The following is a 57,671-nucleotide window of genomic DNA, read 5'->3' as shown; positions in this document are numbered from 1 at the left end:
GCGCGGCGAAAGGTTTCGCGGCGTCGAGCGGAACGTACCTTCGCCGCCCGCAGCCGAGCAATGGGCGCCGATGCCACCGTCGGCCGGCGCTCGTTGGAAACTGATCGGACGGTGAGCAGGCTGCACGTTTGTCCAGTTAATTCTACCGGCGAATCCCTTTATTCACTTAATTCATCCAGGCGCAGCATCTCCAAGGAGAAAGGAGCGTAACACACTGCAGCCGACACCCGTGCTCTCCCCTTTATTTACTTTCACTTGCACGCGGACGGAGACAAGCACCGGTATACGCACGAAGCCCTCCCGGTGCGCATGCCGGGAGGGCTTCAATCCTTTGTCGTCCGCGACCGCGCCTACGCCATCGGGTGCCGGTGAGCGGCGGAGTAGCGGCCGGTGAGGTGGTGCTCCAGCTGGCGCTCGATGTCGCCCAGCAGCGAGCTGGCGCCGAAGCGGAAGAGCGACGGCTTCAGCCACTCCGTGCCCAGCTCCTCCTTCATCATCAGCATCCACACCAGCGAGTCCTTGGCGGTGCGGATGCCGCCGGCGGGCTTCAGCCCCACGTCGTGGCCGGTGCGCTCGCGGTACTCGCGGATGCAGCGCGCCATCGTGAGCCCCACCGGCAGCTCGGCGTTGCGGCTTTCCTTGCCGGTCGACGTCTTGATGAAGTCCGCGCCCGCCATCATGCACACCAGCGACGCCCGCGCCACGTTGCGCAGCGTGGCCAGCTCGCCCGTGGCCAGGATCGTCTTCAGGTGCGCCGGGCCGCACGCCTCGCGCATGGCCTTCACCTCGTCGTACAGCGCCTCCCACTGGCCGGTCAGCACCAGCTCGCGGGTGATGACGATGTCGATCTCCTCCGCCCCCGCGTCGACCGAGGCGTGGATCTCCTCGATGCGCTGGCGGAAGGGCGAGAGCCCCGCCGGGAAGCCGGTGGACACCGCCGCGACGGGAATCCCCGAGCCGCGCAGCGCCTCCACCGCCGTCTCCACGAAGCGGTGGTACACGCACACGGCCGCGGTGCGGATGGGAAGGCCGGCCGCGCCGAGGCCCTCCAGCACGTCGTCGCGCACGGGCTGGCGGGCCTTGGCGCACAGGCGGCGCACGGTGCCGGCGGTGTCGTCGCCCGAGAGCGTGGTCAGGTCCATCAGGGTGATGGCGCGCAGCAGCCACGCGGCCTGCCACTCCTTCTTCACCGTGCGCCGCGTGCCGATGGTGCCGGCGCGGCGCTCCACGGCGCTGCGGTTCACGCGCACGTCGGCCACCCAGTCCAGGTCCAGCAGGGTGCCGGGGTTGCGCTGCTCGTGCGCGGGCTCGATGTCGCGGCCGCCGCCGGTGGGCATGGCGACGAGCTTGTTGGGGACGGTGCTTGCCATCGTAGTTCCTGCCTTCGTGTTCCGCCGCGCCTCGCGCGCGGGCGGAACAAGATATGCCCATCCGCGGCCCCACGCCATCTTGAACGCGGAGCGCGCCGGAGAAAGGGTCACGGCGGAAGTATCGAGATCACGGAAGATGCCAGCGCGCTTCCGCACTCCCGCACTGCCGCGCTTTCCCCATCGTGCTCTCGTACTTTCGTACTCTCGCACTCCCTCGACGGATGAAGCCCGACGACGCGAACGGAAACCTCCCGCCCGGGGAGCGGCCCTTCCGGGTGCTGCTGATCGCGGGGTCGCAGCGGCGCCAGTACAACTGCCCGGGCGTGGATTCCAAGGCGCGCACGCTCATGCTGCGCATGGCGGACCGGCTGCCCGGCGAGTGGGAGATCGACGTCGAGGACCTGGGCAACGTCTACGGGCGCGCGCGGATCCAGGCGTGCAACGCCTGCGTCAGCACCTCGATGGCGCTGTGCGTGTGGCCGTGCAACTGCTATGAGAAGGGCGACAGCGCCGAGCCCGACCTGATGTGGGACCTGGACCTCTACGCCCGCCTGGACCTGGCCGATGCGTGGGCCGTCATCGGCCCGGTGAACTGGTACGCGCCGTCGACCAACCTGAAGGCGATGTTCGACCGGCTGGTGTGCATGAATGGCGGCAACCCGCGCGAGGAGCTGATCGGGCACAAGGACCCCGAGCGCGCGATGGCGCTGGAGCATTCGCCCGAATGGGCCGAGTTGTCGGTGAACCACCTGGAGGGCCGCACCGCCGCCTTCTTCTGCTACGGAGACGGCGGCGGCGACGAGCTGGACGGGAGCGGCCGCCCGAAGATCCTGCGCCACCCGGAGTACTTCGACCCCGGGGCGGAACCGTTCGAGCACGGGCGCGACGCCTACGCGCCGCTGGTGTGGCAGTGCCGCTACGGCGGCGTGGAGGTGCCCGACGCGCTCTGGCGCTACGAGGAGTTCGGGAACGGGAAGAAGTACTCCGACAACCAGGCCGAGGACATGGTGCGCGAGCCGGAGGTGATGGCCGCGTTCGAGGCGTGGACGGACGACTTCGCCGCCTTCGTCCACGCGAAGGGAAAGGTGCGGCCGGGGAGGTGGCGCGCGTTCGGCTACCAGCCGCCGTCGCACCACCTGGACGACCTGAAGCTGAAGTGGCGTGAGGTGCGGATGAGCCTGGGCCGCCCGCCCGCCGGCTCGTCGCCCGCGGAGCAGCAGGAGATGGGGCTGAACCGCGACGCCACCTTCCGCCCCGCCCGCAGCGAGGCCACGCGCAACGCGGGGTGATGCGTTCCGTCCGGGAGCGTATTCCCGCGATGGCGGGAGAGGACGATCGAAACCTCGCGACGGCCGCTCCCGTACGGACGCAGGTCGTAAGACCGGCCGTGCCACGGCGGTAGCAGAATGACGCATGCGGGCAAACATCTGCTTCATCTCCACGGAGCAGTTGACATGCAGGTGTTTCGAATGCAAGTTGTGTAGCCGCATGCTCGTTGGCACCCACCGGCCGACGTTTCCCGTCCTTCCGAAGCCGCTCTCCGCGGCCGCATCTGCCCCCCACAAGAAGCAGGAGACCCCCCGATGAAGCGCATCGTTCTTGCCCTGACTGCCGTTGCCGGCCTGTTCGTTTCCACCACCGCCGCCGCTCCCCGGCAGCAGGACGAGTGGACCACGCAGGTGCGCCGCATGCTGCAGCAGGCCGGCCGCGAATACGAGAGCCGTGGCTACTCCATGACGCACCGGATCTTCACCGGCTCGCTGGGCAACGGCGACAGCGAGATGGTGTCGATTCCCCTGGACATCGGCACCGCCTACCAGATCATGGGCGCCTGCGACACCGACTGCTCGGACCTGGACCTGGTGCTGTACGATCCGAACGGCAACCAGCTGGACGACGACCTGGAGCTGGACGACTTTCCCATCGTGGCCGCCAACGCCCGCCGCTCCGGCAACTACCGCGTGAAGGTGACCATGGCGCACTGCTCGGCCGAGCCCTGCCGCTACGGCCTGGGCGTCTTCGGCAAGTAAGCCGTCGCGCGCACGCAGAACGAACGGGAGCCCCTCCGCATCCAGCGGAGGGGCTCTTTCGTTTCGGCGGATCGTCCAGCGGAGTCGAACACCGCTTCGCGAGACCACGATGGGATGAAAGGGAGCCGTCCTCCGAGAGCGGGCACCGGCTGCCGAGCCGAACCAGCCTCGCGCAGTTTGCGAGGCTTCCCGTAGTTGTTGCTGCGACTTCAGTCGCCGGTGAGCGGGACGGCCCGAGCTTCTATTCACTCTCTTCCCCGTCCGCATCCCCCGCCCCCACGCTTTCGGCATCCCCGCCGCCGCGGTACAATCTCCCTTCCGATCTCCATCTCCCACCCGCTCGATCTGCCGATGCTCCGATTCGCCGCGAGGGTGGCCGTTCCGTGCGCGATGCTGCTGCAGGGCGCGTGCGCTCCGCCGCCCGTCTTCACGCCGCCGCCGCGGATGGCGGGGCTGGAGGGCGAGGTGCGCGAGATCATCCGCCGGCACGCGGGCGACACCGCGGAGGTGTCGGTCGCCTTCCTGGACCTGCGCACGGGCGATTCGCTGCTGGTGGAGGCGCACCGCCCGCTGCACGCCGCCAGCACCATGAAGGTGCCGGTGATGCTGGAGCTCTTCCGCCGCGCCGACGCGGGCGAGCTCTCGCTGGGCGATTCGGTGATGGTGCGCAACCAGTTCCGCAGCATCGCCGACGGGAGCACGTACGCGCTGGACCCGGCGGACGACAGCGACAGCACGCTGTACGCGCGCATCGGCCGGCGGCTCCCCGTCCGCGCGCTGATCGAGCTGATGATCACCCGCTCCAGCAACCTGGCGACGAACCTGCTGATCGACCTGGCGGACCCGCGCCGCATCGCGCGGACGATGGAATCCATAGGCGCGGGGGAGATGCGCGTGCTGCGCGGCGTGGAGGACGGGCCCGCCTTCCGCGCGGGGATGAACAACACCACCAGCGCCCACGCGCTGATGCGGGTGATGGCGGCGGTGGCGGACGGCCGCGCCGCGTCGCCCGCGGCAAGCCGGGAGATGGCGGAGATCCTGGGGCGGCAGGAGTTCACGGAGATGATTCCCGCCGGGGTGCCGCCGGGAACGCGCACCGCGAACAAGACCGGTTCGATCACGCGCATCGCCCACGACGCGGCGATCGTGTATCCCCCCGGCCGCGCGCCGTACGTGCTGGTGGTGATGACGCACGGCTTCGCCACCCCGGCATCCGCGGCGCCGGTGGGGCGCGAGATCTCGGCGGCGGTGTGGCGGCACGTCACCGGCGCGCGGTGACACGTTCGGGCGGCCGCGCCTACCGCTGGCGATCCATCTCCGTCATCTTTCCTCCATCCCCGCACGCGGGAACCCGGGGCGCCGCCCGGACGTACGAAGGCGCACCGATCCAGCATGCCGCCGCGCGCCGATCGTTGCGCGCATCTTTCCGGGATCTCCATCTCCCTGCCCGAACCCGTGGGACGTATGAAGCCGAACTGGTCCACCCGGACGCTGGCGCTGGCCGCGCTCCTCCTTGCCGCTCCGCTCTCCGCGCAGATCATGGGGGGGCGGGTGATGGACCGCGCCACCAACGAGCCGGTGAAGGACGCCATCGTGGAGGCGCTGAACGATGCCGGGCGCACCGTGAACCGCGGCCGCACCGACCGCGACGGCTTCTTCGTGTTCGAGTTCCGCGAGGCCGGCGCGTACCGCATCCGCACGCAGCGCATCGGCTACCGCACCACCACCTCCGACTCGGTGCGGGTGGAGGAGCGGCAGACGGTGCAGGTGGAGATCAAGCTCAGCACCGGCGACGTGGAGCTGGCGCCGCTGACGGTGACGGCCAAGACCCAGCCGCCGCACTCGCGCCAGCTGGACCAGGAGGGCTTCTACGACCGCGAGCGGATCGGCTTCGGGAAGTTCCTGACGCAGTACGAGATCCAGCAGAAGGCGCCGCTGGAGACGAGCGAGGTGTTCCGCGGGGTGCCGGGGGTGGGGCTGGTTCCCGCCGGCGGCTCGCACTACAACCTGGTGATCACCCGCGGCGGCGACAACTGCAGCCCGCGGGTGATGGTGGACAACATGGCGGTGGACCAGCAGGACATGGACACCATGGTGAAGCCGCAGGACATCGCCGGCATCGAGGTGTACCGCGGCCCCAGCGAGATCCCCGGCCGGTGGATGGGCCAGCGCTCCACCTGCGGCCTGGTGGTCATCTGGACCCGCCGCGGCAACGACGACACGCCGGCCCGGCCGTAGCACCGGCGAAAAAATCACCAGACGGGAGCAGGGCAGCGGGGAGGCATCTCCGCTGCCCTTTTTCCGGGAATGGAATTCCCGGGCTACAACAGCACAAAGTCCCTGCGGGACTGCTGCCAAGCCATCCGGGCACCACACCGACACTGGCGCAGGAAGGCCGGGAGGGGAGCGGCGGGGGGGATGCCTCTCCCGCACCCGGATCCGGCCGAGCAGTCCCGCAGGGACTTTGTGCAGTTGTTGCCCCGGATTTCCAATCCGGGGATGCAGGGGATGCTCTCGCACCGATAGACGAAGGGCCGGCGCTCGCTCGAGCGCCGGCCCTTCGTCATCTCCCTGCGCTCGCCTGGCTTACGCGCCCGCGTAGCCGCCGAAGCGCGCGACCGGCTGCATGCGGCACTCGGCGATCACCCGCAGGTACTCGGCCTCGCGGACCGTGTACTCCTGCACGCCCTTGCTGATGCCGCGCTCGGTGCGCCAGCGGTGGAACGCCAGCTCGCTGGCCGCCTGGTGGAAGCGCGCCTCGCGCCGCAATCCGGCCCATCCCGCGGCGCTCATCGCGGCCATCAGCGTCTTCGTGCGCCCGCCGAAGCGGCACAGCACCTCCAGCTCGCCGGGCGACACGTGGCCGGTCTGCACGTAGGGGATCAGGTTGGCGCGGATGATCTTGCGCTCGCGGGCCTGCGCGTACAGCACCACCCCCACCAGCCCGAAGAACGCCGGCACCATGATGAACAGGTACGCCACCAGGAACGCCGCGCCGAACGAGGCCGACAGGTTCCAGGTCGCGTGCAGGAACATGGCCGTCGACAGGCCCAGGAGCGGCGCCGCGCTCTTCAGCCCCTTGCGCAGCGTCTCGCGCGAGAGCCCCAGCCCGATGCCGGTCATCGCGGTGAACAGCGGGTGCGAGAAGGGCGCCAGCACGCCACGCACGAAGAAGGTGCCGCTCAGCCCGCCGCCCTGCAGCGCCTGCCCGTAGTAGGACACGTTCTCGGTCATCGCGAAGCCCAGCCCCACCATGGCGGCGTAGATCACCCCGTCGATCACGTCGTCGAACTCGTCCTTCTTCCAGAAGAAGAAGGTGAAGAGCGCCACGCCCTTGGCCAGCTCCTCCACCAGCGGCGCCGAGAGCACGCTCCCGCCGATCTCCGCCGCGCCCCGGCCGCCCACCGTGCCGAAGATGGCGGCGGCGATGGAGTTGAAGATGAAGGCGAAGAACACCGCCCCCGTGGCGCCCCACAGGAAGGCGGCCGCCAGCATCCACCTGGGCTCCTTCTCGTAGCGGTCCACCCAGAGCGCCAGCGCCACGTACAGCGGCACCGGGAGCACCGCCATGATCATCCCCACCACCAGCCCGGGAAGGCCGGTGTTCATGGCGCCAATCATCAGCAGGGTGACGAGCCCGAGCAGGCACAGCACCGCGACCGCGGCGGTGCCCATCACCATCTTCATCTGGTTGTTCTGCGGCATGGGAACTCCGGGGGATGCGCGACGCCGGCTCGCGCGTGGTGGGGGATGGGGAACGGACGTGGAGACGAACCGAAACGGCAGGGAGGGAAGAAGATAAGCAAACCGGCGCCCCCGCGGGAGGGTGGCGCCGGATGTCGTTTGCCCGTCCCCTGCATCCCCGGATTGAAATCCGGGGCAACAACCGCACGAAGTCCCTGCGGGACTGCCCGGCTGCGTCCGAGTGCCGGGAGAGGGCATTCTGCCTGTCCAGCCCACCCTCCCGCGGCCATCTGCGCCAGTGTCGGGGTGATGCCCGAATGCCTGGCGGCAGTCCCGCAGGGACTTTGTGCTTTGGTTGGCCGGGAATTCCATTCCCGGATGGAGATGCGGCTCAGACCTCGGGAAGCTGCTTGCGCGCCTCCTCCAGCGCGTCCCACGGGAGCATGGCGCACTTCACCCGCCGCGGGAGGCGGGCGACGCCGCTCAGCGCGCGCAGGTCGCCCAGCTGCTTGTCGCGCGCGGCCTCGGCATCGCCGTGGATCATGTCGCGGAAGCGCGCCAGCAGCGGCTCGGCCTCGGCGAAGGTCTTCCCCGCGATCAGGCCGCTCATCATCGACGCCGAGGCCTGCGAGATGGCGCACCCCTGCCCCTTGAAGCGCACGTCCTCGATCACCCCGCCGCTCACCCGCAGCTGCAGCACGATGTCGTCGCCGCAGGTGGGGTTGCGCATCATCACCACCGCGTCGGGCGCGTCCATCTCGCCGCGGTGCGCGGGGCTGCGGTAGTGGCGGAGGATCAGCTCCTGGTAGATGCCGTCCAGCGGAAGGCTCATCCGTTCTCCAGATCGGGTGCGCGCGCGTCCGGGCTCGTGCGCGGCGAAAATCGCTTCAGTACCCGAACACCGCGCGCGCCTTGTGCAGCGCGTCGATGAGGCGGTCCACGTCGTCCGTGCCCGAGTAGAGGTAGAACGAAGCGCGGGCGGTGGCGGGAACGCAGAGGCGGCGCATCAGCGGCTGGCAGCAGTGGTGCCCCGCGCGCACCGCGATCCCCTCGCCGTCCAGGATGGTGGCGATGTCGTGCGGGTGCACGTCGCCCAGCGTGAAGCTGACCACGCCCGAGCGCGCGGCCGGGTCGCGCGGGCCGTACACGGTGAGGTCCGGCACCTCGGCGATGCGCTCCAGCGCGTACGCCATCAGGTGCCGCTCGTGCGCCAGGATCGCCTCGCGGCCGACGGACGCCAGGTAGTCCGCCGCGGCGCCAAGGCCGACAGCCCCGGCGATGTTCGGCGTCCCCGCCTCGAACTTCAGCGGCAGCGGCGCGTAGGTCGAGCTTTCCAGCTCCACGAAGTCGATCATGTCGCCGCCGCCGTGGAAGGGCGGCATGGCTTCCAGCACCTCGCGGCGCCCCCACAGCCCGCCGCTCCCCGTGGGCCCGCACATCTTGTGGCCGCTGAACGCGTAGAAGTCCGCCCCCAGCGACGGCACGTCCACGGGGAGATGGGGGGCCGACTGCGCGCCGTCCACCACCATCACCGCGCCCACCGCGTGCGCCTTCGCGGCGATCTCGGTGACGGGGTTGATGGTCCCCAGCGCGTTGGAGATGTGGGCGATGGAGACGAGCTTCGTGCGCTCCGTCAGCAGGTCGTCGAGCGCCGACAGGTCCAGCCGCCCCTCCCCGTCGATGTCCAGGAAGCGCAGCTTCGCCCCCGTCCTCTGCGCCAGCAGCTGCCAGGGGACCAGGTTGGAGTGATGGTCCATCACCGACAGCAGGATCTCGTCGCCCGCCCGGATGTTGGCCTGCCCCCAGGTGTAGGCGATGAGGTTCAGCCCTTCGGTGGTCCCCTTCGTCCAGACGAATTCGCCTTCGTCCCCGATCCCCAGCAGCCGGGCCACCTTCCCGCGCGCCTGCTCGTACGCCTCGGTGGCGCGGTGCGACAGCTCGTGCACGCCGCGGTGCACGTTGGCGTAGTCGTGGCGGTACAGGTGGCCGATGGCATCGATCACCGCGGCCGGCTTCTGCGTGCTGGCCGCGTTGTCGAGGTAGACGAGCGGATGGCCGTTCACTTCCTGATCGAGGATCGGGAAGTCGGCGCGGATGCGCTCCAGGTCCAGCGCGGGGGATGCGGTTTCGAGAGTCGACAGCGTCATGCTCGGGACCTGCTGAATGGTTTTTGCCCGCGACCCCGAATGAATTCGGGGGCAACAAGAGCACAAAGTCCCTGCGGGACTGCGGCCGCGGCATCGCGGCGGTGCCGAGGCATCGGTCCAGCCGCGGCCGCCTGCAGCCTTTCCACTCGCCGGAATGCCGCCCTGCAGTCCCGGAGGGACTTTGTGCTCTTGTTGCCTCGGGTTTTCAACCCGGGGGCGATGCCGGGGAGATGCGCCGGTCCAGGTCCAGCCCTAGATCCCCAAACTCCGCAGCCCGCCGGCCTTCTCCGCCGGGGCGGGCTCGTCGGCGATCTCCACCCACACCGCGCCGTCCTCGACCTTGGCGGGGTAGATGGCGATGGGGCGGAAGGCGGGGGCGCAGGTGGGCTCGCCGGTGAGCAGGCAGAAGGCGGCGCCGTGCCACTCGCAGGTGATGGTGCGCGCCGCCGCGTCCACCTCGCCGTGGCTGAGCGGAAAGTCGCGGTGCGAGCAGTTGTCGGCGAAGGCGTACACCTCGCCGTCCACCCGCGCCACCGCGATCCGCCGCCCGGCCGCCTCCACGCCCAGCGCCCCGCCCTCCGGAAGCTGGGAGAGCGCGGCCACCCTCACGAACGCCACCCGCGTCAGACCCTGCGCGCCAGCTTGCGCTCCACCGCCTGCAGCAGCTCGGTGCGCACGCCCTCGCTGGGCAGCTGCTCCAGCACCTCGGCGAAGAAGCCGAACACCACCAGCCGGATGGCCTCGGCCTTGGGGATGCCGCGGGAAAGGAGGTAGAACACCTCTTCCTCGTCCAGCTGCCCCACCGTGGCCGCGTGCGAGCAGCGCACGTCGTCGGCCTGGATCTCCAGGTTCGGCAGGCTGTCGGCGCGCGCCTTGGCGCTGAGCACCAGGTTGCGGTTGGTCTGGTAGGCGTCGGTCCGCTGCGCCCTGGGGTGCACCCGGATCAGCCCGCGGAAGACGGAGCGCGCCTCGTCGTCCAGCGCGCCCTTGAACAGCAGGTTGCTGCTGGCGTGCGGGGCGATGTGGTCCTGCAGCGTCTCGTGGTCGAAGTGCTGGTCGCCCTGGCCGATGTAGATCCCCAGCATGTCGACGTGCGAGCCAGGCTCGCGCATGGCGCACTGCGCGTCCACGCGGGCGAAGTCGGCGCCCATGGTGCTGTACAGCATGGTGATCTTCGCGTCGCGCCCGGCGGCAAGGCGGTCCGTCTCCATGTGCACCACGCCGCGCCCGAAGCGCTGCACGCTGGTGTAGAAGACGGTGGCGCCCTCGTCGGCAATGATCTCCGCGGCGCCCACGTGGAAGGCGGTGCGTCCGAAGTCGCCCGACGCCAGCTCGTCGACCACCGACACCTGCGAGAACGCCTCGGCGACCACCAGCGTGCGGCCGAACACCGCCGTTCCCGCGTCGCCGATCCAGCGGTAGCTGCGCAGCGGCAGCTCCACCTTCACGTTCCTGGGCACGTAGACGAACAGCCCGCCCGTCCAGTACGCCGCGTTCAGCGCCGCGAACTTCCCCGTCTCCGGCGTCACGACCGTCCCCAGGTACTTCTGGACGAGCTCGGGGTGCTCGCGCACCGCGGCCTCGAGCGAGGTCACGATCACCCCCCGCGCGCGCAGCGACTCGGGCACCTCGCGCCAGACCACCGACGCGTCCACCTGCGCCAGCCGGGCCACGGCGTCGCCGCAATCCTCGCCCACCAGCGCGTGCAGCCCGGCGGGAAGCTGGTCGATGGAGGCCACGGGGCCGCGCTCCTCGGGGAAGGCGTAGGCCTCGAAGTCCACCGCCTTGCCGAAGCGCTGCCAGGAGTAGCGCCAGTCCTCGGACGCGCGCCCGGGCATGGGCGCGGCCGCGAACGCCTCGTGGGCGGCCACGCGCGCGTCGTGCAGCCACCGCGGCTCCACCTTGCGCGCGGCCAGGATCTCCACCTGGTCGCGGGTGAAGACGCCCACGGGCGCGGCGGCGGTGGCGGTCGTCGTATCGGTCACGGTTCGAAAGTCCGGTCGAAATCGAAAGTCCAGAAAAGAAGTCCCAAGTCCCAGGTCCCAAGTCCCAAGCTGTTCACTCAGGACTTGGGACTCAGGACTTAGGACTATCTGTTTATCCTACGCTGCCTTCCATCTCCAGCTCGATCAGGCGGTTCAGCTCCACCGCGTACTCCAGCGGCAGCTCCTTGGCGATCGGCTCGATGAAGCCGCGCACCACCATCGTGGCCGCCGCGTCTTCCGAAAGGCCGCGGCTCATCAGGTAGAAGAGCTGCTCGTCGCCGATCTTGCTGACGGTGGCCTCGTGGCCGATCTGCGCGTACTCGTCCTGGATCTCGATGTACGGATAGGTGTCGGTGCGCGCCTCTTCGTCCAGCAGCAGGGCGTCGCACTCCACGTTGCTGCGGGCGTACTTGGCGCCCGGGTTCACCTGCAGCAGCCCGCGGTACGACGAGCGCCCGGAGCCGCGCGAGATGGACTTGGAGACGATGCGGCTGCTGGTGTGCGGCGCGTTGTGGATCACCTTGCCGCCGGCGTCCTGGTGCTGCCCGTTGCCCGCGTAGGCGATGGACAGGATCTCGCCGCGCGCGCCCTCGCCGTTCAGGTAGCAGCTGGGGTACTTCATGGTCAGCTTCGACCCCAGGTTGCCGTCCACCCACTCCATGGTGCCGTCACGCCCCACCGTGGCCCGCTGGGTCACCAGGTTGTAGACGTTGTGCGACCAGTTCTGGATGGTGGTGTAGCGCATCCGGGCGCCGTCCTTCACGATGATCTCGATCACGCCGGAGTGGAACGAGTCCTGGCTGTACGAGGGGGCGGTGCACCCCTCGATGTACTGCACCTGGGCGCCTTCCTCCACGATGATCATGGTGCGCTCGAACTGGCCCATGCTCTCCGCGTTGATGCGGAAGTAGGCCTGCAGCGGCATGTCGAGCTTCACCCCGGCGGGCACGTACACGAACGAGCCGCCGCTCCACACCGCGGTGTTCACCGCCGCGAACAGGTTGTCGCGGAAGGGCACCACGGTGCCGAAGTACTGGCGGACGATGTCCTCGTGGTCGCGCAGGCCGTCGTCCATCCCCTTGAAGATGACGCCCTGGTCCTCCCACTCCTTCTTCAGCGAGTGGTACACGACCTCCGATTCGTACTGGGCGCCCACGCCGGCCAGGATGCGGCGCTCCTGGTCGGGAATGCCCAGGCGCTCGAAGGTGTTCTTGATGGTGTCGGGCACCTCGTCCCAGGTCTTGCCGGTGCGCTCGCTGGGCCGGATGTAGAAGAAGATCTCGTCGAAGTTCAGCCCGCTGATGTCGCCGCCCCAGGTGGGCCAGGGGCGCTTCAGCGCGTGCTTCAGCGCCTTGAGCCTCAGGTCGAGCATCCACTGCGGCTCGTTCTTCTGAGCGCTGATCATGCGCACGATCTCTTCGTCGAGCCCCTTGCGGCTCTTGAAGAGGTATTCGACGTCGTCCTTGAAGCCGTACTTGTACTCGTCGAGGCCGAGTGCGGCCACGTCCTCGTTGTAAGGCATCGTGCCTCCAGGAAAGAAGTGCCTAGTTCCTAGTGCCAAGTGCCGAGTGTGCCATCTTCACCAGGCACTTGGCACTTGGTACTTGGCACTCGGTCACGCAGTGACTTCCTCGCGCACCCAGTCGTACCCGCGCTCCTCCAGCTCCAGCGCCAGCTCGGCACCGCCGGTCAGGATGATGCGGCCGTCCACCATCACGTGCACCTGGTCGGGCGTGATGTAGTTCAGCATGCGCTGGTAGTGCGTGATCAGCAGCACGGCCATCTCGGGCCGTTCCGCCTTGATCTTGTTGATGCCCGCGGTTACGATCTTCAGGGCGTCGATGTCCAGCCCGCTGTCGGTCTCGTCCATCACCGCCAGCACGGGCTCGAGCATGGCCAGCTGCAGGATCTCGTTGCGCTTCTTCTCGCCGCCGCTGAAGCCGTCGTTCACCGAGCGGAGCGCGAAGGTCGGGTCCATCTCCAGCATTCCCATCCGCGCCTCGAGCTCCTCCTGGAAGTCGAACACGTCCACTTCCTCGCCGCGCTTGGCACTGAGCGCCGTGCGCATGAAGTTGGCGACGGAGACGCCGGGGATCTCGACCGGGTACTGGAAGGCCAGGAAGATGCCGGCGCGGGCGCGCTCGTCGGGCTGCATGTCCAGCACGCTCTGCCCGCGGAACAGGATCTCGCCGTCGGTCACCTCGTAGGCCGGGTGGCCGGAGACCACCTTGCTGAACGTGCTCTTGCCGGACCCGTTGGGGCCCATGATGGCGTGGATCTCGCCCTCGTTCACCTCCAGGTCCAGCCCCTTCAGGATCTCCGTTCCGTCCTCGGCGATCTCGGCGTGAAGGTTGGTGATCTTGAGCAGCGGTGCGGCCATCGTCTTCGTCTCCCGGAAGATGCGCGGCGCCAGTGGGCCGGCATCGAGCTCTGGTTATCTGCTTGCGGTGTGATCGGAGCCGCTGATACCCCGGTGTGGCGAGGGTGTGCGGGTTTTCAAGAATGATTCTCCGTATCAACCGGCAACCTAGGCCTCGTGCGCGCGTACGTCAAGGCATGAGCGCGCGCCGCGGGGGCCGCCCGCGAGCCGCAAATTTCGCACGCGCGAGGTACAGACGGAGTGCGAGAGTGCGAGAGTGCGACGCGCATCCGGCACTAGGCACTTGGCACTTGGCACTTGGCACTTGGCACTTGGCACTCAGCACTCAGCACTCAGCACTCGAGACTACCCGATCCGTGAACAGCGACCCGATCCCCCTTCCCGACCGTCCCCGCACCGTCCTCGTCCTGGGCGGCGGCGGGATGAAGGGCGTGGCCCACATCGGCGTGTGGAAGGCGCTGGACGAGGCCGGCGTGCGCGTGGACGCGGTCATTGGCACCAGCATCGGCGCGCTGATCGGGTGCTCGCTGGCCGGGGGGCATGGGTGGCGCGAGCTGGCCAGGATCGCGCGGGCGCTGACCAAGGACGACATCGTGTCCATCAACCGCCGCGCGGTGCTGTTCGGCGGCGTGCGCGAGGAGGCGGTGTTCGACGGCCAGCACTACCGCGGGTGGATCGAGCGCAACCTGCCGCTGAAGAGCTTCGCCGACGCGCGCTTTCCGGTGCGCGTGAACGCCGTCTCGCTCGTGTCCGGCGAGGAGCGCTGGTTCGGCACGGGGATCGACGAGAAGACCACGCCGCTGGATGCCATCTACGGCAGCTGCGCCATCCCCATCTACTTTCCCCCGCTGAAGCTGGATGGCGACGTGCTGGTGGACGGCGGCGTGCTGGACGTGCTCCCCATCCGCCACGCGGCGCAGTGGGCCACCGAGCGCATCATCGCCGTCGATGTAGGCGCGGAGATCGTGCCGCCGGCCGAGGGCTACTTCGAGCGCGGGATGATCGCCATCCACGACCGCGTGCTGACGCTGAACCTGCAGCAGCAGCGCCGCAACGCCGCCCTGCTGGGGTGGGACGGCCCGCCGCTGCTCACCATCCGCCCGCGCATCGGCCACCTGGGCGGGTGGGACTTCGACCGCACGCAGTTCTTCCTGGAAGAAGGCTACCGAGCCGCCCGCGAGGCGCTGCGCAGCGCCGCCGAAGCGGCGTAGGCCGCGGACGATCAACAGAAGCCGAAGCGGCGCGTCGATGGACGCGCCGCTTCGGCTTTCTGCATCATCCGAGCGACCGGCGCAAGGCGGCTATTCGCTCCCCGACGCGCGCAGGCGGTCGACCGTGGCGCGGACGCGGCCGGCCACCTCCGCGTCGCGCCGTGGGGCCCGGGCCAGGTAGGCGGTGAACGCTTCCAGCGCGCCGGCGCTGTTGCCGGCGCGGACGTAGGCATTGCCAAGGGCCATCCATGCGTCGGCCCAGTCCGGCGCGATCCGCACCAGCCGCGAAAGCTGCGCGACCGCCTCGCCGGGCTGCCCCGCGGCGGCCAGCGCGTCGCCGTACTCGCGCAGCAGCAGCGGCTCGGCGTCGCCCGCCAGCTCCAGCGCGGTGCGGTACTCCGCCAGGGCCTCGCCAGGTTGGCCGGCGGCCACCAGCGCCAGCCCGAGCCCGCGGTGCACGTACCACTGCGACGCGTCTTCCAGCACCGCCTGGGCAAAGGCCTCGCGCGCCTCGCCGGGCCGGTTCTGCACCAGGTAGAGCAGGCCCAGGCTGTACATCAGCATCTCCTTGCTCTCGTACACGCGCGACGACCGGCGCTGGTCCCGCCGGCGCAGCGCCGCGAGCACCGAGTCCAGCTCCACGCGCGCCTCGCCGTAGCGGCGCAGGCTCACCAGCGCCAGCGCGCGGGCATGGCGCGTGTGGAAGTCGCCGGGCGAGTGGCGCTCCACCCGCTCCAGCCCGCGCGCCGCCTCGTCCATGTTGCCCCGCGCGTACTCCAGGAACGCGCGCGTGAAGCCGTCGTCCGCCCAGTCTCCCGGGAGCTGCTGGTACGCCAGGGCAAGGAGCCCGCGGTGCACGAACGGGTTGCGCACGAGCGCCGCCAGCTGCAGCGAGTCCGCGGCGATCACCTCGGGCTTCCGCAGCACGTGCGCGTCGTCGCGCATGTATTCCTCGAAGCGCCCCGCGTCGTGCATGTGGAACGCCACCCACGCGGCGTACAGCGGCTCCGCGCGAGAGGGGTCCAGCCGCGCCGCCCAGCGGAACATCCCCTCGGCCTGCGACACCTCCTGGCCGTTCATCAGCTCGACACCGCGGTCGAAGTACGCGCTCCAGTCGTTGGGATCCGCGCCGGCGGGGAGCACCGGACGGGCGCCCTGCGCCGCGGCCGCCGTCACCGACAACTGCAGTGCGAGCGCGAAGACCACGCTCCTGACAGGGGTTTTGTGCATCGGAATGCTCGAATGAAGGGGTGATGGATGAAGAGGAACCGCAAGATGAAGAGGCTTCGGTGTGCTACGGCCTGGCGCCGGCGGGCTTCGCGGGTGCGGGTGCGGGCGTGACGGGCCTCGCGGGCGCGGCCGACGGCGCGGGGGCGACGGGCGGCCCGGGCGCGGGCTGCGCGGGCGGGGCCGGGGCGGTGGTGACGGCGGGGGCGACGGCGCCCTGCGGGTCGATGGCGGCGAACATCTGGGTGTAGAGGATCATCAGCCGCTGCGAGCTTTCCGGCTGGCCGCGGGAGAGCAGGGTGATGACCTCGTCGCGCTGCGAGAGGATGCCGGTGAGCACCTGCCGCTCGCGCGCGTCCGGCACCTGGCCCACGGTGCCCTGGACGTCGGTGAAGAAGCCGGCCATCAGCTGCCGCGAGCGCTCGTAGTTGCTGCGCATCGACTCGGCCAGCGCGGCGCCCAGCCGCCCCTGCTCGCGGCTCAGCCTGAGCTCCAGCCGCGCCGCCTCCAGGTCGCGCCGCGCGTGGCGCCTGGCGACGTTCTGGGGGAAGAAGCCCAGCAGAAAGGCGATCACGATCGCGGCGGCGACCAGGCCAATTGTGCGGCGGTCCATGGGGATCGAGGTCGTGGCGGGGAGCGGTAGGTGCCGGGAGATCGGCGGACGGATGCTCACGCATGCTGGCGCGAGATGCAGGCACGGCTGAACGGTACGGCTCCCGGCCCGGACGCGCCACCCTCAGCATCTGCCCGGCTGCCATCCGCCAATGGAATTGGCGGGCAACACCAGCACAAAGTCCCTGCGGGACTGCGGCCGTCGTTTCGTGGCGGTCGGCGGGCGCTTTCGCGAACCTCGCGCATCACGGCACGCGTCAGCCATCGCCAGCCCGGCCGCGGTGCGCGCCCGCCGGCATCGCGCCCTCTCCGGCCGGCCGAGGCCGTCCACCTCTCCCGTACCGGGAGAGGTAGCTGGGACGCATCGGCGCTAACTCTCAAGCATCCGTGCGGGTCGAGTCTGATCGGCGCGCGGATGCTGGAGAGCCACCCTCTCCCGGGACGGGAGAGGGTCGCGCCCTCCGGCGCGGGGTGAGGGCGGCGCGGGCGCAGGTGACCCGCACCCTGCCGCATCCCTCGCCATCTCCCTCCATCCTCCCCATCCCCTGTCCCCTGTCCCCTCCTCCCGCACCATCTCCGCCTCTGTCCTACATCCGGCGCCGCCCGTTACATTGGCAAGCTCCCGGCTCGACCCCCACCCGGCAGACATCCGGAACGAACCCACGGTGCACACGACGGAGCGGGCGCGCGGACGATGAAGATCGCCTACGTCACGGAAAGCCTGCTGCCCCACGTGGACGGCGTGTCCCGGACGCTCGCGCAGCTCTTCGGGTTCCTGGAGCAGCAGCCCGGCGTGGACTTCCGCGTGCTGTCGCCCTTCACCCCCCCGCCCGAGATCTCGTGGGCGGGCCGCGTGGGCCACCTCCCCTACGTGCGCTTTCCGCTGAACCGCGCGTACCGCGTGGCCGTGCCCATCGGCCACAAGGTGAGCGCGCGGCTGGATGCGTACGGCCCCGACCTGATCCACGTGGTCAGCCCCACGCCCGTGGCCGTGCGCGCGCAGAAGTACGGGCTGCGGCGCGGCATTCCCGTGGTCAGCAGCTTCCACACGCACTTCGTGTCCTACTTCCACTTCTACCGGCTGGGGTGGCTGGAGGGGTGGGGATGGAACGTGCTGCGACGCTTCTACGCCCGCTGCGAGGTGGTGTACGCGCCGTCGCACGGCATCATCCGCGAGCTGGCCCGGCATGGGATCACCAACACCGAGCTGTGGTCGCGCGGGATCGACCTCGCCCGCTTCTCGCCCCGCTGGCGCGACGCGGAGCTGCGCGCGCGGGTCGGCGCCGACGACCGGACGCCGGTCCTGCTGATGGTCAGCCGGCTGGTGAAGGAAAAGGACCTGGCCGACCTGGTGGCCGCCGACCGCATCCTCCGCTCCCGCGGCGCGCGCTACCGGCTGGTGCTGGTCGGCGACGGGCCGATGCGCGGCGAGCTGGAGAAGTCGCTCCCCGACGCGCACTTCGCGGGGCACCAGACCGGCGAGGCGCTGGCGCGGTGGTACGCCAGCGGCGACGTCTTCGTCTTCCCGTCGACCACCGAGACGTTCGGCAACGTGATCCTGGAGGCGCAGGCGTCCGGCCTCCCCGCGGTGGTGGTGGACAGCGGCGGCCCGCCCGACCTGGTGGAGCCGGGGGAGACGGGGCTGATCGCGCGGGCGAACGATCCGGAGGACTTCGCGGCGAAGGTGCTCTCGCTGCTGGAGGACCCGGAGGCGCGGCGGCGGATGGGGTGCCGCGGGCGCGAGGCCGCCGCGGAGCACGACTGGAGCGCCATCAACGGCCGCCTGCTGGAGAGCTACCGCCGCGTCCTCGAAGGCTACCGGCCGCGCGCCGCGCGATGACCGCCCCGCCCCACCGTCCGCCGGACGCGCCGAAGCGGCGGCTGCTGGACCGGCTCTTCCGCAGCGCGCTGGTCCTGGTCCCCCTCGGCGTCGTCGCCAACATCTGGTGGACCTGGTACGCCACCGACCACAGCGTCTTCGCCCGGCTTGGCAACCTCCCCCGCCAGTACCTTCTCCTCGCGCTCTCGCTCGGCCTGGCCCCCTGGCTCACCAACGCCACGCGGATGTGGCTGTGGGGGCGCTTCATGGGCGTCCCCCTCTCCTGGCGCGACAACCTGGGCGTCACGCTGGGGTCCGAGCTGGCGGCGTCCGTCGTTCCCACCAGCAGCGGCACGGAGGTGATGCGCTGGGGAATCTTCGTGCAGAAGGGGGTGCCGCAGGGGCGCGCCATCTCCATCGTCACCCTCTGCTGGCTGCAGGACTCGCTCTTCTTCGCGCTGGCCATCCCCGTCTCCATCGTCGTTTCCCGCGCGTGGGAGCTGCCCGTTCTCCGCGCGGTGGGGCGCGAGGCGCGGGGGAAGGTGGCGTGGATCGCCCTCGTGGCCGCCGCCGCGACCTTCGGCGTCTGGCTGCTGTGGAAGGCGCTGCTGATCGGCGGGCTGGGAGAGCGGCCGCGGCGCAGGGGGCTGCGGTGGACGGCCCGGATGCGGCGCCGCACGGCGCGGACGGTGGGCGAGGTGCGCGAGGTGCGGCGGATGGTGGTGCGGCGGGGGAAGCGGCGGTTCGTGCTCACCCTGCTCATCACCGCGGTGCAGTGGAGCTGCCGCTACTCGGTGGTGACCGCGCTGGCGTACTTCCTGGCCCCGCAGGCGCACGTGGACCCCGTCCTTTTCTTCCTCCTGCAGTGGGTGGTGTTCACCGCGCTCAACTTCGTGCCCACGCCGGGCGCTTCGGGCGGGGCGGAGGCGGCGTTCGTGCTCGTGTACTCCGCGCTCCTTCCGGAGGAGGTGATCGGGATCGCGACGGCGGGGTGGCGCTTCCTGACCTTCTATCTCCAGCTGGGGCTGGGCTCGGTGATCTTCACCGGGATGAACGTGGCCGACGCGCGCAGGGCCGCGGTGGAGCGGCGCCGGCAGCACCGGGCGGCGAGGGCTTGACCACCGGCCGTAAGTACCGGTAATTTAACCACTTACTAACTATGGTTCAGCAGTGAACGACCCTCGACAAACGAGGGGGGATGCTGTATATTCGTTGTCATGAAGACGGCCATCGATCTCAAGAGCGCAGCCGCGCAGTTCGACGCGACGCAGCAGCCCGCAGGCAGGGGCGTGCGCCGGGTCTCGGAGCCGGGGGAGAAGCAGCTTCCCCTCGCGGAGCTGAGCGACGAGCAGCTGTTCCAGCGATATACGCAGGGCGACGGTGACGGCTTCCGCTTGCTGGTGGAGCGGTACGAGCCGCGCATCCAGGGCTTCCTGCGCAAGCGGTTGAACGACGAGGAGCGCGTGGCGGACCTCACGCAGGACACCTTCCTGCGCATCCACCGGGCGCGGGAGAGCTACGACCCGGCGCGGAAGTTCAGCACGTGGATCCACACGATCGCGAACAACCTGCTGAAGAACGAGTTCCGCAACCGTTCGCGCCGGCGCGAGACCACCTTCAGCGAGCTGCGCCCGGAGACGGGGAGCAGCGGCGCGCCCAGCCGGCCGGTGGAGTTCGCGGCCACGGGGCACAACCCCGAGCGCGAGGCGTACCGCCGCGAGCTGCGCGAGGCCATCGACACGGCCATCGAGCGGATGGACGAGCACCACCGCATCCCGTTCGTGATGCGCGAGGTGGAGGACCGCACCTACGAGGAGATCGCCGAGCAGATCGGCATTCCGGTCGGCACGGTGAAGAGCCGCCTGAACCGCGCGCGCAACTCCTTCCGCATGCTCCTCCCCGTCCCGGTCTGAGCAGACGGCGGTAGAGGCAGACGGTAGACAAGACGGTAGATGACGAGCGGCCCGCTCCGGAGTGATCCGGGGCGGGCCGTTTCTGCGTTCTGGGGATAAAGATCGCGGAGATGGAGGCTGCGGAAGATGTAGATCGCGAGATGGAGGCCCGCGAAGAAGAGAGGCCGCGAAAATGCGACTGAAGTCGCGGCTACAACGGCACGCAGTCCGCCTTCGCGGACTTCGTTTCGGCGCAGTCGAAGTTGCAGTGCTCCCCTCGCCCGCGGAGCGGGCGGAGGGGCCGGAGGAGGGGGCTAGCCGGCCGGGCAGGGATGCCTGTCTCCATGCAGCTGTGTAATTTCAGTTCACCGCGCCACACGGCGATCACCTTACCACCGGGTTACACATGGGAACCACACGCCCAGAATTACCTGAGAACGGCACATTGCCCAAAGGCGAACCAACGCCCCTGAACACCCTGGCTTCTGAGTTCGACGACCTTTTGGAACGGATGCAGACTCCCGAGGCCATGGCAGGGATGTTGGCCGCATTAAGGGGATCACCCGAGGAACTCGGACGCGCAGCAGTCGCGGCCGCGCGGAAGAGGTCCGGCTGACCGCCGGCCGTTACTCCGCCTTCCTCGACACCAGCAGCACCAGCGGCCACTGCACCTCGCGCGGCGCGTCGCCCCAGGCGCGGCGGAGGTCGTCGCGGACCTGGTCCACCGGGTCGGTGCCGTGCGCGGCGATGTAGCCGCGGGTGGCGCTCCAGGTGCCCAGGTAGCCCGCCGCGTCGTCGGCCGTCCACTCCTTGCGCATGAAGAACGGCGGCGCGTCCACCGGCTCGAACGGCATCTCCACGCCCGCGTAGCCCTGCTCGATCATGGCGCGGTCGGGCGGCCAGTACGGGCCCACGATGTCGCGGTACAGGTGGTCGACCACCGCATCGATCTCGGGCGTGGTGCGGAACACGGCGTACGCCCACACGGCCAGCACGCCGCCCGGCTTCAGCACGCGCCCGGCTTCGGCGAAGAAGCGAGGGATGTCGAACCAGTGCAGCGCCTGCGCGACGGTGATCAGGTCCACGGTCCCGCTCTCGATCCCCGAATCCTCCGCGGGCGCGGTGCGGTAGGTGACGCGGGGGTGCGCGAAGGCGCTGCGGATCTGCTTCTCGCTCGCGTCCGTGGCGATCACTTCGGCGAAGTGCTCCGCGAGGGCGATCGCCGCCTGGCCGTTGCCCGTCGCGCAGTCCCACGCGAGGCCGCGGGCGGGGGCGATCTCCGCCAGCCAGGCGTACAGCTCGGGAGGATAGTCCGGCCGGAAGCGGGCGTACGCGTCGGCGTGGCCGGAGAAGTGGTCCTTGAAGATGGTTTCGGGCGGCATGGAGATTCGGGGATCTTCGTCGGGTCGCGCATTGCGTGGGATGACGGATCCCAGGTTGCGCCCCCGCGCCCGCGCCCGCAAGATTCGCCGCCCATCTCCATCCCCCGACTGACGAAGCAGGGACGTGATGCATCTCCCCTTCCGACGCCCGCCCGGAGGCGCCGCGTGACCGCCGCCGACGGCTTCGAGGCGCGCGTGCGCGACAGCTTCGCGCGGCAGACGGCGATGGCGACGATGGGCGCCGAGATCGCGCACGTGGCGCCGGGCGAGGTGGACCTGCGGATGGCGTACCGCGCGGACCTGGCGCAGCAGCACGGGTTCCTGCATGCCGGCATCGTCTCGGCGCTGGCGGATAGCGCGTGCGGCTACGCGGCGTACACGCTGATGCCGCCGGACGCGGGCGTGGTCTCCGTCGAGTTCAAGGTGAACCTGATGGCCCCCGCCGCCGGCGAGTCGTTCGTCGCCCGCGCGCGGGTGAAGAAGGCGGGCCGCACGCTCACCGTCTGCAACGCCGACGTCTTCGCCCTGCGCGCGGGCGAGGAGCGGCTGATCGCCACCATGCAGGCCACGATGATGACGCTGCTGGACCGCGGGCTCGCGGGATAGGGGACAGGGGACAGGGGACAGGGACGGCGGGAACGATCGCGACGGCTCGCGCCCTGCATCGCATCTCTCCATCTCCACTTAGGACTCAGGACTTGGGACTCAGGACTTCTTTTCCCTGGAGCGACGATGCCCGGCTGCCCGACCATCACCCTTCACGGTGTGACGCAGGACGTGTGGGACTGCCTGAAGGCCGAGGCGAAGCGCATCGGCGTGCCCGTGCCGGCGAGCGAAAGCGGCAGCGCGAGCGCGCAGGGCGCCAGCGCGCGCTACGAGTGGAACCCCGAGTCCGGCGTCCTGACGGTCACGTTCACCCAGATCCCGGCGTGGATCGACTGCTCCAGCATCGAGCAGCGCCTGCGCATGGCCGTCCACAACTGCGGCGGCGGCTGATCCGGCGAGCCAGAGGCATCGGCCGCGGAGATTTCCCGTCGATCGCCCCGATGCCGAGGCTGCAGTCGCGTAGCGACTTTGTGCTGTTGTTGCCGCGGATTCATTCGCCTTCCAGCCTTTCCAGCCTGCTCGCAGGGCAGGTGAACAGCCACACGACCCGATGACCCATCGCCCCACCCCCCCACACCTCCGCGCGCTGGCGACGGTGCTCGCGGCCGCCTCGCTGCTGGCGGCCTGCCGCGGCGGCAGCGGCGCGCGTCCCCAATCGCCGCGCCCCGAGACGCTGATGCAGCCCGGGATCTCGCGCGAGCTGGCCGCCGCGCGCGCCGCCACGCTTTCCGACGTGCGCTACGACCTGTGGCTGGACCTGACGCAGCGCGACACCGCCGCGGGGATCGTCCGCATGGCCTTCACGCGCGCGAAGGACGCGGGGGATCTCGTCGCCGACTTCCGCGGCCCCACGCTGCTGGACGTGCGCGCCAACGGTGACGCGGTGCGCGACTTCGACTGGCGCAACGGGCACGTCCGCATCCCCGGCCATCACCTGAAGGGCGGCGCGAACGTGGTGGAGATGCGCTTCGCCACGCGCATCGCTCCCGTCGGCGCTTCGATCATCCGCTTCGACGACCGCAGCGACGGGACGTCGTATCTCTACACGCTCCTGGTCCCCTCCGACGCCAATCTCCTCTTCCCCTGCTTCGACCAGCCGGACCTGAAGGCGCGCTTCCGCTGGCGGCTGAGCGCGCCCGCGGCGTGGACGGTCATCGCCAACGCCCGCGCCGAGTCGCGCGACACCTCGGGGGCGGGGGTCACGTGGAGCTTCGCGCAGACGGAGCCCATCCCCACCTACCTGGCCGCGTTCGCCGCCGGGCCGTGGGCCGCGTGGGAGTCGGCGCCGGCGGGTGGACGGCCGGTCACGCTGTACGGCCGCAGGTCGCGGCGCGCCGAGGTGGACGCGGACTCGGTGATCCGCGCCAACCGCGAGGCCGCGCGCTGGCTGGAGGGGTGGTTCGCCGTCCCCTTCCCCTTCAGCAAGCTGGACGCGGTGCTGGCGCCCGCTTTCCCGTTCGGGGGGATGGAGCACGTGGGCGAGATCTTCTACAATGAGAACTCGTTCATCTTCCGCGAGCCGCCCACGCTGTCGCAGCGGCTGGGGCGCGACGCCACCATCTACCACGAGGTCAGCCACCAGTGGTTCGGCGACCTGGTGACCATGCGCTGGTTCGACGACCTGTGGCTGAAGGAGGGGTTCAGCACCTACATGGCCGCGCGCATCCAGGACGAGCTGTCGCCCGGGTCCGAGGCGTGGAAGACCTTCTATCTCCGCAACAAGCCGGTCGCCTACGCCACCGACGCGACCAGCGGGACCACGCCGGTCTGGCAGGAGCTGGCCAATCTCGACCTGGCCAAGAGCAACTACGGCCCGATCGTCTACAACAAGGCGCCGTCGGTCATCAAGCAGCTGGCCTTCCTGGCGGGCGACAGCGCCTTCCGCGCGGGGCTGCACCTCTTCCTCACCCGCCACGCCTACGGGAACGCGACCTGGCAGGACCTGCTGGGCGCGGTGCAGGAGACGTCGGGGGTGCCGCTGCGGCAGTTCGGCGAGCAGTACATCCTCCGCGCGGGAATGCCGCGGGTCGACACGCGGGTGGAGGGGGATGGATCGCTCCTGCGCCGCGTGGTCCTCACCCAGCGGCCGGTCAGGGAGATGCCGGGGGACCGCGGCGGATGGTGGCCGATGAAGGTGCGGGTGCGCCTGGGATATCACGACCGCCCCGACGTCGTCCTCCCCGCCCAGTTCGCGGGCGATTCCGCCGTGGTCGACGGCGCCGCCGGGCTGCCGATGCCGGACTACGTATGGGCGAACGATGGGGATTACGGCTACGGACTCTTCATCCCCGACGAGCGCAGCGCCGCCTGGATCGCGGGCCACGTCGGCGAGGTGCGCGACGGCCTCCTGCGCGCGATGCTGTGGGGCGCGCTGTGGGATCTCGTGCGCGACACGCGCCTCCCGCCCGCGCGCTTCGCCGAGATCGCGCTGCGCGAGCTGCCGCGCGAGCGCGACGAGCAGATCGCGAGCGTGATCGTGGACCGCGGCGCCGCGGCGCTGGTCCGCTACGCCCCGGACGCGGACGCGGCGCGGCTCTTTCCCGCGTGGGAGCGGATGCTGGCGGCGCGCGCGCAGGACGCGTCGCTGGGCTACGGGATGCGCAAGGAGAGCCTGGACGCGCTGGCGGGGACGGCGCGGACGGCGGAGGGGCGGGCCGTGCTGCGCGAGTACCTGGCGGGAACGCGGTTGTTCAATGGCGCCGCGGTGAAGCAGCCGACGCGCTGGAGCATGGTGCAGCGCCTGCTGGCGCTCGGCGAGCCCCACGCGCGCGCTCTCTACGAGGCCGAGGTGCGCCGCGACTCCACTCCCGAGGCGGCGCGGCGCGCGTTCGTGGCGCGCGCGGCCACGCCCGACAGCGCGGTGAAGGCCGAGTATTTCCGCCGCTACCTGGACGACCCCACGCTGAACGAGGAGTGGGTGACGGCGAGCCTGGGCGCGTTCAACGAGGGAGACCAGACGGCGCTCACGCTTCCCTTCCTGCGCTCGTCGCTGGAGCGGCTGGAGTGGATCCGCGACAACCGGCGCATCTTCTTCCTCCCGTCGTGGATCAACGCCTTCGTGCGCGGCCAGGAGAGCGCGCGGGCGCTGGCGACGGTGGACCGGCTGCTGGCCGAGAGCCCCGACCTGCCCATCGACATCCGCCGCAAGGTGCTGCAGGCGCGCGACGAGCTGGAGCGCACCGTCGCCATCCGCCGCGCCGCGGGGGCGGGGACGTGACGCAGGCCGACTGAATCGGGCGAACAAAGCCGCCGATCTGCAGCGATGCAGATTCGGCGGCAGTCGTTCGACGCGTCCTAAAAGACGAAACCCCTGGTCCGCGGACCGAGGGGGCCCAGGGTTCTACCCCTGGGGATGTAAAGTAAACCTGCGACGGTACTCACTGTCCGTCAACGGATCAACCCAGGAAGCGAGTCGGTTGAACGGGGGATCAATGGAAGTCGGCTCGGCACTGCTCCTCCTGGCGACCGCGTTCGTGGCGGGGGCGATGAACGCGGTGGCGGGCGGGGGCTCGTTCCTCACCTTCCCCGCGCTCGTCTTTACCGGCGTGCCGTCCATCGTGGCCAACGCGTCCAGCACGGTGGCGCTGATGCCGGCGGCGGCGGCCAGCGCGTGGGGGTTCCGCCACCACTTCCGCGACTTCGAGGGCGTGTCGCTGCGCGCGCTCGTCACCGTGAGCCTGGTGGGCGGGATCGCGGGCGCGCTCCTCCTGCTGCTCACGCCGCAGCGCCTGTTCGACGGCGTGATCCCGTGGCTGATGCTGACGGCCACCGTCGCCTTCACCTTCGCGCCGAAGCTCACGCCGCTGCTCCGGCGCGTGGTGCGCATCGGGCCGCGGACGCTGGTGGCGGCGCAGTTCTTCATCGCCATCTACGGCGGCTACTTCGGCGGGGCGATCGGGATCATGATGCTCTCCGCGTGGTCGCTCTTCGGCCTCACCGACCTGAAGCAGATGAACGCCACCAAGACGATCCTGGCCGCCACGATGAACGGCGTGGCGGTCGTCTGCTTCGTCATCGCCGGGAAGGTGTGGTGGCCGCAGACGCTGGTGATGCTCGCGGGCGCGGTCACCGGCGGCTGGCTGGGCGCGCACGCGGGAAAGCGGATGGACCAGAAGGTCGTGCGGGCGATGATCATGGTGATCAGCATCACCATCACCATCGTGTTCTTCGTCAGACGGTGACGCGCGGCGCGATGCGTGAAGGGCGACAGGTGTTCGAGCCTCGCGGGGTTGGCGAGGCTTCGTCGTTGTAGGTGTGGGGGATTCGCATCGGCCGACTGGCCCGCGCGTCCGCCGCGGGATACCTTCCCGGCTCGTCCCCCGAGCCCTATGGAAACGACGGAAAGCATGAACGATTCGACGTCCCCGCTCCCCGACTGGAACGCGCTGGCGGACCGCGCGCTGGCGGGCGAGCTGATCACCCGCGACGAGGCGCGCGCCGTGCTGGCCGCGCCCGACAGCGCGCTGCTGGAGCAGCTGGCGGCCGCGTACCGCGTGCGCCGGCACTTCTACGGCAACCGCGTGCGGCTGCACTTTCTCTGCAACGCGCAGAGCGGGCTTTGCCCCGAGGACTGCAACTACTGCTCGCAGAGCAAGATCAGCGCGGCCGAGATCGAGAAGTACCCCCTGCTGGCCCGCGAGAAGATCCTGGCCGCCGCCGACCGCGCGGCCGAGCTGAAGGCGGGCACCTTCTGCATGGTCATCAGCGGGCGCTCGCCGGGCGAGCGGGTGTTCGGCAAGGTGCTGGACGCGGTGCGCGCCGTGCGCGAGAAGCACGACCTGAAGGTGTGCGCCTGCCTGGGGCTGCTCACCGAGGACCAGGCGCTGCGGCTGAAGGAGGTGGGCGTCACGCAGGTGAACCACAACCTGAACACCTCCGAGCGCCACACCCCGAACATCGTCAGCACCCACACCTTCGGCGACCGCGTGGCGACGGTGGAGGCGGTGAAGGCGGCGGGGCTGAAGACCTGCTCCGGCGGGATCGTGGGGATGAACGAGACGGACGACGACGTCATCGACCTGGCGCTCAGCCTGCGAGAGCTGGAGGTGCGCAGCGTCCCCGTCAACTTCCTGATCCCCATTCCCGGCACGCCGATGGCGGCCGCCAGCGGGCTGGACCCGCGCCGCTGCCTGCGCATCCTCTGCCTCTACCGCTTCCTGCTCCCCTCGCAGGAGATCCGCATCTCCGGCGGGCGCGAGGTGCACCTCCGGAGCATGCAGGTGATGGGGCTGTACGCCGCGAACTCCATCTTCATCGGCGACTACCTGACCACGCCGGGCCAGGCCGCCCGCGCCGACCTGGAGATGATCCGCGACATGGGCTTTGTCCTCGAGTCCCCCGATGGCGAGGCGCTGGACGAGGACCCGCTGGACGGCGTCCCCGGGCTCTTCCGCGGCGAGGCGCTGCCCGTGCTGGCGACGGCCTGACGGCAGGAATCATACAGACGCACGGAGAAACGGAGAGGCACGGAGAACTCGTCGCGGTTCTCCGTGCCTCCGTGTCTCCGATACCGAATTCGGGGATCGATCGTGCAATCCGCCAGCGCACGTGCGACCTCGCCTATGGATCCTTCGGCCTGCAAACGTCCGTGCGAGGCAACGACGGTGTGGCCGGCCTCAGGATGACGTCTCTCTGTGCGTTTGCAATGCACAGGTGATTGCCAGATCCGGTATCAAACCCCCGCCGTTCCGGTCTTACCGCCCGTGGAACACGTCGTACGGGTTCACGTTGCGGCCGGCCCACCAGCGCGAGGCGTCGCTCAGGATGGCGATGGCGAAGTGCAGGTGCGTGTCGCCCGGGGCGGCGTTCCCGGTGTCGCCCACGTAGCCGATCGTCTGCCCGCGCGTGACCCGCACGCCCTCGGCGATGCCGTCGGCGTAGCGGTCCAGGTGCGCGTAGTAGTAGCGTGTGCGGCCGTCGTCGTCCAGCTGGTAGATGGTGATTCCGCCCAGCGAGCTGTGGTGCAGCTTGATGATCGTGCCGTCCGTGGTCGCCAGCACGTGCGTGCCGCGCGGCGCGTGGATGTCGATGGCATCGTGCACGCGGCCGCCGGAGCGCGCGTCGTTGTACGTGTCGTGCAGCTGCCCCGCGGTCAGCCCCTCCACGGGGAGGAGCAGATTGCGCGAGCGGAGCACGTCCACGATGTCGCGCGCTTCGTCGCGGCGCGGGATGGGGAACGTGGCCAGCAGCGCCATCCGCTGGGCGGACACGGGCGCGGCGGTCAGCGCGAGCGCGGCCAGGGCGGCAAGCGCGCGCGGGAGCTTACGGGCAGGGTACTGCCGGTTGGGTGAGGGCATTGGCCATGGTACTCATCGGCGGCTCGACTGCCGTGGCCGGGCGTGCGGCGGGCGCCCCTGCGGTAGGCTCGTAGCTTTGCGTCGCCGGCTTTCGCCGGGTTTGCCGTTTGTCGTGGAGTCCCGGACGTGGGCGCCGGGGGCGGACTGCGAGTTACAACCCGGTACTGCCGGGCTTTCGAGGGGGATGGGCGGGAAGGATCTCCTCTGCGCTCGGGGTCGTCGTTGCCGGACGCGCGCGCGGGCCGCGGTGTGTGCGTGGCTTCCGGTCGGCGGATTGTGCGATTGATCGGGGCCCATGATAGTCCGCGCCCCCGCCGCGCGCCAGAGTCTTGCGTCCACGCCGCTCCCATCCCGCCATCGGCCGGGTCCGCCGTGGCATCTGATTCGCATCCGCGTCGCAGATTTCCCTCTCCTCCTGGACGGCGGACGACAGCAGGCCGGGGGAGATGGAGATCACGTTGCCGGCCCGCGGGAGGGCGCGTAGCATTCGCGGGTCCGGTTCCCCGTTCCAACGACCATCCGCCGCGAACGCGAGGGGATTTTCCGATGCGCAGAGAGGTCCTGATGCTCAGCACGATCCTGTACGCCGCCGGGTGCGCGGGCGGGCACGGCGGCGGCGCCACCCCCGAGGACAGCGCGCACGTGGCCGCCATGGCGCACGAGCACGCCGGCGATTCCCCCGTCGCCAACGCCGCGACGGCCCAGCCGCGGCAGGAGGTGCGCGGCGAGGAGGTCGTCTACGCGACGGTCGGCGGAAAGCAGATCCGCGGCTACATGGCGTATCCCGCCGCCGCCGGGGCGAACGCCGCGCTTCCCGCCATTCTCATGGTGCACGAGTGGTGGGGGCTGAACGAGAACATGCGGATGATGGCGCGCCGTCTCGCGGGCGAGGGGTACCGCACGCTGGCGGTGGACATGTACGGCGGGCAGGTGGCCACCGACGCGCAGGCGGCGCAGCGGTACATGATGGAGGTGATGAACGACCGCGAGAGCGGCGCCGCCAACCTGGCCGGCGCGGCGGCGTTCCTGAAACAGCAGCAGCACGCGCCGAAGATCGGGACGATCGGCTGGTGCTTCGGCGGGGGATGGAGCCTGCAGGCGGGGCTGCGGATGCCCGAGCAGGTGGACGCGGTGGTGATGTACTACGGCCAGCCGGTGACCGACCGCGCCCAGCTCGCCCGGCTGGACGCGCCGCTGGCGGGCTTCTTCGGCCTGCAGGACCGCGGCATCCCCGCCGACAGCGTGCGGAAGATGGAGCAGGAGCTGAAGTCGCTCGGCAAATCCGTCGACATCCACTTCTACGACGCGAGCCACGCCTTCGCCAACCCCAGCGGGCAGGCCTACAACCCCCAGGCCGCCGCGGACGCGTGGACCCGCACCGTCGCCTTCTTCAACCGCACCCTGAAGAGCTGAGGGTCGAAAGAAGAAAAGACGGATCTCAGTTCTTGGGGGATGCGCCCGTTGCCCGTCATCCCCGCCGCCCGTAACCTTGTCCGCCCGATCACGCCGACCCGCACCCGCGAAGACCGTTGACCACCGGCTCCCATCCCCCCGTCCCGGAGAACGCCGCGCTGGCGATCGAAGTGCGCGGGCTGCACAAGCGCTTCGGCGAGACCGTGGCGGTGAAGTCGCTCGACCTGCGGGTGCGGCGGGGCGAGTGCTTCGGGCTGCTGGGGCCCAACGGCGCCGGGAAGACGACCACCATCGAGATCCTGGAGGGCCTCACCCCCCGCGACGCCGGCGAGGTGGAGATCCTGGGGATGCGCTGGGAGCGCGACGGCGACCGCATCCGCGCGCGGCTGGGCGTGCAGCTGCAGGAGAGCGAGTTCCCCGACCGCTCCACGGTGGAGGAGATCGTCCGCCTCTTCCGCTCCTTCTATCCGCAGGGCCCCTCGCCCGACGAGCTGATCGGCTTCGTGCAGCTGGAGGAGAAGCGGAAGACGCAGGTGCGCAACCTTTCCGGCGGGCAGAAGCAGCGCCTCTCCGTCGCCTGCGCGCTGGCGGGCTCGCCCGACATCCTCTTCCTGGACGAGCCCACGACCGGGCTGGACCCGCAGTCGCGCCGGCAGCTGTGGGACGTGTGCGAGGCCTTCCGCGCGCGCGGCGGCACCATCCTGCTGACCACGCACTTCATGGACGAGGCGCAGGCGCTCTCCGACCGCATCGCCGTGCTGGACCACGGCGAGATCATCGCGCAGGGGACGCCGGACGAGCTGATCGAGGGGCTCGGCGGCGCGTACGTGATCGAGTTCGCGGCCACGGCGCCCGTCGCCGAGGCGGAGCTCTCCGCCATCCCCGGCGCCCGCCGCGTGGCCGCGCGCGGCGAGAACACCCTGCTGACGGTGGACGACCTGGCGCAGTCGCTCCCCGGGCTGCTGGCGGCGGTGACGGCGGCGGGCGGCGAGCTGACCGAGCTGAACACGCACCGGGCCACGCTGGAGGACGTCTTCCTGGCCCTGACCGGACGGGAGCTGCGCGATGAGTGAGTTCAGCCCCCTGCGCGAGCTGGTGATGACGCGCATCCGCGCCTTCCTGCGCGAGCCCGAGGCGCTGTTCTGGACCTTCGTCTTCCCCATCCTCATGGCCGTGGGGCTGGGCGTAGCCTTCCGCGACAAGCCGGCGGACCGCGCGGCGGTGGGCGTGCAGCGCGGCAGCATCGCCGAGCGCTATCTCCCGGCGCTGCGCGCGTCCGGCGAGATCCGCGTGGTGATGCTGGACGACACCGCCGCCGAGCGCGCCGTGCGCAAGGGCGACGTGGCCGTGGTCCTCGCCGGGACGGACCACCTGGTCTACCGCTACGACCCCGCGCGCGACGAGAGCCGCGTGGGCCGCCTCCTGGCCGACGAGGCGGTGCAGCGCGGCTCCGGCGCCCCCCGGCCGGTGGCCACGGCGGACGACCGGCACCGCGAGCCCGGCGCGCGCTACATCGACTGGGTGATTCCCGGCCTCATCGGGCTGAACCTGATGAGCACGGGGATGTGGGGGATCGGGTTCGGGCTGGTGCAGATGCGCAACAAGAAGCAGCTGAAGCGCCTGGTCAGCACGCCCATGCGGAAGCGCGACTACCTGACGTCGATGATCCTGGCGCGGCTGGTGTTCATCGCCCTCGAGGTGCCGCCGATCATCCTCTTCTCGTGGCTGGCGTTCGGCGTCCGCGTCCGCGGCTCGCTGCTGGCGCTGCTCGGGCTGGTGATCCTGGGGGCGATGACGTTCGCGGGGCTGGGGCTGCTGGCGGCCAGCCGCGCCCGGACCATCGAGGGGATCAGCGGCATCCTGAACGTGGTGATGCTGCCGATGTTCGTGCTCTCCGGCGTCTTCTTCTCGTCCAGCCGGTATCCCGAGGTGATCCAGCCGTTCATCCGCGCGCTCCCGCTCACCGCGCTGAACGACGCCTTCCGCGCCGTCTACAACGACGCGCTCCCCATCTCCGCGTACTGGCCGCAGGTCGCGATCCTCGTCGCGTGGATGGTGCTGACGTTCGTCGCGGCGCTGAAGCTGTTCCGGTGGCAGTGAGTGCGTGAGTGCGTGAGTTAGTTCCGACGGAAACCCGAAATCTCGAGCGATGGCTGAAGGAACGATGCGGCGCATCTGCGTGTTCTGCGGCTCCAACCCGGGGCGGCGGCCGGAGTACGCCGGGGCGGCGAGGGAGATGGGGCGCGTGCTGGTGGAGCGCGGCCTGGGGCTGGTGTACGGCGGCGGCAACGTGGGGCTGATGGGGATCGTGGCCGACACCGTGCTGGCCGGCGGCGGCGAGGCCATCGGCGTGATCCCCGAGGCGCTTATGGCGCGCGAGGTGGGGCACGCCGGGCTGACGGAGCTGCACGTCGTGCGGACGATGCACGAGCGCAAGGCGATGATGGCGGACCTGTCGGATGCGTTCGTGGCGCTGCCGGGCGGGTTCGGGACGTTCGAGGAGTTCTGCGAGGTGCTCACCTGGTCGCAGCTGGGCTTCCATCCCAAGCCGTGCGGGCTGCTGAACGTGGCCGGCTACTACGATCCGCTGCTCGCGCTCTTCGACCGCGGCGTGGAGGAGGGCTTCATCCCCGCGAAGCACCGCGGGCTGGTGATCGAGGAAACCGACCCGGCGCGCCTGCTGGACGCCTGCGCCCGCTTCCAGCCGCCGTCGGCGAGCAAGTGGATCGGCCGCGACGAGCGGTGATAGGGGACGGGGGACAGGGGACGGGGACACCTCGAACATCGTACAAAAAGCGGAGGAGCAGGGAGATGATCATCTCGCTGCTCCTCCGCTTCCCTGCGTGATGGCCTGCTCTTCCGGCTCCTCCGCATCGGCGCTCGCGGGCTGGCCTCCTCACCGGCGACTGAAGTCGCAGCGTCGCAGCAACAACTACGGGAAGCCTCGCAAACTGCGCGAGGCTGTTCGGCTCGGAAGCTGGCTCCGGTTGCGGAGGACGATCGACCGGCGCCCCTCCCTGTCCCCTGTCCCCTGCAGTTCACCGCGGGCGCTGGACGCGGCGGGCCTCGGCGCGGGTCAGGCGGCGCAGGTCGGCCTCGGCGGCGATGTAGCCGAACGGGGCCCAGTTCTCGGCCTGGGTGACGCGCCAGAACACCTGCTCCGCCTCGCCGGCGCGGCCGTTGATCAGGAGCCAGTTCCCCGCCCCGTACGCCTGCGTGACCATGTCCACCGTGCTCTTCCCGGCGGGGTTCAGCAGCGAATCGGCCGGCAGTTCGCCGCGATACAGGCGGATGCGCTGGAGATACGGCTCGGCTTCCGTCACGCGCACCCCGGCGGGAACCGCGTTCAGCGCGGCCTGCGCCTCGTCGGGGTGGCCGCCGCGGCGCAGCGACATGTACAGCCAGTCGGTGGAGGCCACGCGCTGGTCGTCGCCGCGCGACGCGTCGACCGCGAAGCGGAAGGCGTACGCCGCGCGCGCGAAGTCGCCGCGGAGGTAGTGCGCGATGCCCAGGTGGTACCACGCGGCCTGCTGCAGCGTGCTTCCCGTCGCGCCGTCCGGATCCGGCTGGTCGGGGCGGCCGCGCAGCAGGCGCTCGGCCTTCTCCAGGTCGCCGACCGCGCGGTCGAACTGGCGCACGGTGATCCAGCGGTGCCCCCGGAAGCGGTAGAAGCGGGCGTCGCGGGGATGCTTGTCGATCCCCTCCGTCCACATCCCGATGGCCTCGCGGTAGCGCCCCAGCGCGGCCAGGCGGCGGCCGTAGGTCAGGATCACCTCGGCGTCGTCGGGGGCGCGGTCGTAGCCCTGGCGGGCGGAGTCCAGCTGCGCCTCGGCGCGCTGGCGGGCCTCCAGCGGCAGCTCGGGCGGGTACAGCGGCTGCCCGAACAGCGAGCGGGCCTCGGGGCGCCCCGCCGGCCCCGGGCGCGACCCCACGTGCGGAACGCACGACGCCAGCGCGAGGAGCGCCGCCAGCGCGAGCGTGCGGACGACCGGGTGCGGACGCGCGGAGGAAGCCGTCATGCCGAGGTGTGGCTCGGGGAATGGCATCGTGGGACGGAACTCTGGATTCCGTCACAGGATAGGCGGCGCGGGGCGAAAAGAAAAGGGATAGGGGTGATGGGGGGCAGGGGACAGGGAATAGGGGACAGGGATCATCATGAGTGGGAGATTCGGCATCGGCCCCGGGATGCGGCCGCGAGGTGGATGGCGCCAGCGCCCGCGCGACGGGGGCTGAATGGCTTTGCGCCGTCCGTATCGAACTCTCCGCGCTCCGTCGGGGACGTGGGATCCGCCGCTCTCCCACTTCGTCAAAAAGAGACATGATTTTCGTTGACCGATGGGCCGGGGGGGACCAACTTCCATCCACTGCAGGATTCCGGCTGGCTCACCTAGCATCCCCCGAGGTCTCCCCATGACACCCCGAACACCGCTCCGCCGCGTGCCGCTCGCGCTGGCCGCGGCTGCACTCGTCGCCTCCGCATGCGCCGAGCGGATCACCGACAGCGCCACGCCCGTCGCGCCGAACGCGCCACGGATGACCGTCATCCCCACCACGCCCTACACCGCCATCGACGGCGGCCAGACGCACGCCTGCGGCCTGGCGTCCACCGGCCAGCTCTACTGCTGGGGCCGCAACCCGGTGGGGCAGCTGGGCGACAGCACGGCGGCCAACTCGTCGGTCCCCGTCACCGTCTACCAGCTGGGCGTGACCTTCACCTCGTTCACGGCGGGGCCGCAGCACAACTGCGCGGTGACCTCGGCCGGGCAGGCGTACTGCTGGGGATACAACGCCGACAGCCGCCTGGGCGACAGCACCACCACGCTGCCGCTGCGCCCCATTCCCGTGCTGCCGCTGGGAGCGGTGTCGTTCACGGGCAGCCTGACGGCGGGGAACGCGCACACCTGCGGGCTGAACGCCTCGGGGCAGGCCTACTGCTGGGGAAGCAACGCGTGGGGCCAGATCGGCGACAGCACCACCACGTCGCCGTTCTTCCCCAAGGCGGTGCGGCAGGCGCCGGGCGTAACCTTCACGCAGGTGGCGGCGGGGAACAACTTTACCTGCGCGCTGGACGGCACCGGCCAGGCGTGGTGCTGGGGCTACGCGGCCGGCGGCGCGCTGGGGAACAACTCGGTGTCCACCAAGCGCTACCCGGTCACGGTCTCGCAGCCTGCCGGGGTGACCTTCACCAGCGTGTACACCGAGTACGACCACGTCTGCGCGCTGGACACCGGCGGGCAGGCGTACTGCTGGGGGAACAACGCCTGGTACCAGCTGGGCGACAACACGACCACCACGCGCAAGGTTCCCACGGCCGTGCTGCAGCCGGCGGGCGTGACCTTCACGCAGCTCACGCTGGGCGGCAGCTTCACCTGCGGGCTGACCTCGGCCGGGCAGGCGTACTGCTGGGGGAACAACAGCAACGGCCAGCTGGGCATCGGCAGCACCGCCAACCCCAACCCGCTCCCGGTGGCGGTTTCGCAGCCGGCGGGGGTGACGTTCACCAGCATCAAGGCCGAGCAGGCGGGCGTCTGCGGGCTGGACGGCAACGGGCAGACCTGGTGCTGGGGCGCCAACAGCTGGGGCCAGGTGGGCGACGGCACCACCACGCAGCGCACCACGCCGGTGGCCGTCTCGCACTGATCCCGCGCGGCCGCTGGCCGGGCTGATCTCACGCGGAGACGCGGAGCCGCGGAGGACCCACGACGGGTTCTCCGCGGCTCCTGCTTCGTGGGGTGAAACGGAGGCGGAAGAGACGCGTAGATGCGGGAGATTGCGCCGTTCTCCGCGTCTCCGCGTCTCCGCGCGAGATCCCCGACGGTAGGCAGAAGCGGGGATGGATCGTAGGTTGTGGGCGATGCGGAATCCCGATCCCCATCCAACCGAATTCCATACAAGATGACCCACGACGCGGACGTGATCGTCGTCGGCGCCGGCCTGGCGGGGCTGGTGGCCGCGGCGGAGCTGGCGGAGGCGGGGCGGCGGGTGATCGTGCTGGACCAGGAGCCCGCGCAGTCGCTGGGCGGGCAGGCGTTCTGGTCGTTCGGCGGGCTGTTCCTGGTCGACAGCCCCGAGCAGCGGCGGATGCGCATCCGCGACTCGCGCGAGCTGGCGCTGCAGGACTGGCTGGGCTCCGCCGGCTTCGACCGCGACGAGGACGTGTGGCCGCGCCGCTGGGCCGAGGCGTACGTGGACTTCGCCGCGGGCGAGAAGCGCGCGTGGCTCTACGAGCGCGGCGTCCGCTTCTTTCCCGTGGTCGGCTGGGCGGAGCGCGGCGGCTACCTGGCCACCGGCCACGGCAACTCCGTCCCCCGCTTCCACGTGACCTGGGGAACGGGGCCCGCCGTGCTGGACCCGTTCATCCGCCGCGTCCGCGAAGCCGAGGCGCGCGGCCTGGTCACCTTCCGCTTCCGCCACCGCGTGGACGGGCTGAGCGTCACCGGCGGCGCGGTGGACGGGGTCCACGGCGCCGTGCTGGAGCCGAGCGACGTCGAGCGCGGGAAACCCAGCTCGCGCACGGAAGTCGGCACGTTCGAGCTCCACGCGCAGGCGGTGGTCGTCACCTCCGGCGGCATCGGCGGCAACCACGAGCTGGTGCGCCGCAACTGGCCGCCGCGCATGGGCCCGCCGCCGAAGCGGATGATCAGCGGCGTTCCCGCGCACGTGGACGGGCGGATGATCGGGGTCGCGCAGGAGGCGGGCGGGCGCGTCATCAACCCCGACCGCATGTGGCACTACACGGAGGGGATCCAGAACTGGGACCCGATCTGGCCCATGCACGGGATCCGCATCCTCCCCGGCCCGTCGTCGCTCTGGTTCGACGCGCTGGGGCGCCGCCTGCCGCCGCCGCTCTTTCCCGGCTTCGACACGCTGGGCACGCTGGAGCACATCGTCCGCACGGGGTACGACCACACCTGGTTCGTGCTGACGCAGAAGATCATCGAGAAGGAGTTCGCCCTCTCCGGCAGCGAGCAGAACCCCGATCTCACCGGGAAGAGCGTGAAGAAGGTGGCCAGCCGCGTCCTCCCCGGCGCCCCGCCGCCGGTGGAGGCGTTCAAGCAGAAAGGCGCCGATTTCGTCGTGGCGAAGACACTTGCCGAGCTGGTGCGGGGGATGAACGCGCTGACCGACGAGCCGCTGCTGGACGCCGCCGATCTGGAGCGCGAGATCACGGCGCGCGACCGCCAGCTGGACAACCCGTTCTGCAAGGACGCGCAGGTGACGGCGCTCCGCGGCGCCCGCAACTACTTGGGCGACAAGCTGATCCGCGTCGCCAAGCCACACCGCATCCTCGACTCGAAAGCGGGCCCGCTGATCGCCGTCCGCCTTTCCATCCTCACCCGCAAGACGCTGGGGGGGCTGGAGACGGACCTCTCCGCCCGCGTCCTCCGCGCGGACGGCCAGCCGCTCCCCGGCCTGTACGCCGCGGGCGAGGCGGCCGGCTTCGGCGGCGGCGGGATGCACGGCTACCGCGCGCTGGAAGGCACCTTCCTGGGCGGCTGCATCTTCTCCGGCCGGGCGGCGGGACGTGCGGCCGCCGGCGCAGTGAAGTGACGTCACCCAGCTTCCTTGACAGGTTAATCAGGTGTTAGAGAAACTCTGTCAAGAGAAGGACGATCTGCAAGCTCAAAAATAACCATTGTCTGATAATTTATTTGCTTTACTAATATCCAAGGCGCTGGCACTCCTTGACATGATATCCGGATCAGTGAATATTTCTGTCAAGCAAGAGTCGGTTTCTGTCAAGGAAGCCCCGATTCTGTCAAGGAAGAACGTTGAATCGCGTCTGCGCTCACTCTCATGACTCCTGACGATTCGGTCGAGAACGCCGAACTGCTCGAGGTCGAGACCTTGATCGCGTCGAACCCCGACGGGATCGGACGTCAGGCGTTGGAAGCGGCGTTCGCGGAGACATTCGGCCGTACGATCGGGTATCGCACTCTCCTTCGGCGGCTGCGCTCGCTGATGGACCAGGACCGCGTGCGCACCGCCGGCGATGGGAACCGTCTCGTATACGTCCCCGGCCCGGCGTTGGTGCTGGAGGCACCCGCGCCGGAGGACGGCTACGTGCCCATCTCCCGCGAGGGCGCGCGGGTGCGGGCGCTGGTCCGGCGGCCGCTGATGGAGCGCAGGCCGGTGGGATACGACCGCGGCTTCGTGGAGGCCTACCGGCCGGGGAAGACGTGGTATCTGCCCCGCCAGCTTCGCGAGCAGCTGCACGAGATGGGTCGCACCCCCGACGGTGAGCGGCCGGCCGGAACGTACGCGCGTGAGATCTTCAGCCGGCTGCTGGTGGACCTGTCGTGGGCGTCGAGCCGGCTGGAGGGGAACACCTACACCCGGCTGGACACGCTGAACCTGCTGGAGTTCGGCCAGCGCGCGGACGGGAAGGAGCTGGCCGAGGCGCAGATGATCCTGAACCACAAAGCCGCCATCGAGCTGCTGGTCTCGCGGGCGGACCGCATCGGGTTCGACCTCTTCACCTTCCAGAACCTCCACGCCGCGCTGTCCGAGAACCTGCTGGCCGATCCGGGCGACGAGGGACGGCTGCGCACGCGCATCGTGGAGATCTCGGGCACCCCGTACCTTCCCCTCGCCATTCCGCAGGCGGTCGAGGACTGCTTCCGCCTCGTCCTGGCGAGGGCCGGCGCCATCCCCGACCCCTTCGAGCAGGCGTTCTTCGTGATGGTGCACGTGCCGTATCTCCAGCCGTTCGCCGACGTGAACAAGCGGACGTCGCGGCTGGGCGCCAACATCCCGCTGATCAAGGCCAATCTCTGCCCGCTCTCCTTCGTGGACGTGCCGGAGCGCGCGTACGTCGAGGCCACGCTGGGCGTGTACGAGCTCACGCGCGTGGACCTGCTGCGCGACGTGTTCGTGTGGGCGTACCAGCGGTCGTGCGCGCAGTACCGCGTGGCGCGCGACGCCGTCGGCGAGCCGGACCCGCTGCGCATGCGCTACCGCCGCGAGCTGGGCACCGTAGTGCACGAGATGGTGCGCGCGGGCGAGCCGCCGCGCATGGGGCTGATCCGCGCGTGGGCGGAGGAACACGCCGTCCCCGCCGCGGACGTGGAGGCCTTCACCGAACGCGCGCTCACGCTGCTGGTGAGCCTGCACGAGGGCAACCTGCACCGCTACGATCTGCGCATCAGCGAGTTCGCCGCGTGGAAGGCAAAGTTCCACGCGCCGGATTGAGTTGCGTCCGCGGTGAAGCCCGCCGGGCATCGATCTTTCATCAGCCCGGCAGCCCGGCCGAAAGCGTGACGAGCTGAATCCCGACCGATGTCATCGATGACCGCATCCGCGACCGAGCCGCAGGTGCTGAGCACCACCGCGGGCGACTTTCCGCTGCACGAGTACCACGTCCGGCTGGGCGGGCGGGAGTGGGCCTTGCTGCACACCGGCGCCATCCTCTCGCACGAGGAGGAGGAGCGCTACCTGTGGGAGGAGCGCGACCACAAGCCGTACGGCATCGTGCTGTGGCCCGCGGCCATCGCGCTGGCGCACGAGATCGCGTCGCGCGGAGAGGACTTCCGCGGGCAGCGGGTGCTGGAGCTGGGCGCGGGAACGGGGTTGCCGGGGATCGTGGCGGCGTCGCTGGGCGCGCGGTTGGTGCAGACCGACAAGCTGGAGCTGGCGATGTCCGTCTGCCGGCGCAACGGCGAGCGGAACGGCGCGAGGGGCATCGACCACCGCATCGTGAACTGGACGGAGTGGGACGATGACGAGCGGTACGACTGGATCATCGGCTCGGACGTGCTCTACGGCGAGGTGATGCACCCGCACCTCCGCGCGATCTTCGAGCGGAACCTGGCGCCGGGCGGCCGCATCCTCCTCTCCGACCCGTTCCGCAAGCCCAGCCTGAAGCTGCTCGAGGCGCTGGAGGCGGACGGCTGGAAGATCGTGCTCACCAAGTGGAACGTGGGCGAGGAGGCTACGCCGCGCCCGATCGGCGTGTTCGAGATGGCGCCGCCGCGATAGCATACGTCTTATCCGGGGGAACGGAGAGCAGAAGGAGACGTCCGCGCGAGGAGAGGCATCTCCAGAATTCGGAGACGCCCTGCCCGCCTGGCTGGCCCCCTCCCCCGGCCCCGCCCCCGGCCCCTCCGCCCGCTCCGCGGGGGGAGGGGAGAACTCATCGCGAAAGAAGCTTCGGATCACGCCGCGATGCATGGGCGGGCGACGCGCCACACGAAATCTGCCGCATGCGCCATCGCCTGTGCGGAGCTTTCTAAGTTACCCCTTCCGTTATCGGGAGGGGGTACGCGGCCCCAGCCGCGGGGGGGAGGGCCCCGCGGGCGACGAGGACGAGCGCGGGCAGCATCCGCACGGCTGGAATTTCTGGAGAGACAGGAAGAAGATGACTACCACGGCGCAGTTTCCGGCGGAGACGGGGGCGGACGGGGCGTTCGTGCGGCAGCGGTACTCGATCCGCGATCGCATCACCGCCGACGGATCGTCCGGCTTTCCGGCGGAGGCGGGGCGGTACCACCTGTACGTGTCGCTGGCGTGCCCGTGGGCGCACCGGGCCATCATCGTCCGCAGGCTGCTGGGGCTGGAGGAGGTCGTCTCCATGTCGGTGGTCGACCCCATCCGCGACGAGCGGGGATGGGCCTTCCGCGAGGGGCCGGGGCACGGGCCGGACCCCGTCTGCAGCTTCCAGTTCCTTTCCGAGGCGTATCTGCGGACCGATCCGTCGTACACCGGGCGCTACACCGTGCCCTGCATCTGGGACCGGGTGACGGGGCGGCTGGTGACGAACAACTATCCCGACATCACCCTCGACTTCGAGACGCAGTTCACCGCCTTCCACAAGCCCGGCGCGCCGGAGCTGTATCCCCCGCACCTGCGGGAAGAGATCGACGCCGTGAACGAGCTCGTCTATCAGGACGTGAACAACGGCGTGTACCGCGCCGGGTTCGCGGCGTCGCAGGAGAAGTACGAGGAAGCGGTGACGGCGCTCTTCGCGCGGCTGGACTGGCTGGAGGAGCGGCTGGCCGGGCAGCGCTACCTGGTGGGCGGCCAGCTCACCGAGGCCGACATCCGGCTGTTCACCACGCTGGCGCGCTTCGACGCGGTGTACGTGGGCCACTTCAAGTGCAACCTGCGGCGGCTGGTGGACTACCCCAACCTGTGGGGGTACGCCCGCGACCTGTTCCAGCGCCCCGGCTTCGGCGAGACGGTGGATTTCGACCACATCAAGCGCCACTACTACATGACGCACGACCGGCTGAACCCGTCGCGCATCGTGCCGCTGGGCCCCATCGTGGACTGGACGGCGCCGCACGAGCGAGATCGGCTGGCGTGATGGCGGACGCGCTGGAGGTCCGCGACGTGAGGCCGGACGAGCGGGCCGCCGTGCGCGCGCTGACGCTCGCCGCCTACGGCGAGTACGAGGCGGTGATGGAGCCCTCGGCGTGGGCCGGGCTGCGCGGCGCGCTGGAGGCCGCGCTGGACCGCGCGTCGGCGGCGGAGCGGATCGTGGCGCTGCACCGCGGCGCGCTGGTGGGCAGCGTGATGCTGTTTCCCCCCGCCGCCGAGGACTACGGCGGCGCGGCGGACGCGGCGCCCTGGCCGGAGCTGCGCCTGCTCGCCGTGTCGCCGGACGCGCGCGGACTGGGCGTGGGCCAGGCGCTGGTGGACGAGTGCGTGCGCCGCGCGCGGGCCGCGGGCGCGGCGGACCTGGGGCTGCACACGTCGCGCAGCATGCGCGCGGCGCTGCGGATGTACGAGCGCATGGGCTTCGTTCGCGCGCCGGAGTACGACTTCCACCCCGAAGGCGCCGAGGTCGTGTGGGCGTACCGGCTGGGGCTGGGGGATGGGGATGGATCGCCCGGCGCGGAATGATGCGATGCGGTCGCCGAAAGATCCCGAAAATGCGAGTGAACTCGCGGCTACAACGGCACGCAGTCCGCCTTCGCGGACATCGCTGGACCGGCATCTTTCCGCAACCTCATCCCACCGGCGCGACCCTCGTGAACATCGACATCGCCGATGAAGGGTTCGGCGCGATCGCGGAATATGCGCGAGTGCCGATCGCGTTCGAGGTGCGCGCGGTGCTCGACGTGGTGGCGCGCGACGGCGGGCTGGGCGGGCTGCTGCTGGCGGAGCGGAGCGTGGATGCGCCGTATCTCAAGAACTACGATGCGCTGGACGGCGGGCCGGCCGGGTGGGCGGCGCGCTTCGACGTATCGAGCTGGGGATTGCTCGTGGCGCGGTCCGGCCGGCGCGTGATCGGCGGGGCGGCGATCGCGTTCGATACGGCGGGGGTGGAGATGCTGGAGGGGCGGCGCGACCTGGCCGTGCTCTGGGACCTCCGCGTGGCGCCGGAGGCGCGCGGGCGCGGCGCCGGCTCGGCGCTCTTCCGCGCGGCGGAGGCATGGGCGGCGGCGCGCGGGTGCCGGCGGATGAAGATCGAGACGCAGAACGTGAACGTCCCCGCGTGCCGGTTCTACGCGGCGCGGGGATGCGTGCTCGGCGCCATCCACCGGTTCGCGTATCCCGGTCTCCCGCACGAGGCGCAGCTGTTGTGGTATCGCGAGCTCGCGCCGGCCGAGTGACGCCGCCCCATCATCCCCATCTACCGAAATCCCCCATGACCGTGGTCGAGACCGAGCGGCTGGTACTGCGAGAGTTCACGCCCGAGGACGCGGAGTTCATCCTGCGGCTGCTGAACGAGCCGTCGTTCATCGCGAACATCGCCGACCGCGGCGTGCGAACGACGGACGACGCCGCCGCGTACCTTACCGACGGCCCCATCCGCAGCTACGCGGCGCACGGGCACGGGCTGTGGCTGGTCGCGCTGAAGGAGGCGGGGATGCAGCCGATCGGGATGTGCGGGCTGCTCCGCCGCGAGCAGTTCGAGGACGTGGACCTGGGCTACGCCTTTCTCCCCGAGTTCTGGTCGCGCGGGTTTGCGTTCGAGGCGGCGGCGGCGGTGCTGGAGTACGGCAAGCGCTCGCTGGGGCTGGCGCGCGCGATCGCCCTGGTGGCGCCGCACAACGCGGGCTCCATCCGCCTGCTGGAGAAGCTCGGGTTCGCCTTCTCCAGCCACGTGCAGATGAAGCCCGGCGCGCCCGACACGGCGGTCTACGAGCTCCCGAGCCTCTGACGGCGCTCAGCCGATCGGCTCGGGCTCCGGAATGGCCGGCGCGGGGATGGAAAGCGGCTCGGTCCACTCGCAGCCGCAGCCGGCGCACGTCCACCGCAGCTCGCGGTGGGAGTCGCGCGAGGCGCCGATGCCGTTGCGCTTCACACGCCACGTGAGATGCGCGCTGCCGCACCGGGCGCAGCGCGGGGTGGCTTCGTTCTCCATCGTGTCTCCGGGATGTGTGGGGTTCCGGAGGAGAGGGCGGAGTGCCTTCACCCACACCCCCAGCGTAACGGAATCCGGAGTACCTCGCAACTCATTCCACACCTGACGGTTGCGAACGCCCGAGCCCGACGCGGACCATGGGGTGGACGCGTCACACCGTTGCGCGAACGGCTCGGTTAGCAGGAGATTGGGATTCCATCCCCCAACGCTCTCCCGCCAGTCGCACAAGGGAGATGCCCACCCGAGCGGAGCCGACACGGATGCGGAAACTACGGCTGGATCTGGACGCGCTGGTGATTGAATCGTTCGCCCCCGCGGACTCGCCGCCGGCGCGCGGGACGGTTCGCGGGCACGTGTCGCTGTACTGGGAGGACTGCTCTCCCTCGGAGACCTGCGCGGGCGCGGGATACCCGTGCGAGCACACGGACCAGAGCTGCGGCGGAACGTGCTACGAGGCCACCTGCGCCCCGGGTTGCGGCGGGGGCGGAACGGGCACCGGCACCGGCGGGAGCGACCCCGCGGTCACGTGCAACGGGGTGATCTGCGTCGAGATGTGATACCGGATCTGGCAATGTGCTGTGCATTACGAACACACAGAGAGACGTCATTCTGAGGCCGGCCACACCGTCATTGCCCAGCACGAGTGGTCGCAGGCCGAAGGATCTATAGGCGAGGTCGCACGTGCGCTTCCGGATTGCACGATCGCCGGAGGATTCGTCGCCGCTGCAGGATCACAGGATCGGTGCATCTCCCGATTGACGTGCTGGGCGATTATGGATCCTTCGGCCTGCAAGCACCTGTGCGGACGCCGGTTACGGCGTGGCCGGCCTGAATAGAAAGTGCGCGGGCGCAGCCGGTCACCGGCGACTGAAGTCGCAGCAACAACTACGGGAAAGCCTCGCAAACTGCGCGAGGCTGATTCCGCTCACTCCGCGGCCCCGGTGCTCACGACCGATCTCCTTTCATCCTCCGTGGTCGCGCGAAGCGCGGTGTTCGACTCAGGATGACGTCATCGTGGGACGTAGTATCGTGCAACGACGAAGCGCTCTCCGGACTGCGGAGAGCGCTTCGTGGCGTTCAGACGTCGTGCGCGATCACTCCGCGCTGGCCGCCGCCTCCTCCGCCGCCGGCCCGGGCGGGGTGGATTCCTCCGCCGGCTGCGGGGCGGGAGCGGCGCCCAGGCCCGTCTCCATCAGCCCGGCGACGAGCTGGGTGAAGCGGACGGGGTCGTGCGGCTCGGAGCCCTCGGCCAGCAGCGACCACCCCAGCAGCAGCTCGGCGTAGTCGCCCACCACGGAGTCGTCCGGGTTGGCGTCGAAGCGGCGGCGCAGGCCCTGCACCAGCGGATGCCGGGCGTTCAGCTCCAGGATGCGCCGCTGCCGGATCCCGTCGCCCCGCCCGGCGGCCAGCATGCGCTCCAGGTGCGGCGAGTAGTCGTGCTCGCTCACCACCAGCACCGCGGGCGACTTCGTCAGCCGGCCGGAGAGGCGCACCTCCTTCACCCAGGTGTCCACCCGCTTCCGCAGCGCCTCCAGGAACGGCTCGAACTCCTTCTTCTGCTCGTCCGCCGCGTCCTTCTTCTCCCCCTCCTCCAGCTCCACCGCGCCCTTGCCCGCCGAGCGCAGCCGCTTCCCCTCGAACTCCGTCACCGACTGCACCACCAGCTCGTCCACCGGGTCGGTCAGGTACAGCACCTCCCACCCGCGGTCGCGGAACGCCTCCAGCGCGGGCGAGCCGTCGATCTGCTCGCGGCTGGTGCCGGTGAGGTACCAGATGTCCTTCTGCGCCTCGGGCATCCGCGCCACGTACTCCTGCAGCGTGATCAGCGCTTCGGCGTCGCGCGACGAGCCGAAGAGGAGGAGCTTGAGAATGGCGTCGCGGTTGTCCCAGTCGCTGTCCACCCCCTCCTTCACCGCGCGCCCCAGCTCGCGCCAGAAGCCCTCGTACTTCGCGCGGTCGCCCTCCAGCATGGCCTCCAGCGTCCCCATCACCTTCTTCGTCAGCGTGCGGCGGATCTGGCGGACGTGGCGGTCGCTCTGCAGCATCTCGCGAGAGACGTTCAGCGGCAGGTCGGGGCTGTCGACCGCGCCGCGCACCCAGCGCAGCCAGCGCGGGAGCAGCTCCTCGCTGTTCTCGCGCACCAGCATCCGCTTCACGTACAGCCGCAGGTTGGGCTTGAAGCCGGGGTAGTACAGCTCGGTGGCGCCGCGCGAGGGGATGAAGAGCAGCGCCTGGAACTCCACCAGCCCCTCGCCGCGGGTGTGCACGGTCTCCAGCGGCTCGCTCCAGTCGTGCGAGATCTGCCGGTAGAAGTCGGCGTACTCCTCCTTCGTGACCTCCGCCGGCGGCCGCGCCCAGATGGGCTTCATGGAGTTGAGCGGCTTTTCGGGCTCCGGCGTCTCGCCCTCGGGCACCTCTTCCGGCTTCTCGGCGGGAAGGAGGATGGGGTAGGTGATGAAGTCGGCGTGCTGGCGCACCAGGCGCTGCAGCACCCAGCGGTCGGTGTAGTCCTCGATCCCGTTCTCGGAATCGGCCGGCTTCAGGTGCAGGGTGATGGTGGTCCCCGGGCGGTCACGCTCCGCGTCGCTCACCGTGAACGACCCGCCCCCCGCCGACGACCACCGGGTCGCCTCGTCCGTCCCCGCCTTGCGCGTGACGAGATCGACGCGGTCGGCCACCATGAACGACGAGTAGAAGCCCACGCCGAACTGCCCGATCAGCTGCCCGGCGCCCTCGCCCGCGCTCTCCTTCAGCTTCTCCAGCGCCTCGCGCGTGCCCGAGCGGGCGATGGTGCCGATGTTCTGCACCACCTCGTCGCGCGTCATCCCGATCCCGTCGTCCTCGATGGTGAGGGTGCGGTTCTCCCTGTCGGGGACGAGGCGGATCTTCGGCTCGTGGTCCTGCGGCAGAAGCTCGGGGCGGGTCAGCGCCTCGAAGCGCAGCCGGTCGATGGCGTCGGATGCGTTGGAAACCAGCTCGCGAAGGAAGATCTCCTTGTGGGTGTACAGCGAGTGGATGACCAGGTCGAGGAGCCGCTGCACCTCGGCCTGGAAGGCGAACTGCTGCGCCTGCTCGGACACGCGTTCCCTCCTGTGCTTGCCGGATGATGGATGGTTCGTGATTCACGCCCGCGCGCGCCTCCCGGCCGCGGGCGAGCCGGAAAAATTAGCGACTCCGCCGCGGAGGCAACAAGTGGCGGGATGAGGAGGAAAGAAGGATCACACGGAGGAAACGGAGGGAACGGAGGAGGGATCTTCATCTCCCGTCCCCGATCGCGAACGCGAAAAGAACGGGCGCCCCTCGCCGGGGCGCCCGTTCGCGTTCATCGTCCGTCCGCAGCGGTCACGGGATGGCGATGGAGGTCTCGGAGAAGACGCCCACGCGGAAGCCCGACGCCTCGCCGGCCACGCGGTAGTAGTTGGTGGCGCCGGGGGTTGCGCTGGCGGTGGAGTAGGACGTGACGTTGGCCCCCGTGCTGACCAGCGTCTTCCACGGGGCGGACGGGTCGGTGCGCCACTGCACCAGGAAGTCCACCTCGCCGGTGATGTTCTGCCAGCTCAGCGTCACGCCGGTGGCCGTGCGCGCCACCTGCAGCCCGGCCGGCGCGGCCAGCGGCTGCGTCTGCACCGTGACGATGGACGACGGCGCGCACTCGTTCGAGGCGTTGCACGCCAGCACGCGGTAGTCGTACGAGCGCGCGGCGTTCGCCGGGAAGCTCGCGTCCTGGTACGACGACGAGTAGGTCGTCGGATAATCCACGAGCTGCGTCCACGCCGTCTGCCCGGTGGTCCGACGCTCCAGGCGGAAGCGGGTGGGCGTCCCCACGCCGGAGTGGGTCCACGACGTGGCGATCCGGTAGCCCGCGGGGTCGAACGCCGCGCTGAGCGACGGCGTCGCGGGCGGCCCGGCGTAGAAGCTCTTGATGGCGCCGCGCACCGTTCCCACCGAGTTGGAGGCGGCCGCGCGGTAGTAGTACGTCACCCCCGGCGAGACCGCCACGCTGTCGGTGAACGTCACCGCGTTCGTCCCCGCCCCCACCGCACGCGCGGACGTCTGCGCCGCGCCGGAGAGCGACGGGTCCGTGCCCCACTCGATCCACGCCGTGGCCGCCAACCCGTTCGGCGTGACCGTGGCCGTCATGGCGGAGAGGGTGGACGAGGGAAGGGTAAAGATCCCCGTCTGCACCTGCATGCTCCGCCCCGCGCCGGCCGCGACCGACCCCTCCGAGGCGGCGCCCATGCGGAAGGAATTCGCCAGGCCCGCCACGCGGTAGTAGTTGGTCACCCCCGCGGTCACTGAGGCGGTGGTGTACGACGTCACGTTCTTCCCGGTGCTGACCAGCGTCTGCCAGTTCCCCGTCTCGCCCGCGCGCCACTGCACGAAGTACCCGTCCTCGCTGGCCAGGTCCTGCCACGCCATCCCCACGCGCCCGTCGGCCAGGCGCGTGGCCGTGAAGCCGGCCGGCGGGGCGAGCCCCTTCACGAGCACGCGCACCTCGGCCGAGGCCCCGCACTGGCCGATGCGGTTGCAGGCCAGCACGCGGTAGTCGTACTCGCGGTCCGCCGTCACGGGGAACGCCTCGTCCACGTAGCTGCGCTCCGAGGCCCCCGCCTCGGTGACCTGCACCCAGTTGGCCGACCCCACCCCCCGGCGCTGCACCCGGAACCGCCAGACGTCGGACCCGTCGTGCGTCCACTGGACTTTGACGTTGTGCGCCGCCGTGTTCAGGGTGGACCAGCCGTACGGATAGGTCAGCGGCGCCGCCGAGAACGTGGCCGTGACGCCCGCGGGGGCGGCGGGCGGCGCGGAGCTGAAGTGCAGGATGGGCCCGTAGCTGGTTCCCGCGGCGTTGCTGGCCGCGAACCGATAGTAGTACCGGGTGCCGGGCGTGACCGCCATGTCGCGGGTCACGACCAGAATCCCCAGGTACGGGTGCGGCTGCACCACCTCGGCGGGCGTCTGCGTGGCGCCCGCGAGCGCCGGGTCGGTGCCCACCTCGAACCAGGTGGTGGCGGGGCTTCCGTTCGGGCGCAGCCAGGCATTCAGGCTGGCGGTGGTGTCCGACGTCATGAACGCATCGCGGGCGTAGGCGCCGGGCTTCAGCAGCCCCACGGAGAACTCGCCCACCTGCCTCTGGTCCGCCGTCAGCCCCGCGACCCGGTAGTAGTTGGGCTGCGACCTGGACAGGCTGTCGGTCGTGACCGTGGTCCGGTTGGCGCCCGTGCTCACCAGCGACTTCCAGCTCCCCGCCTCGCCCTGGCGCCACTGCACCAGGTACAGCTGGTCGCCCGGGAGGTCCTCCCACGACAGCGTCACCGTGCCGCCCGAGAGCCCCGGCCCCTCCACGGTGAAGCCCGCGGGCGCGGGGAACGCCGCCCCCGCGGTGAAGCTCGGCGGCCCCCCCGGGACGTCCAGCGGCGACAGCGGCGCGGCCGAATCGCACGATGCGAGAGTGGCGAGGGCCGAGGCGAGCGCGAATGCGCGCAGCGTCCGGTGCATGAAGTTCTCCGGGATGATCGGGCATGCGTGCGAGGTCCGCACGGGCGGCGGGAAAGGCATGGTGAAGATAACGGATGTCTGGCCGAATTCAAGGGATTTCTCCGCCCCGCGCAATGCTTCCCCGTCCCCACAACCCGTTGCCATCGTTATGGATATGATGCATCGGACAAAACGCTCGCGGGCCGTTCCTTTCGTATCTTCCCCCACCCCCGGTGTGCGTTTCGCGAGCGGGTCCATCGCACCGGCCGAAGCCGGCCGGGCAAGCGTCAGGGAGATGGGGAGTAGCGGACCAGCACGGTGTCGGCGCGGGAGGGGAGGTAGGCGGGATCGTTCGCGGCGGAGCCGTCGGGCGGCTCGAACGGGACGTGCTGGACGATGACGTAGTAGTCGCCGGGTGCGGGGAGACGCCAGCCGTCGCAGGGGGAGGCCGCGGTGGGCGCGAACCGCGCGCCGAAGCGGATCGGCGCGGCGTCGGCGCAGGCCAGGTTGACCTCGTGCTCCTCGCCGTCGGCGCCGCGGGCCAGGTCCATGCGCTGCTGGCCGCCCCACCCGTCCGTGTGCACGCTCCAGCGCGGCTCGATCTCCTCTCCCGCGGGCGTGTAGACGCGGAAGCGGTAGAAGATGGGGAAATCGCCCACGTTCATCGCCGTCCCGTCGTTGTGCAGCCGGTACCGGATCACCACCGAGTCCGCGCGGGTGACCACGGCGCCGGCGCTCGATGCGATCACGCGCAGCTGGTTGGTCGGCGCCCGCGCCGCCGGCCCGCGGTACGGCGCCGCCGGCGGCAGCTCCCGCGCCGGCGCCTCTCGCCCGCACGCGCACGCGAGCGCCGCCCCCGCGGCGCACATCCACGCACGGGAGCCGCGGAGGCGCGACGCTGGCCGCCTCACGGAAGCCTCAGGATTCCTGCCCGGCCGGGAGCGCGGGCGGCTCGGTGCCGGGCGCATAGCCAAGGGAGCGGTGGAAGCTCTCGGCCTCCTGCAGCCGCGCCATCTCGTCCCTCACCGCCGCGACCTCGTCGCGCAGGCTCTGCAGCTCGGCGCGCGCCAGGCGCACCTCGCCCGCCAGGGTGCCCGCGGCCGCGCCCTCGGGAAGAATCCCCCCTTCCTTCAGCCGCAGGATCGCGTCGACGATCGGCTTCAGGGCGAACCGCGCCGTCACCGCGATCGCCGGGAGGACGATGACGGAGCAGATGACCAGGAGCTTGATCACCGAATCGAGGTTCATGGGCACATCTCCCAACGCTGAAGGGGGATCGGGCGAGCTGGACCGGACGTCCGTACGCGCTCGCGGCCCGAGCGTTTCACGTACCGCTAAATCGATGACCGGCCTGCCGGCCTCCATCAAAATGGTGTGACCGCCGGATTCTTCGCCACCCACGGGGTCGATGTGGACGGCACGGCGCCTGCTCCCCCGAAGCGCCCGCCACGGACGCAGCCGGCCCCCTCCCCGGCGGCTGACAGCTATCGTGGCCGCGAAGCGCGCGGGGACGGCTCGGGATGACGTCGTCGCGGCGGTCGTGGCGGTTTTCGGGCGAGGAGCACGGATGGCGAAGGAGTCCGCCGCGGCGATCTACGCATCGATCGCGGCCAACGTGGCGATCGGCGCGACCAAGTTCACCGCCGCGTCCTTCACCGGCAGCTCGGCGATGGCGGCGGAGGGCGTGCACTCGCTGGTGGACGCGTGCGACGGGCTGCTGCTCCTGCTCGGCCGGCGCCGGAGCCGCCGCCCGCCCACGCCGGAGCACCCGTTCGGCCACGGGCGCGAGCTGTACTTCTGGAGCCTGATCGTCGCCATCCTGTTCTTCGCGCTGGGCGGCGGGCTCTCCGTCTACGAAGGCATCCGGCACCTTCTCCACCCCGAGCCGCTGAAATCGCCGGCGTGGAACTACGCGGTGCTGGGCTTCGCCGCGCTGTTCGACGGCGGCTCGCTCGTGGTCGGCCTGCGCCAGTTCCGCGAGAGCGCCGGCGGCCGCGGCTTCTGGGCCGCCATCCGCGAGGGCAAGGACCCGTCGCTCTTCTCGGTGGTGCTGGAGGACATCGCCGACATGGCGGGAATCGCGCTGGCGTTCCTGGGCGTGTTCCTGGGCCACCTGCTGGACAACCCGTACTTCGACGGCGCCGCCTCCGTCGGGGTGGGGCTGGTGATGGCGGGGGTGGCGGGGGTGCTGCTGGTGGAGAGCAAGGGGCTGCTGATCGGCGAGCGCGCGGACGCGGACATCGTGGAATGCATCACCGCCGCGGCCGCGGGAATGTACGACGCGGACGTGCGCCGCATCCGCACCATGCAGCTGGCCCCGCACGAGGTGCTGGTCACGCTGGACGTCACCTTCCGCCGCGGCCTCACCCGCGAGCAGGTCCTCGCCGCCATCGCCGAGCTGGAGCGCCGCACCCGCGCTGCCTCGCCCGACCGGCTCCTCCTCTACCTCGAGATCTCCGCGCTCCAGGACCATCGCCCCTGATGGCGGGGAGAGCGTCCGGAAGGTGAGAGAACGTCGTCCCCTCCGGAGTACATGAAATGGACGAAGAGAAAATTTTAGCATCTCCCTAAACCACTGATCTACCCAAGGATAAGCGGGATTGATCCATCGTCCGAATTTGTCCAATCTCCCTTGAGATTCCTGGAAAAATCCTGTAGTTTGTCTCACGGGAACGGCACCGCGAGGGTGATCTTCCCCCGCTGAGCGAGGCGGGGAGACGCGCCGGAGCGGCCGTCCGGAAATCGATGCAGAAGGGGCTGTGGAAGCAATTCCACCGCCCCTTTTCGTTTTGGGCCAGCCCCGCCTCCCCCGGATAAGAGGAGCGCGCCGGGCGGGCCGTCCAGACACACGCGCAGAAGGGCCGTGGAATCCACTTCCACTGCCCTTTTTCGCGTTCCCAGGCCCCGGCGCGCCAGCTCGGACGGGCCCGCCGGCACCGGGAGCGGCACTCCGCCGCCCCCCGATCTCCATCCCCATCCGGGAGGCACCATGGACACCGGCATGCCCGCGACCATCGACGATCAGCCCCCTCCGGGGGACGACCCACCCGTGGAGTGGTCCACCCTGAGCCTGGACTCCATCACGCCGGTGGGCGGCGCGCTGGCGGGCGGGATCACCGCCACGCTGGGCGGCAGCGGATTCCAGGAGGGAGCCGAGGTCTACTTCGGCAGCACGGCGGCCACCGACGTGGCCGTGCAGGACGACGGCACCGCCACCGCCACCATTCCCGCCGCCGCGCAGGCGGGGAGCGTGACGGTGACGGTGGTGAACCCCGACGGCAGCTCGTCCTCGCTGGCCGGCGGCTACACCTACGTGGCCAACACCCCCGGCCAGGCCGCCGAGGTGCTGGGCGTGACCCCGCCGGTGGTGATCGAGGACACCCAGAGCCAGATCACCGTGCGCGGGCGCAACCTGCTGGATGCGTACAACAACGGGACGCTGGCGCTGCGCGGGCCCGCCCGCGCCGCGGTGAACGTGCTGGGCTTCAGCGCCGCGCAGGACGCGGCCACCGGCATCGACGCGCTGACCTTCACCCTGCGGGTGACGGCCTCGCCGGCGCTGCAGCCGCTGGAGCGGCTGGTGATCCAGGTGCTGGCCAGCCGCCGCGCCGGGGCCGGCGGCGACGGCGTGTTCGAGAGCAGCCGGCAGATGTTCACCGTGCTGCCGAAGACGGTGCCGGTGCCGCTGGCCTTCACCCCCACGCTGCAGCCCGACCAGCCCACGCTGGTGGTGGTGGCCGGCCGCAACCTGGCGGGGGCCACGCTGGACTTTGGCGCCGGCGCCACCGTGCACGTGCAGAAGAGCGACGACCGCACGCTGGTGGGGCTGGTGAGCCTGACCGACGCGCAGGCCGCGTCCACCCAGGCCAAGCAGCTCAGCGTGCGCAGCGCCGCCGGCGCCGAGGTGGGGCGCTACGACCTGCAGGTGGTGGCCAGCAGCGAGGTGGCCGCGAAGGCCTCGTCGTCCACGCAAAGCTACGCGGTGATGGCGCAGACCGGCCCCGGCGTGCCCGTGCTGGCGCTGGAGACGGTGCCCGGCCAGCGCATGCTGGCGCCCACCGAGAGCGACAGCGCGGTGTTCAGCCTGAAGGGCGGAAGCCCGCACGGGCTGTTCTTCGACTGGGGCGGCTTCGAGATCGTGCTGGTGGACCAGGTGATCTTCCTGGAGATCATCAACGAGGTGCGCCTGATCCCGTTCTTCGACGGCGGCGGCCCGGGCGCGAGCGACGTGCCGGCGCGGGTGGGCACGCTGGTGCGGGTGCGCGGCGCGGGGCTGCTGCTGGCGCTGCGGGTGAACCTGATCGTGCGCATCCGCGTGGTCCTGATCGTGGGCTTCCGCTATCAGGTGGACCCGTTCGGGTTCCTCAACGAGTTCGCCGACCTGTACCCCTGGGCCATCGGCTCGGTGGTGTTCAGCATCCGGATCGAGATCAGCGTCACCCTGCAGATCGCCGCGCTGCTGGCCATGGTGCTCCCGGGCGGGCAGCTGGTGCAGCTGGCGTCGCTGAACATCTCCATCGGCGTCGTCTTCCGGATCGGCACCGACGGGCACAGCCTGCAGCTGGGCACCGAGACCTTCCGGGTGACGCACGCGGGGATCGGCCCGGTCTCCACCAGCCTCCTTCCCTGCGGCGGGCGCTTCCAGCTGGCCACCGACAACGGCCAGACGGTGTTCCCCGACCAGTACGGCAACTCGCAGGCGTACTACTTCGTGCGCGGCGAGGGGGCGTGCTGCCTGCCGTGGAGCTTCGCGCTGCAGCTGGTGCGCTTCGCGCCGGGGCGCGACCCCGAGACGGTGCAGCAGGGGTTCCAGGCGGACTACTGCCTGACCGCGGCGCCCGGTGCCACGCTGGGGCACATCGTCATCACCTCGCAGGACCCCGAGCCCGAGGGGGTGCCGCCCACGCTGGTGATGGACCTGCAGGACACCGCGCTGGTGCGCGCGCTGGCCCAGCCGCTGGACGCGGCGGGGAACCCCACCGGGCCGCTGCAGGACGTGCGCGACCTGGGGTACCAGCCGGAGTTCTACCTGGAGCAGCCCGCGCCCACGGTGCTGGACCCCGGCTCGCTGGCCGGCGGAACCGCGTTCGCGCTGCTGGAGGGCGGCAACGTCATCCACGTGCGGCTGGCCGTGCCCGACGGCGCCTCGGCGCGGCTGGGCTTCTGGCCGGCCGACGTGCTGGGGTTCGACATCGCCCGCTTCGTGGCCGCCGGGCTGGAGCCGCGGGTGCTGCTGGGCTCGCTGCCGGTGCGGGTGCGCGCCGCGGTGACCGTGGAACCGGTGCTGACCTTCCGCACCACGCCCACCGACGCGGCCACCCTGCAGGTGGCGCGCTCGTTCGGCTTCCCCGGCGGCACGGGGGCGGCGCAGCTGGGCACGGTGTGGGAGATGGAGCGCTTCGAGCCGTGGGAGACGCAGCGCACCTTCGCGCTGGGGTTGCGGGTGACCGGGGGAATGGCGCAGAACCCGCTCGACGTGAAGGTGACGGTGGGCGCGTCGCGGATCCTGCTGGTGCCCATCACCAACGGCGCCCCGGTGGCCGGCGCGCCGCTGGGCGGGCTGGGCTTCAGCGCCGAGCGCAACGGCGCGCAGGCGGTGGCGAACTTCTTCGGCGGCGCGCTGGCCGCGCAGGGCGAGGTCACCGTCACCCTCCCGGCGGGGAGCCACGCGGGAACGCTGGTGGAGGTCGGCACGCTCACCGTTCTCCCCTACCACCGCGAGGACCCGGCGGCCACGCCGCCCAGGCGCGTGGCGCCGGGGCTGGCGGCGGCCGACCGGCACGTGCTGCTGGAGGTGCCGCTCTCGGCCGCGGCCACCGGCGCGGGAAAGGTGCAGCTGGCGGGCACGGCGCTGCGCGCGGTGGTGCGCAGCGACGAGAACTTCGAGGAGTACCTGCGCGTGCTGGACGAGCCGCTGCGGATCGTGGCCGGCTCGGTTCCCGACATCGCGGGGTTCGCGGCGGCGGTGTACGGCAAGGTGGCCGGCGCCGCGGCGGGATCGTCGATCGCCGCGCTGCTGCAGGGCGAGGGGAAGCGGCTGTGGGACGTGGCCGCGCAGACGGTGCGCGCCGGGGTGATGGCGGCCACGCACACGGGGGTGGACGACCGGCCGCTGTACTGGGCGCGGCTGCAGGCCATCGCCGGGCTGCGCGCGTACGGCCGCCGCGCCGCGGTGGCGCCCGACACGCTGCAGGCGCTCATCCAGTCGCTGGAGTGGCCGTCGCGCGGGCTGGAGCCCGACGGGCGCATCAGCCTGGACGCCGCGCCGGCGGGGTACCGGCGGGTGATCGTGACCGGCTTCGACCCCTTCCAGCTCCCCGGCGCACCCGGGCAGAGCAACCCCTCGGGCGTGGCCGCGCTGGCGCTGAACGGGCCGGTCACCCAGACCACTCCTCCCGTGTACATCCGCACGGCGGTGTTCCCGGTGCGCTACGCCGAGTTCGACCAGGGGCTGATCGAGACGGCCGTGCGCCCCGGCCTGAGCTCCATCGTCCTGCTGGTCACCTGCAGCCAGAACGGCGGCCGGCCCTACTACGACATCGAGCGCTGGGCCGGGCACAACCGCGTGGATACGATCGACAACAACCGGGTGCGGGCGCCGGGCGCCGTGGTCGCCGCGAACCTCCGCGACCCGGGGGGCGCCATCGCGGGCGGGCCGCAGTTCCTGGAGACCACGCTCCCGCAGATCGTCACCGCGCGCGAGGTGCTGCAGGGCCCCAACCCGGCGGGGAACGACCTCCTCTTCGACCAGTCGTACCGCGTGCTGAACGGCGCGTCGCGGCCGGAGCCGAACCCCGGCGACCCCGCCGCGTACACGCGCGTGGCCGACGTCCCCAGCGGCACCGCCGACGAGGGCTCGGGGGGCAACTTCCTGTCGAACGAGATCTTCTACCGCACGGCGCTGGTGCGCACGCGCAACCGGCCCGCGCTGCCGTCGGGGCACTTCCACGTCCCCGGCTTCGCCTCGGCCGCGGTGAGCCCGCCGATGGACGAGCGGGTGCGGCTGGTGACCGGTACGTGGACGGCCATCGACCGCTTCCTGCGCAACGCCTACCGGCTGCGCATCTCCGGCAACACCGCCTTCCCGCCCACGGACGTGAACACGCTGTCGGGCCAGACGCTCACCCTGCACAACGAGACGGGCGAGTCGGTGCAGATCGGCTCGCTGGAAGTGCAGCGGCCGTTCGAGGCGCCGTACTTCGCCGGGCCGTTCACCCTGGGCCCGGGGATGACGGTGGACGTGGACGTGGAGTTCGGCCCCACCGCGCCGGGCCCGGTCACGGCCACGCTCACCGTGCGCTCCACCACCGGCGAGCCGCTGGCGGTGGCGACGCTCACCGGCGAGGGGCGGGCCACCTTCACCATCTCGGGGCTGGTGACGGTGGACGGCGCGCCGGCGCAGGGGGTGCGGGTGATGCTTTCGGGATCGCGCACGGCCGAGATGGCCACCGTCGGCGACGGGCGGTACAGCTTCCTTGGGCTTTCGCAGGGCGGTTCGTACACGGTGACGCCGGTGCTGGCGCACTACGCGTTCACCCCGCCGTCGCGCACCTTCGCCTCGCTGGCGGCCAACCAGACGGGCGACTTCGCGGGAACGGTGATCCGCCGCCGCATCGCCGGGGTGGTGAGGACGGCCACGGGAACGCCGCTCGCGGGGGCCACGGTGACGCTCTCCGGGAGCGCCGCCGGCACGGTGACCACCGACGGGACGGGGCAGTACCTCTTCGCCAACCTGGCCGACGGCGGGAGCTACACCGTGTCGGTGTCGCGGCCGGGGTACACCTTCGCGCCAGCCAGCCAGGCGTTCAACAACCTGGCCGCCGACACGAGCTTCGATTTCCCCGGATCCGCCGCCAGCTACACCATCACCGGCCAGGTGACGGCCAACGGGGCGGCGCTGCAGGGCGCCACCGTCACCCTCAGCGGCACGCAGGGCGGGACCGCCACCACCGATGCGTCGGGGAACTATGCGTTCACGGTGCTGGGCGACGGGAGCTACACCGTGACCCCGTCCAGGCCGGCGTACACCTTCACCCCGTCGAGCGCCAGCTTCCAGAACGTGGCGGCCAGCCAGTCGGCCGCCTTCACGGGGACGCAGGTGGTGATGGTGCGCTCGAACGTGGCCTCGGCGTGGATGGGCGGCAGCGCGGTGGCGTCGTCGGAGTACAGCAGCTACCGCGCGGCGTACATCGCCACCAACGGCGACCGCAACGGCACGCCGCGCTCGTACGACCCGGCGCCCGAGGCGGGGGTGTGGCAGGACGGCACGCAGAACCAGTACCCCGACTGGCTGGAGATCTCGTTCGCGCCGCGGGCCATCACCGAGGTGGACATCTACCTGCCGCAGGACAACCCGTACAGCCCGGCCGAGATCACCGAGTCGCTCACCTTCTCGATGTTCGGCATCCAGGACTTCAACGTGGAGTACTGGACGGGGTCGGCGTGGCAGGTGCTCCCCGGCGGGGCCATCGTGAACAACGACCGGGTGTGGCGGAGGATCGCGTTCGCGCCCATCACCACCGGCAAGGTGCGCGTGGTGGTGTTCCGGGGGATGGGCGGGTGGTCGCGCATCACCGAGCTGGAGGTGTGGAGCGGGGGGCCGCACACCAACGTGGCCTCGGCGGCGGTCGGCGCGGTGGCGCGCGCCTCGTCCGAGGCGTCGGCCGCGCGCTCGGCGGCCACGGCCATCAACGGCGACCGGCGCGGCACGCACCCGGCGGGCGATCCGTTCCCGGGCGGCGGGTGGCAGAGCGCCTCGGCGGTGTCGGGCGAGTGGCTCGAGGTGCAGTTCCCCGCGCAGGCCACCATCTCGGAGGTGAGCGTCTTC

The 57,671-nt window shown here is 70.7% G+C and carries 46 protein-coding genes and 1 riboswitch (1 of these 47 only partly in view); of the genes, 28 read left to right on the top strand and 18 right to left on the bottom strand.

Translation table 11 applies throughout. The annotated features are described in order from the left end of the window. Positions 1 to 350: 350 nt before the first annotated feature. Positions 351 to 1,370, bottom strand: a complete 1,020-nt coding sequence (gene deoC / locus VLK66_RS26860) for a deoxyribose-phosphate aldolase (RefSeq protein ID WP_325312597.1) — start codon at positions 1,368 to 1,370, stop codon at positions 351 to 353. A 221-nt stretch (positions 1,371 to 1,591) separates the two neighbouring features. Here deoC and VLK66_RS26855 point away from each other — a divergent pair, with 221 nt between their 5' ends. The 4 genes from VLK66_RS26855 to VLK66_RS26840 all read left to right on the top strand — a co-directional run bounded on the left by VLK66_RS26855 (position 1,592) and on the right by VLK66_RS26840 (position 5,638). Continuing rightward, positions 1,592 to 2,659 carry a hypothetical protein gene (locus tag VLK66_RS26855; protein WP_325312596.1) on the top strand — a complete coding sequence of 356 codons (1,068 nt, stop codon included), beginning with the start codon at positions 1,592 to 1,594 and terminating at the stop codon, positions 2,657 to 2,659. A gap of 294 nt (positions 2,660 to 2,953) precedes the next feature. Then, on the top strand, positions 2,954 to 3,400 hold the full coding sequence (locus VLK66_RS26850; RefSeq protein ID WP_325312595.1) for a hypothetical protein: 447 nt from the start codon (positions 2,954 to 2,956) through the stop codon (positions 3,398 to 3,400). Between the two features lie 351 nt (positions 3,401 to 3,751). Then, positions 3,752 to 4,678, top strand: coding sequence for a serine hydrolase (locus tag VLK66_RS26845; RefSeq protein ID WP_325312594.1), 927 nt, complete (start codon positions 3,752 to 3,754; stop codon positions 4,676 to 4,678). 186 nt (positions 4,679 to 4,864) lie between these two features. Then, positions 4,865 to 5,638, top strand: a complete 774-nt coding sequence (locus VLK66_RS26840; protein ID WP_325312593.1) for a carboxypeptidase-like regulatory domain-containing protein — start codon at positions 4,865 to 4,867, stop codon at positions 5,636 to 5,638. A gap of 348 nt (positions 5,639 to 5,986) precedes the next feature. Here the strand turns inward: VLK66_RS26840 and VLK66_RS26835 are convergent, their stop codons facing one another. The 7 genes from VLK66_RS26835 to sufC form a co-directional block, all read right to left on the bottom strand. After that, positions 5,987 to 7,105, bottom strand: a complete 1,119-nt coding sequence (locus tag VLK66_RS26835; RefSeq protein WP_325312592.1) for a PrsW family intramembrane metalloprotease — start codon at positions 7,103 to 7,105, stop codon at positions 5,987 to 5,989. Positions 7,106 to 7,475: 370 nt separating this feature from the next. After that, complete coding sequence (gene sufU / locus VLK66_RS26830; RefSeq protein ID WP_325312591.1) at positions 7,476 to 7,916, bottom strand: Fe-S cluster assembly sulfur transfer protein SufU; 441 nt, start codon at positions 7,914 to 7,916, stop codon at positions 7,476 to 7,478. A gap of 55 nt (positions 7,917 to 7,971) precedes the next feature. Next, a complete protein-coding gene (locus tag VLK66_RS26825) occupies positions 7,972 to 9,231 on the bottom strand; it encodes a cysteine desulfurase (RefSeq protein WP_325312590.1) in 1,260 nt (419 codons plus the stop codon). Between the two features lie 252 nt (positions 9,232 to 9,483). Beyond that, a complete protein-coding gene (locus VLK66_RS26820) occupies positions 9,484 to 9,849 on the bottom strand; it encodes a non-heme iron oxygenase ferredoxin subunit (RefSeq protein ID WP_325312589.1) in 366 nt (121 codons plus the stop codon). A gap of 5 nt (positions 9,850 to 9,854) precedes the next feature. Next, positions 9,855 to 11,216 (bottom strand): Fe-S cluster assembly protein SufD, encoded by a 1,362-nt coding sequence (sufD, locus tag VLK66_RS26815; RefSeq protein WP_325312588.1) that lies wholly within the window; start codon positions 11,214 to 11,216, stop codon positions 9,855 to 9,857. A 112-nt stretch (positions 11,217 to 11,328) separates the two neighbouring features. Continuing rightward, complete coding sequence (gene sufB / locus VLK66_RS26810; protein ID WP_325312587.1) at positions 11,329 to 12,738, bottom strand: Fe-S cluster assembly protein SufB; 1,410 nt, start codon at positions 12,736 to 12,738, stop codon at positions 11,329 to 11,331. A gap of 93 nt (positions 12,739 to 12,831) precedes the next feature. Next, the gene (gene sufC, locus VLK66_RS26805; RefSeq protein WP_325312586.1) at positions 12,832 to 13,596 is read right to left on the bottom strand and encodes a Fe-S cluster assembly ATPase SufC; all 765 of its coding nucleotides are present in this window, start codon (positions 13,594 to 13,596) and stop codon (positions 12,832 to 12,834) included. Positions 13,597 to 13,952: 356 nt separating this feature from the next. On the opposite strand from sufC, the gene VLK66_RS26800 reads away from it, so the two are divergent. Further along, positions 13,953 to 14,807: a patatin-like phospholipase family protein gene (locus VLK66_RS26800; RefSeq protein WP_325312585.1), complete on the top strand. Its 855-nt coding sequence runs from the start codon at positions 13,953 to 13,955 to the stop codon at positions 14,805 to 14,807. 90 nt (positions 14,808 to 14,897) lie between these two features. Here the strand turns inward: VLK66_RS26800 and VLK66_RS26795 are convergent, their stop codons facing one another. Together VLK66_RS26795 and VLK66_RS26790 are read right to left on the bottom strand one after the other, a co-directional pair. Next, positions 14,898 to 16,037 (bottom strand): tetratricopeptide repeat protein, encoded by a 1,140-nt coding sequence (locus VLK66_RS26795; RefSeq protein ID WP_325312584.1) that lies wholly within the window; start codon positions 16,035 to 16,037, stop codon positions 14,898 to 14,900. 64 nt (positions 16,038 to 16,101) lie between these two features. Beyond that, entirely contained in the window at positions 16,102 to 16,647 is a 546-nt protein-coding gene (locus tag VLK66_RS26790; protein WP_325312583.1) for a hypothetical protein, read from the bottom strand. A 693-nt stretch (positions 16,648 to 17,340) separates the two neighbouring features. Between VLK66_RS26790 and VLK66_RS26785 the strand changes: the two genes are divergently transcribed. From VLK66_RS26785 to VLK66_RS26775, 3 genes are all read left to right on the top strand, one after another. Continuing rightward, entirely contained in the window at positions 17,341 to 18,486 is a 1,146-nt protein-coding gene (locus VLK66_RS26785) for a glycosyltransferase family 1 protein (protein ID WP_325312582.1), read from the top strand. Next, positions 18,483 to 19,583 (top strand): lysylphosphatidylglycerol synthase transmembrane domain-containing protein, encoded by a 1,101-nt coding sequence (locus VLK66_RS26780; RefSeq protein ID WP_325312581.1) that lies wholly within the window; start codon positions 18,483 to 18,485, stop codon positions 19,581 to 19,583. Before VLK66_RS26785 ends, VLK66_RS26780 begins: the two co-directional genes overlap by 4 nt. Before the next feature lie 99 nt (positions 19,584 to 19,682). After that, entirely contained in the window at positions 19,683 to 20,378 is a 696-nt protein-coding gene (locus VLK66_RS26775) for an RNA polymerase sigma factor (RefSeq protein ID WP_325312580.1), read from the top strand. A gap of 605 nt (positions 20,379 to 20,983) precedes the next feature. Here VLK66_RS26775 and VLK66_RS26770 read toward each other — a convergent pair. Continuing rightward, on the bottom strand, positions 20,984 to 21,739 hold the full coding sequence (locus tag VLK66_RS26770; RefSeq protein ID WP_325312579.1) for a class I SAM-dependent methyltransferase: 756 nt from the start codon (positions 21,737 to 21,739) through the stop codon (positions 20,984 to 20,986). 165 nt (positions 21,740 to 21,904) lie between these two features. Between VLK66_RS26770 and VLK66_RS26765 the strand changes: the two genes are divergently transcribed. The 5 genes from VLK66_RS26765 to bioB all read left to right on the top strand — a co-directional run bounded on the left by VLK66_RS26765 (position 21,905) and on the right by bioB (position 27,771). Then, positions 21,905 to 22,345 (top strand): PaaI family thioesterase, encoded by a 441-nt coding sequence (locus tag VLK66_RS26765; RefSeq protein ID WP_325312578.1) that lies wholly within the window; start codon positions 21,905 to 21,907, stop codon positions 22,343 to 22,345. A 126-nt stretch (positions 22,346 to 22,471) separates the two neighbouring features. Continuing rightward, positions 22,472 to 22,735, top strand: a complete 264-nt coding sequence (locus VLK66_RS26760) for a hypothetical protein (RefSeq protein WP_325312577.1) — start codon at positions 22,472 to 22,474, stop codon at positions 22,733 to 22,735. A gap of 160 nt (positions 22,736 to 22,895) precedes the next feature. Then, positions 22,896 to 25,562 (top strand): M1 family aminopeptidase, encoded by a 2,667-nt coding sequence (locus VLK66_RS26755; RefSeq protein ID WP_325312576.1) that lies wholly within the window; start codon positions 22,896 to 22,898, stop codon positions 25,560 to 25,562. A gap of 214 nt (positions 25,563 to 25,776) precedes the next feature. Beyond that, entirely contained in the window at positions 25,777 to 26,526 is a 750-nt protein-coding gene (locus VLK66_RS26750) for a sulfite exporter TauE/SafE family protein (protein WP_325312575.1), read from the top strand. 165 nt (positions 26,527 to 26,691) lie between these two features. After that, entirely contained in the window at positions 26,692 to 27,771 is a 1,080-nt protein-coding gene (bioB, locus tag VLK66_RS26745; RefSeq protein ID WP_325312574.1) for a biotin synthase BioB, read from the top strand. A gap of 267 nt (positions 27,772 to 28,038) precedes the next feature. Here bioB and VLK66_RS26740 read toward each other — a convergent pair whose 3' ends face one another. Further along, positions 28,039 to 28,641: a M23 family metallopeptidase gene (locus VLK66_RS26740; RefSeq protein WP_325312573.1), complete on the bottom strand. Its 603-nt coding sequence runs from the start codon at positions 28,639 to 28,641 to the stop codon at positions 28,039 to 28,041. Positions 28,642 to 28,655: 14 nt separating this feature from the next. Further along, positions 28,656 to 28,756, bottom strand: a riboswitch (cyclic di-GMP riboswitch). Between the two features lie 449 nt (positions 28,757 to 29,205). On the opposite strand from VLK66_RS26740, the gene VLK66_RS26735 reads away from it, so the two are divergent. From VLK66_RS26735 to VLK66_RS26720, 4 genes are all read left to right on the top strand, one after another. Next, entirely contained in the window at positions 29,206 to 30,054 is an 849-nt protein-coding gene (locus VLK66_RS26735; RefSeq protein WP_325312572.1) for a dienelactone hydrolase family protein, read from the top strand. Between the two features lie 116 nt (positions 30,055 to 30,170). Beyond that, complete coding sequence (locus tag VLK66_RS26730; protein WP_325312571.1) at positions 30,171 to 31,127, top strand: ABC transporter ATP-binding protein; 957 nt, start codon at positions 30,171 to 30,173, stop codon at positions 31,125 to 31,127. Beyond that, positions 31,120 to 32,154, top strand: coding sequence for an ABC transporter permease (locus VLK66_RS26725; RefSeq protein WP_325312570.1), 1,035 nt, complete (start codon positions 31,120 to 31,122; stop codon positions 32,152 to 32,154). The genes VLK66_RS26730 and VLK66_RS26725 overlap by 8 nt, the downstream gene beginning before the upstream one ends. A 49-nt stretch (positions 32,155 to 32,203) precedes the next feature. Beyond that, entirely contained in the window at positions 32,204 to 32,800 is a 597-nt protein-coding gene (locus VLK66_RS26720) for a TIGR00730 family Rossman fold protein (RefSeq protein ID WP_325312569.1), read from the top strand. A gap of 292 nt (positions 32,801 to 33,092) precedes the next feature. On the opposite strand, the gene VLK66_RS26715 is transcribed toward VLK66_RS26720, so the two are convergent. Continuing rightward, positions 33,093 to 34,073, bottom strand: a complete 981-nt coding sequence (locus VLK66_RS26715) for a tetratricopeptide repeat protein (RefSeq protein WP_325312568.1) — start codon at positions 34,071 to 34,073, stop codon at positions 33,093 to 33,095. Positions 34,074 to 34,464: 391 nt separating this feature from the next. Between VLK66_RS26715 and VLK66_RS26710 the strand changes: the two genes are divergently transcribed. From VLK66_RS26710 to VLK66_RS26675, 8 genes are all read left to right on the top strand, one after another. Then, entirely contained in the window at positions 34,465 to 35,694 is a 1,230-nt protein-coding gene (locus VLK66_RS26710) for a hypothetical protein (RefSeq protein WP_325312567.1), read from the top strand. Positions 35,695 to 35,949: 255 nt separating this feature from the next. Beyond that, entirely contained in the window at positions 35,950 to 37,605 is a 1,656-nt protein-coding gene (locus VLK66_RS26705; protein ID WP_325312566.1) for an FAD-binding dehydrogenase, read from the top strand. A 246-nt stretch (positions 37,606 to 37,851) separates the two neighbouring features. Further along, positions 37,852 to 39,246, top strand: a complete 1,395-nt coding sequence (locus tag VLK66_RS26700) for a Fic family protein (protein ID WP_325312565.1) — start codon at positions 37,852 to 37,854, stop codon at positions 39,244 to 39,246. 96 nt (positions 39,247 to 39,342) lie between these two features. Continuing rightward, positions 39,343 to 40,032 (top strand): class I SAM-dependent methyltransferase, encoded by a 690-nt coding sequence (locus VLK66_RS26695; RefSeq protein ID WP_325312564.1) that lies wholly within the window; start codon positions 39,343 to 39,345, stop codon positions 40,030 to 40,032. A gap of 379 nt (positions 40,033 to 40,411) precedes the next feature. Continuing rightward, positions 40,412 to 41,359 carry a glutathione S-transferase family protein gene (locus tag VLK66_RS26690; RefSeq protein ID WP_325312563.1) on the top strand — a complete coding sequence of 316 codons (948 nt, stop codon included), beginning with the start codon at positions 40,412 to 40,414 and terminating at the stop codon, positions 41,357 to 41,359. Continuing rightward, on the top strand, positions 41,359 to 41,898 hold the full coding sequence (locus VLK66_RS26685) for a GNAT family N-acetyltransferase (RefSeq protein WP_325312562.1): 540 nt from the start codon (positions 41,359 to 41,361) through the stop codon (positions 41,896 to 41,898). The genes VLK66_RS26690 and VLK66_RS26685 overlap by 1 nt, the downstream gene beginning before the upstream one ends. A 182-nt stretch (positions 41,899 to 42,080) precedes the next feature. Further along, positions 42,081 to 42,611, top strand: coding sequence for a GNAT family N-acetyltransferase (locus tag VLK66_RS26680; RefSeq protein WP_325312561.1), 531 nt, complete (start codon positions 42,081 to 42,083; stop codon positions 42,609 to 42,611). 35 nt (positions 42,612 to 42,646) lie between these two features. Further along, positions 42,647 to 43,162: a GNAT family N-acetyltransferase gene (locus VLK66_RS26675; RefSeq protein ID WP_325312560.1), complete on the top strand. Its 516-nt coding sequence runs from the start codon at positions 42,647 to 42,649 to the stop codon at positions 43,160 to 43,162. Between the two features lie 6 nt (positions 43,163 to 43,168). Here VLK66_RS26675 and VLK66_RS26670 read toward each other — a convergent pair whose 3' ends face one another. Next, positions 43,169 to 43,366 carry a hypothetical protein gene (locus tag VLK66_RS26670; protein WP_325312559.1) on the bottom strand — a complete coding sequence of 66 codons (198 nt, stop codon included), beginning with the start codon at positions 43,364 to 43,366 and terminating at the stop codon, positions 43,169 to 43,171. Positions 43,367 to 43,626: 260 nt separating this feature from the next. Here VLK66_RS26670 and VLK66_RS26665 point away from each other — a divergent pair, with 260 nt between their 5' ends. Then, positions 43,627 to 43,923, top strand: coding sequence for a hypothetical protein (locus VLK66_RS26665; protein WP_325312558.1), 297 nt, complete (start codon positions 43,627 to 43,629; stop codon positions 43,921 to 43,923). A 537-nt stretch (positions 43,924 to 44,460) separates the two neighbouring features. Here the strand turns inward: VLK66_RS26665 and htpG are convergent. The 4 genes from htpG to VLK66_RS26645 form a co-directional block, all read right to left on the bottom strand. After that, the gene (htpG, locus tag VLK66_RS26660) at positions 44,461 to 46,446 is read right to left on the bottom strand and encodes a molecular chaperone HtpG (RefSeq protein ID WP_325312557.1); all 1,986 of its coding nucleotides are present in this window, start codon (positions 46,444 to 46,446) and stop codon (positions 44,461 to 44,463) included. 262 nt (positions 46,447 to 46,708) lie between these two features. After that, on the bottom strand, positions 46,709 to 48,865 hold the full coding sequence (locus VLK66_RS26655) for a fibronectin type III domain-containing protein (protein ID WP_325312556.1): 2,157 nt from the start codon (positions 48,863 to 48,865) through the stop codon (positions 46,709 to 46,711). A 266-nt stretch (positions 48,866 to 49,131) separates the two neighbouring features. Further along, entirely contained in the window at positions 49,132 to 49,713 is a 582-nt protein-coding gene (locus VLK66_RS26650) for a hypothetical protein (protein WP_325312555.1), read from the bottom strand. A 49-nt stretch (positions 49,714 to 49,762) separates the two neighbouring features. Next, positions 49,763 to 50,092, bottom strand: a complete 330-nt coding sequence (locus VLK66_RS26645) for a hypothetical protein (RefSeq protein WP_325312554.1) — start codon at positions 50,090 to 50,092, stop codon at positions 49,763 to 49,765. Between the two features lie 319 nt (positions 50,093 to 50,411). On the opposite strand from VLK66_RS26645, the gene VLK66_RS26640 reads away from it, so the two are divergent. Continuing rightward, positions 50,412 to 51,326 (top strand): cation diffusion facilitator family transporter, encoded by a 915-nt coding sequence (locus VLK66_RS26640; RefSeq protein WP_325312553.1) that lies wholly within the window; start codon positions 50,412 to 50,414, stop codon positions 51,324 to 51,326. 507 nt (positions 51,327 to 51,833) lie between these two features. Beyond that, positions 51,834 to 57,671, top strand: partial view of a carboxypeptidase regulatory-like domain-containing protein gene (locus VLK66_RS26635; RefSeq protein WP_325312552.1) — the 5' portion only. It continues 258 nt past the right edge of the window; the window shows 5,838 of its 6,096 coding nt (coding positions 1-5,838); it begins with the start codon at positions 51,834 to 51,836; its stop codon lies off the right edge, out of view.

Origin of the sequence: Longimicrobium sp. (assembly GCF_035474595.1) — a bacterium.
Classification (GTDB): domain Bacteria; phylum Gemmatimonadota; class Gemmatimonadetes; order Longimicrobiales; family Longimicrobiaceae; genus Longimicrobium.
Note: the sequence above shows the minus strand (reverse complement) of the source record. Positions and strands in the feature narration are given on the sequence as shown.

Bases quoted from the DNA above. Each gene is read 5' to 3' on its own strand.
- deoC (WP_325312597.1), bottom strand. From the start codon at position 1,370: ATGGCAAGCACCGTCCCCAACAAGCTCGTCGCCATGCCCACCGGCGGC.
- VLK66_RS26855 (WP_325312596.1), top strand. From the start codon at position 1,592: ATGAAGCCCGACGACGCGAACGGAAACCTCCCGCCCGGGGAGCGGCCC.
- VLK66_RS26850 (WP_325312595.1), top strand. From the start codon at position 2,954: ATGAAGCGCATCGTTCTTGCCCTGACTGCCGTTGCCGGCCTGTTCGTT.
- VLK66_RS26845 (WP_325312594.1), top strand. From the start codon at position 3,752: ATGCTCCGATTCGCCGCGAGGGTGGCCGTTCCGTGCGCGATGCTGCTG.
- VLK66_RS26840 (WP_325312593.1), top strand. From the start codon at position 4,865: ATGAAGCCGAACTGGTCCACCCGGACGCTGGCGCTGGCCGCGCTCCTC.
- VLK66_RS26835 (WP_325312592.1), bottom strand. From the start codon at position 7,105: ATGCCGCAGAACAACCAGATGAAGATGGTGATGGGCACCGCCGCGGTC.
- sufU (WP_325312591.1), bottom strand. From the start codon at position 7,916: ATGAGCCTTCCGCTGGACGGCATCTACCAGGAGCTGATCCTCCGCCAC.
- VLK66_RS26825 (WP_325312590.1), bottom strand. From the start codon at position 9,231: ATGACGCTGTCGACTCTCGAAACCGCATCCCCCGCGCTGGACCTGGAG.
- sufB (WP_325312587.1), bottom strand. From the start codon at position 12,738: ATGCCTTACAACGAGGACGTGGCCGCACTCGGCCTCGACGAGTACAAG.
- sufC (WP_325312586.1), bottom strand. From the start codon at position 13,596: ATGGCCGCACCGCTGCTCAAGATCACCAACCTTCACGCCGAGATCGCC.
- VLK66_RS26795 (WP_325312584.1), bottom strand. From the start codon at position 16,037: ATGCACAAAACCCCTGTCAGGAGCGTGGTCTTCGCGCTCGCACTGCAG.
- VLK66_RS26790 (WP_325312583.1), bottom strand. From the start codon at position 16,647: ATGGACCGCCGCACAATTGGCCTGGTCGCCGCCGCGATCGTGATCGCC.
- VLK66_RS26785 (WP_325312582.1), top strand. From the start codon at position 17,341: ATGAAGATCGCCTACGTCACGGAAAGCCTGCTGCCCCACGTGGACGGC.
- VLK66_RS26780 (WP_325312581.1), top strand. From the start codon at position 18,483: ATGACCGCCCCGCCCCACCGTCCGCCGGACGCGCCGAAGCGGCGGCTG.
- VLK66_RS26775 (WP_325312580.1), top strand. From the start codon at position 19,683: ATGAAGACGGCCATCGATCTCAAGAGCGCAGCCGCGCAGTTCGACGCG.
- VLK66_RS26770 (WP_325312579.1), bottom strand. From the start codon at position 21,739: ATGCCGCCCGAAACCATCTTCAAGGACCACTTCTCCGGCCACGCCGAC.
- VLK66_RS26760 (WP_325312577.1), top strand. From the start codon at position 22,472: ATGCCCGGCTGCCCGACCATCACCCTTCACGGTGTGACGCAGGACGTG.
- VLK66_RS26755 (WP_325312576.1), top strand. From the start codon at position 22,896: ATGACCCATCGCCCCACCCCCCCACACCTCCGCGCGCTGGCGACGGTG.
- VLK66_RS26750 (WP_325312575.1), top strand. From the start codon at position 25,777: ATGGAAGTCGGCTCGGCACTGCTCCTCCTGGCGACCGCGTTCGTGGCG.
- bioB (WP_325312574.1), top strand. From the start codon at position 26,692: ATGAACGATTCGACGTCCCCGCTCCCCGACTGGAACGCGCTGGCGGAC.
- VLK66_RS26740 (WP_325312573.1), bottom strand. From the start codon at position 28,641: ATGCCCTCACCCAACCGGCAGTACCCTGCCCGTAAGCTCCCGCGCGCG.
- VLK66_RS26735 (WP_325312572.1), top strand. From the start codon at position 29,206: ATGCTCAGCACGATCCTGTACGCCGCCGGGTGCGCGGGCGGGCACGGC.
- VLK66_RS26725 (WP_325312570.1), top strand. From the start codon at position 31,120: ATGAGTGAGTTCAGCCCCCTGCGCGAGCTGGTGATGACGCGCATCCGC.
- VLK66_RS26720 (WP_325312569.1), top strand. From the start codon at position 32,204: ATGGCTGAAGGAACGATGCGGCGCATCTGCGTGTTCTGCGGCTCCAAC.
- VLK66_RS26715 (WP_325312568.1), bottom strand. From the start codon at position 34,073: ATGACGGCTTCCTCCGCGCGTCCGCACCCGGTCGTCCGCACGCTCGCG.
- VLK66_RS26710 (WP_325312567.1), top strand. From the start codon at position 34,465: ATGACACCCCGAACACCGCTCCGCCGCGTGCCGCTCGCGCTGGCCGCG.
- VLK66_RS26705 (WP_325312566.1), top strand. From the start codon at position 35,950: ATGACCCACGACGCGGACGTGATCGTCGTCGGCGCCGGCCTGGCGGGG.
- VLK66_RS26700 (WP_325312565.1), top strand. From the start codon at position 37,852: ATGACTCCTGACGATTCGGTCGAGAACGCCGAACTGCTCGAGGTCGAG.
- VLK66_RS26695 (WP_325312564.1), top strand. From the start codon at position 39,343: ATGACCGCATCCGCGACCGAGCCGCAGGTGCTGAGCACCACCGCGGGC.
- VLK66_RS26690 (WP_325312563.1), top strand. From the start codon at position 40,412: ATGACTACCACGGCGCAGTTTCCGGCGGAGACGGGGGCGGACGGGGCG.
- VLK66_RS26685 (WP_325312562.1), top strand. From the start codon at position 41,359: ATGGCGGACGCGCTGGAGGTCCGCGACGTGAGGCCGGACGAGCGGGCC.
- VLK66_RS26675 (WP_325312560.1), top strand. From the start codon at position 42,647: ATGACCGTGGTCGAGACCGAGCGGCTGGTACTGCGAGAGTTCACGCCC.
- VLK66_RS26670 (WP_325312559.1), bottom strand. From the start codon at position 43,366: ATGGAGAACGAAGCCACCCCGCGCTGCGCCCGGTGCGGCAGCGCGCAT.
- VLK66_RS26665 (WP_325312558.1), top strand. From the start codon at position 43,627: ATGCGGAAACTACGGCTGGATCTGGACGCGCTGGTGATTGAATCGTTC.
- VLK66_RS26655 (WP_325312556.1), bottom strand. From the start codon at position 48,865: ATGCACCGGACGCTGCGCGCATTCGCGCTCGCCTCGGCCCTCGCCACT.
- VLK66_RS26650 (WP_325312555.1), bottom strand. From the start codon at position 49,713: ATGTGCGCCGCGGGGGCGGCGCTCGCGTGCGCGTGCGGGCGAGAGGCG.
- VLK66_RS26645 (WP_325312554.1), bottom strand. From the start codon at position 50,092: ATGAACCTCGATTCGGTGATCAAGCTCCTGGTCATCTGCTCCGTCATC.
- VLK66_RS26640 (WP_325312553.1), top strand. From the start codon at position 50,412: ATGGCGAAGGAGTCCGCCGCGGCGATCTACGCATCGATCGCGGCCAAC.